This is a genomic window from Clostridioides sp. ZZV15-6388 (genome assembly GCF_020657755.1).
Taxonomy (GTDB): Bacteria; Bacillota; Clostridia; order Peptostreptococcales; family Peptostreptococcaceae; genus Clostridioides.
This window is the reverse complement of the sequence record NZ_JAGWCU010000020.1, coordinates 1-57,671: the sequence shown is the minus strand read 5'-3', so window position 1 is coordinate 57,671 and position 57,671 is coordinate 1. Positions and strand designations below refer to the sequence as shown.

Genomic DNA, 57,671 nt, shown 5'->3' with positions numbered 1-57,671 from the left:
AAGCTAAAATTAATCCACTATCTGGTTGTTTACCTTTATTAATACAGTTTCCTATATTAATAGGATTATTTAGCGTTTTAAGAGAGCCAGTTGCTCATGGCGTTTTTGCAAATCAAGCTGCATTTATGGCGGCTGACAATGGGTTTTTATGGATAAAAAGTTTAACAGCACCAGATTATGTATTAGCAGTATTTTCAGGAGCAAGTGCATATGTAATGCAAAAAGTAATGACTCCAAAGGACCAACTACAAGGCTCTATGAAAGTAATGACATATGTAATGGCAGGGATGTCTTTCTATTGGGGATTTATATTCCCAGCAGGACTTACACTGTACTGGACAGTAAGTAACTTATTCTCAATAGCTCAGTATTACTTAATAATGAATCCTTTAAAAGCTAAGCTGGCTGCTAACTCTAAGGAGGAAAAAGTTAATGAGAAAAAGCCTAAAATTAATAAAAAGTAAAAGTAAAGAAGAAGCTATAAATAAGGCTATAGCAGAGTTAAATTTAAAAGTAGAGGATATAGAGGTAGAAATACTAGAAAATCCAAGCAAGGGGTTTTTAGGTTTTATAGGTGCTAAAGATGGTACCTATGAAATTTTTGTTATTGAAAGGGAACTAGATGTAGCTAAAAATTTTATAGAGGTAATGTTGAAAAATGCAAATGTTGATGCCAAAGTCAATGTATCTCAAAAAGATAATTTAATCATGGTTGATATTGAAGGCAAAGAAGCTGCAAGTTTAATTGGTAGAAGAGGGGAAACTTTAGATTCTATTCAATTTTTAACTGGATTAGCTCTTAATAAAATAAATAAAGACTCTCATACAAGAGTACTTGTAGATATAGAAAACTATAGGTCAAAAAGAGAAGAGTCTTTAATAAGATATGCTAATAAGGTTGCTAGAGAAGTAGCGAAAACAAGAAAAACTAAAAAATTAGATTATATGAATCCATATGAGAGAAGAATAATACATTCAGCTCTTCAAAATGACAAATATGTAATTACATATAGTGAAGGAACCGATCCATATAGAAGATTAGTAATTGAGTGTAAAAGATAAAATCAACCTCCTAAACATTAGGGGGTTTTATTTTTTAATCTTATTAAATCATTGCAATTGGTTAAAAATAAATCTATATGTAAAAATTATAAATTAAGAGGTGATAAATTTGTTTATAGATGATACAATAGCGGCTATAGCTACAGCACCTGGAGAAGGTGGCATAGGTATACTGAGAATAAGTGGAGAAAAAGCTTTAAAAGTTGCAGAAGAAATCTTTAAGTCCATGTCAGGAAAGAGTATTAAAGATTATAATAAAAGAACATTAATATATGGAAATATTGTAGATAATGAAAATGTAATAGATGAAGTATTATTAGCATATATGAAAGGTCCAAATTCATATACAGGAGAAGATGTTATAGAAATAAATTGCCATGGCGGATTTATTTCAGTAAAGAAAATTTTAGAATTAATATTATCTAAAGATGTTAGATTGGCAGAAGCTGGGGAGTTTACTAAAAGAGCATTTTTAAATGGAAGAATAGATTTATCTCAAGCAGAAGCAGTAATAGATGTTATAAAGGCAAAAACCGATATAGCTCATGAAGTTGCCCAAAACCAACTAGAGGGTTCTCTATCAAAGAAGATAAGAGACTTAAGAGATAAAGTTACTGAGATACTGGCACATGTAGAAGTTGCTATAGATTATCCTGAAGAAGATATTGAACATATAACATATCAAACACTTAAGGATAAAACTGGCGAGCTTAAAAAAGAAATTAAAAAATTATATGATACAGCTGAAAGTGGGAAAATACTTAGAGAAGGCTTGAAAACAGTAATTGTTGGTAAACCAAATGTAGGAAAATCTTCACTGCTTAACTCTATTTTGGGAGAAAATAGAGCTATAGTTACAGACATACCAGGAACTACTAGAGATGTTATAGAGGAGTTTGTGAATATAAAAGGTATACCTCTTAAGATAGTTGATACAGCAGGTATAAGAGATACTGATGATATAGTTGAAAAAATAGGAGTTGAGAAATCTAAAGAATCATTTACAAGTGCTGATTTAATTATAATGGTTTTAGATGCATCAAGAAAGTTGTCAGAAGAAGATATAGAAATATTAAAGAAGCTTAAAGATAAACAAACAATAGTGCTATTAAATAAAAATGACTTAAAACAAGAGATTGAAGAAGAAAAAATACTTAAATATGTAGAAAATAATAGTATAATAAGAATATCAGCTTTACAACAAGAAGGAATAGAAGCGTTACAAGATAAGATAGAGTCTATGGTATATAAAGGAAGTATCAAAAACAATTCTAGTTTAGTAGTAACTAATTCTAGACATAAAGATGCACTTGGTAAGGCATATAAGTCTGCAACAGATGCTTTAATTGCTCTAGAACAAAGTATGCCATTTGATTTTGTAGAAGTAGATTTAAAAAATATATGGGATTACCTTGGATATATTAATGGGGATACAGTAACAGAGGATTTACTAGATAATATATTCCATAACTTCTGTATAGGAAAATAGGATATAAAATGCAAAAGGAAAGAAGATATAAAAGTAATAAATTTCATTTTTTATTATAGAAATTATAGATATTTTATAGTGTTTCTCATGAAACATTAATATTAAAAAGAAAGGAATTATAAATGATAAAGTTTGAAGCAGGAAAATATGATGTTATAGTAGTTGGAGCAGGTCACGCGGGATGTGAAGCTGCTTTAGCTACTGCAAGAATGGGATATAAAACTTTGATAATAACAATGTCTTTAGATTCTATTGCATTAATGCCTTGCAATCCATCAATTGGTGGAACGGGTAAAGGTCAATTAGTAAAAGAGATAGATGCTTTAGGTGGTCAAATGGGACTAAATATAGACAAGACATATATACAAAGTAGAATGTTAAATACTGCTAAAGGACCAGCAGTTCATTCTTTAAGAGCCCAAGCAGATAAATTTAAATACCATGAAGAAATGAAAAAAACATTAGAAAATGAGCCAAACCTTGATATCGCTATGGATGAAGTTGTAGAAATATTACATGAAGGAAATGTTGTAATAGGTGTTGGAACTAAACTAGGATGTTCATTTAAATCTAAAGCTGTAATATTAGCTACTGGAGTTTATTTAAATTCAAAAATATATATGGGTGAGGTAGCATTTTACGAAGGGCCTAATGCATTAGGATATGCAAAATATCTTACAGATAGTTTAGTTGAATTAGGTCTTAGAATGAGAAGATTTAAAACAGGAACACCAGCAAGAGTCCATAGAGATAGTATAGATTTCTCTGTAATGTCTCTACAAGAAGGTGATGAAAAAGTAACTCCTTTCTCATTTATGAATGAAAACATAGAGAAAGAGCAAGAACCTTGTTATTTAACAAGAACTACTGAAGATACTCAAAAAGTTATACTAGATAATTTAAAAAGGTCTGCTATGTATAGTGGCGTGATAGAAAGTACGGGGCCAAGATATTGTCCTTCGATAGAAGATAAAGTAGTAAGATTTAGTGATAAAACTTCACATCAATTGTTTATAGAGCCAGAGGGACTGAATACTAAAGAAATGTATATTCAAGGTATATCAACTAGTTTACCTTTTGAAGTTCAATTAGATATGTATAAAACTATAAAGGGGCTTGAAAACTGTAAGATAATGAGACCTGCATATGCTATAGAATATGATTGTGTTGACCCAACACAATTAAAAATAAGTTTAGAAATAAAAGGTGTTGAAAACTTATTTAGTGCAGGGCAATTTAATGGAACTTCTGGATATGAAGAAGCAGCAGCTCAAGGACTTATGGCTGGTATAAATGCTGTCAGAAAGATAGAAGGAAAAGAACCTTTTGTATTAGATAGATCAGAAGCATATATAGGTGTATTATTAGATGACCTTGTCACAAAAGGAACTAATGAACCTTATAGAATGATGACATCAAGAGCAGAATATAGATTGTATTTAAGACAAGATAATGCTGATATGAGATTAACTCAAAAAGGTTATGAATTAGGACTAGTTAAAGAAGATAGATATGAAAGATTCATAAATAAAAAGAATGCTGTAGAAAAAGAATTTGAGCGATTAAAGCGTGAAAGGGTTACACCAAAAGAAGTAAATAGTTTATTAGAAGAAAAAGGTGCAACGCCAATAAAAGTTGGAATATCATTGTATGAGTTTTTAAAAAGACCAGAAGTATCCTATGAGTTACTTGAAGAATTAGGAAAAGATGCTGGTGAAGATGTTTCAAGAGAAGTTAAAGAACAATGTGTGATAATGACTAAGTATGAAGGCTATATAGACAAGCAATTAAAACAAATAGACCAATTTAAAAAGCTTGAGAATAAGAAATTAGATGAAAAAATAAATTATTCATCAATAGAAGGACTTAGACTAGAAGCAAGACAAAAACTAGACGATATAAAACCTATTTCAATAGGTCAAGCATCTCGTATATCAGGTGTTTCTCCAGCTGATATATCAGTCTTACTTATACACCTTGAACAAGTTAGAAGGACTAGAGGTGGCAAAGGTGAATAATATAGAACTTCTAAAAAATGGAATTGAAAATTTTAATATAGATACAAATGATAATATGTTACAAAAATTTAAAACATATAGAGATATATTAGTTGATTGGAATCAAAAAATGAACCTTACAGGAATAGAGGATGAAAAAGAAGTATATATAAAACACTTTTTAGACTCTATTTCAGCTGTAAAAAATGGATATATAAAAGATGGTATGTCTATAATAGATGTTGGTACAGGTGCTGGTTTTCCAGGTATACCACTAAGAATATGTTTAGATGGATTAAAATTAACTTTATTAGACTCTTTAAATAAAAGAATAAACTTTTTAGAAGAAGTTGGCAGAGCATTAGAACTAGAGGGTATTACATTTATACATGGAAGAGCTGAAGATTTTGGAAAAGATGAAAAGTACAGGGAAAAGTATGATATTGCTACAGCAAGAGCTGTAGCTGGATTACCAATTCTTATGGAATTTTGTGTACCATTTGTAAAAGTAGGAGGATATTTTATTTGTTTAAAAGGTCCAAATGCTAATCTAGAATTAGAGGAATCAAAAAAGGCTATAGATACTTTAGGATTAGAGTTTATCGAAAAAATAGATGTAGAATTACCAGAAATAGATTTAAATCATAATATATTAGTTTTTAAAAAGATACATGAAACACCAGTTAAATACCCTAGAAAAGCTGGTAAACCAGCTAAAAATCCTATTAAATAATCAAGCTATTAATTAGTAGGCAACCTTAATTATTTCCTGAGAAATAATTAAGGTTGCCTTAAAACAAACAAAAATAAAGGAATTATTAAAGTAGATGCAGAAATAAAATTGTATGTACATATAGAGAACAAAAATATTTATATCTAAAATAAGAGAGGTATGTTATGGAAGATAAAAGAGTTATGGAGATACCTATAGAAGATATAGTTCCAAATCCATACCAACCAAGAAAAATATTTTCACAAGTTTCATTGGAGGAATTGAGCAATTCTATAAAGGTATATGGTATAATTCAACCTATAACAGTTAGAGCAAAAGATGGTAAATATGAACTAATTGCTGGAGAGAGAAGATTAAGAGCAGCTAAGTTAGCAGAGCTTAAAACTATCCCAGCAATTATAAATAATATGGACGATGAATCTTCTGCTGTTCTAGCGTTATTAGAAAATTTGCAACGAGAAGACTTAAATTTTATTGAAGAAGCAATTGGCTATGAAAACTTAATAAAAGAGCATGCTTTTACTCAACAGCAATTAGCAGAAAAATTAGGCAAAAATCAATCTACTGTAGCAAACAAGCTTAGAATATTAAAGCTTCCAAACGATATAAAAATGAAGCTAATAGAGAATAATTTAACAGAAAGACATGCTAGAGCATTCCTTAAATTACCAAGTGAAGATTTAATGAAAAGTGTACTAGAAAAGGTCATAAAGAATGAATTGACTGTTAAAAAAACAGAAAAACTGATACAAGATATACTAGAAGAAATTGAAATTCAAGAAGAGCCTGATAAAAAACAGAATATAAAGGGTGCTATGAGTATAAGAATTTACATAAATACTATAAAGCAAGCCTTTGATGCTATATCAAATACAGGAATTGATGCTAAGTATAATGAAATAGATAAGGGAGATTATATGGAAGTTGTTGTAAAAATCCCTAAAAAATAGAGATTACTGCTTACCAGTAATCTTTTTTTTTAAACAAGCCTTGTAATATAAATTGATTTATAGACATTATTTATAATTATAAAAGCAACTAGTCAATATTTAAAATTAATTTAATTCTTAAAGGGGGGAACATCATGGGCAAAGTTATAGCTATATTCAATCAAAAGGGCGGAGTCGGAAAAACTACAACAAATGTAAATTTAAGTGCCAGTTTAGGAACCTTAGGAAAAAAGATATTAGTATTAGATTTGGACCCTCAAGGAAATACAACTAGTGGATATGGTATTGATAAAAATGAAGTGGAAAATACAATCTATGAGATTATGTTAGATGGTTTGAATATTAAAGAAGCAATAATAAAAACAGAGTTTGAAAATGTAGATATAGTTCCATCAGCTACGGAACTAGCAGGTGCAGAGATAGAGCTTGCATCAATAAGTAATAGAGAGTATATTTTAAAAAATTCCATAAAAGTAGTAAAGGATGAATATGACTATATATTTTTGGATTGCCCACCTTCACTTGGGATGCTTACAATAAATTGTCTAACGGCTGTAGATAGTGTTTTAATTCCTATACAATGTGAATATTATGCCTTAGAAGGTGTAAGTCAATTAATGGAAACTATAAAATTAGTAAAATCAAGATTAAATACAGATATAGAAATTCAAGGTGTTGTTTTAAGTATGTTTGATGGAAGAGCTAATCTATCAATACAAGTTGTTGAAGAAGTTAAAAAGTACTTTAAAGGAAGTGTATATACAACTCTAATTCCAAGAAATGTAAGGCTTGCAGAAGCTCCTAGTCATGGTAAACCAGCAATTTACTATGATAAAAGATGTAGAGGGTCTGTAGCTTATTTGGAACTAGCAGAAGAATTTATAGATTTAGAAGAGGAGGAGTGGTAGTATGGAGAATAAGTCTAAAAGAAGTAATAGATTGGGTCGAGGTCTTAGTGCATTGATACCAGAAATTAAAGGAGAAACTTCAGATAAAGAAATAGTTAATATAGATATAGACAAAATATATCCAAACGAAGTTCAGCCGAGAAAGCAATTTGATGAAGAAAAAATAAAAGTATTATCTGAGTCTATAAAAAATTATGGTGTACTACAACCAATAGTAGTTAAAAGGGATGAAAATAATAAGTACATGATAATAGCTGGTGAAAGAAGATTTAGAGCATCAAAACTTGCAAATAAAAGTCAAATGCCTGCTATAATTAAAGATATAGAGATGAAAGATATAATGGAGATAGCTTTAATTGAAAACTTACAGAGGGAAGATTTAAATTCGATAGAAGAAGCACTAGCATATAAAAGTTTAATAGAGCACTATAGTGTAACTCAAGAAGAAATATCAGAAGCTGTTGGTAAAAGTAGACCTCATATAACTAACACTTTGAGACTTTTAAATCTAGGACAAGATGTTATAGACATGATAGATAGTGGTAAAATCACAGCAGGTCATGGAAAGGCTCTGTTAAGGATTGTAGATAAAAAATTACAATTACAAATCGCAAAAAAGATAGAAGAGGAAGAACTCTCTGTAAGAGAGGTTGAAAATATTGCAAAAAAAATATCTGAAAATAAAGAAGAAGATATGCCAAAAAAGTCTAAGCCTAAGGATGTATTTATTTTAGATGTAGAAGATAAACTTAGAAATGTTTTTGGAACTAAAGTAAATATTTCTAAAGGTAAGAAAAAAGGTAAAATAGAGATAGAATACTATAATGACGATGATTTAAACAGTATTGTATCAATGCTTCTTGAATAACACACAAATATAAAATAGAGAGGACGATTAATATGATTTATCTAGACAATGCTGCAACTACATATCCAAAGCCAGAAAGAGTTTATGATGCTGTTTTAGATTGTATGAAAAACTATTGTGCAAATCCAGGAAGAGCAGGACATAAGCTTGCTATGAGAGCTGCTAGAGAAATTTATGACACAAGAGAAAATGTAGCTAAGTTATTTAATGTAAGTAATCCTATGAATATAGTATTTACATCTAATGCAACAGACTCTTTGAATTTAGCAATAAAAGGTGTACTACAAAAAGGAGATCATGTAATAACAACATCTATGGAACATAATTCAGTAATAAGACCCATAAAAGCACTTGAGCAAAAAGGGGTAGAAAATACTGTAGTAAAATGTGATGATGAAGGTTTTTTAGATTATGAAGAGTTAGAAAAATCAATAAAGGATAACACTAAGCTGATTGTAACTACACATGCATCTAATGTATGTGGAACATTAATAGATATAAAAAAAGTTGGAGAAATAGCTAAGAAACATAATATTTTATTCTTGGTAGATGCATCACAAACAGCAGGTGTTTATGATATAGATGTGAAGAAATGCAATATAGACATGTTGGCAATGCCAGGTCATAAATGCTTATTTGGGCCTCAAGGAACAGGTGTCTTATATATAAGAGAAGGTCTAAATTTAAATATATTAAAAGAGGGTGGAACAGGTAGTAAATCAGAAGAAATGGTTCAACCAGAACTGTTCCCAGATAAATACGAGTCAGGAACTCATAATACTCCAGGTATAGCAGGACTTAACCAAGGTGTATTATTTATATTTGAAAGAGGAATCAACAATATAAGACAACATGAAGAAGAATTATGTCAATATATGCTAAATAAGTTAGAGGAAGTATCAGATATAAAGATATATGGACCAAAAGACAGTAAAAAAAGAGCCTCAGTAATAGCTATAAATATAGGGAATATGGATTCTGGAGAGGTTACTTTCTTATTAGATAGTGAATATAATATAGCAACTAGATCAGGAATACATTGTTCTCCGTTAGCTCATACTACTTTAGGTACGTTAAAACAAGGTGCGGTAAGATTCAGTATAGGATATTTTAATACAAAAGATGAAATAGATAAAGCAATAGACGCTTTGAAGAAAATTTCAAAAAATAAATAGTTATACATTACAACATAAAAATAGTGTCAACTTTATAGAAAGTTGACACTATTTTTTGTAACTTAATATAATTTAAAAACTTACTTTAAATAATCTCCATCTTCAAGAACTATATGACCACTTTCATAGTTAGCGCCATCAACAGTAAGCTTTATTTGTTCAACATTCATGTTCTTTATGTAAGTACGTGCAACTGAATCAAGCATTAAAGTTTCTGCATCACTACCTAAGTTTGATTTTGTAAAATCAGAGTTAACATCTAATATACCAGTTTTTACGCCATCAATATCTTTTGTAGTAAATGAATTTAGTTTTGCAGATTCTGGAATTACTTTAAGCTTTTGAAGCTCAGCAAATAAAGTGTTTTCATCAATTTTTTCTAAATTAACCTTATTTTCAATTAAATCTGTTTTGTCTACATCAAAAGAGTAAATAACAGCAGACTCCGTCTTCTTTTCTTCCTTTGGAGTTGATGCAGATTTTTTATTAGGAACTTCTTTTTCATCATTATTTTCGTTATTGCTTTCTTCTTTTGGTTGCTCAACATTTGTATTATTTTTAGTTTCTTTTTTAGTTGCTTCATTTTGAGCATTGCTACATCCAACCGCCAATATAGATATAGATAATATACTTAACACTAACATTATTTTCTTATTTTTCATAAAAATTACTCCTCTCTAAGATACTATTCTTATATATAATTATAATCGTTATGACTGAATATATGAATACAAAATAGTAACAAATTTAAAAAATGATTTATTTAAATTAATTAAATACAAAATAAACTAAATTTTAGTCATTTTTATGGGAAATCATTTAATGTATAGAGAAAATATTGTAAAATAAAAGTAGTGTTTTTAAAATAAATATAAGTTATAATTATATTATAAAAAAATGTCTTCAAAAGGTGGGAATAGTATGGAAATTTTGAGCTTAGGAGAAAAGATTAAGAAATTAAGAAAAGAAAAAAATATGACATTGAAAGAGTTAGCCGGAGATAGGATAACAGCAGCACAAATAAGCCATATAGAGAGAGATAAATCTCATACTAGTTATGAACTGTTGGAATATCTGGGTGATAAGCTAGATGTAAGCGTGGAATATTTATTAGAAACAAAAGAAATGCAGTCAAAAAAGATAACAGATAATTTAATACTGCAAAGTGAAATTTATATAAAAGAGAATGAGCTAAACAAGGCTGAGGACCAAATAAAAGAAGTTTTAGATATATGTAAGAGATACGATTTAATGGAGAACTATGGCAGATGCAATTTTCTTATGGCTAATATTAACTTAAAAAAATCTAATTACAATAATGCTATAGAAAACTTCGAAAAGGCTTTATATTTCTTTATAAAAAATAATGATAGTGAAAACATACTAAAGTGCTATTTAAACATAGGAAAGATATATATGCAGGAAGACTTTTATAAAGGTGCGATAAGTCACTTTAATTTTGCAGAGGAAATTTTATCAGAGAGTAAGTTTGAGGATATTAACATATATAAGGAATTATATAGTAAGATGGCATATTGTTATATAAAATTAGATAATCCAAATATGTCATTAAAGTACATAGATAAAATAAATGAAATAGATAATAAAAATGATAGAAAAGAAGATGTCGATATTTTGGTGTTAAAAGCAAATAACATGCTTGAGATTGGAAAATATGAAGAATCAAAAGAGTATTTTAAAAAAGCACTAAAAATACTTGAAAATGAAGATAATAAAACTGGAATAGCAAATGTATACTTAACAATTTGTGATGTTTATAGAAAAATAGGTGAGACAGATAGAGTTCTTGAGTATTCTCAAAAAGTGTACAACATAAAGAAAAATGATGAAGACGAATATATGATGTCAGGTTTATTCAAGATAATAGAAGCGTACATAGATAAGGAAGATTATGATTTAGCTAGAAAATATTGTAAAATAGCTTTAGCATCATCAATAAAAAATAAAAACAAGTTTAATGAGTATAAAGCATTAAAATTCTATTCTAATATGTATAAGAATCAAAATGAAATTACTCTTGCTATTGAGTATTTAATTAAATGTATAAAAATAGTATCAGACTTAGGTAATAATAAGATATTAGCGAACTTGTACATAGACTTAGGACAATTATATTCAAGCATATCAAAAGAGAAAGAATTAGAATACTACCAAAAGGGAGTATTTATGTATAAAAATTTAGAGATAATGTAAGTATAATAAACCTATAATAGTATAGATACAATCTATAACAAGCAAGATAATATCTATGATAAAATATAAATTGTATGAATAATTTTAAGGAGATGAATCAAACAATGAGTATAAAAATAGATGCTAGAGGGCTTGCTTGTCCTAAACCAGTTATAAATACAAAAAAAGAATTAGATAATATAGAAGAAGGTATTGTAGTTACAACAGTTGACAATGAAACAGCAAAAGAAAATATATTAAAACTTGCTAAATCTTTAAATTGTGAAGCAAAGATTGTTGATGAAAAAGAAAATTTAATTTCTATAGAAATTAAAAAAGGCAATAATATTGTAGCTCAAAAAGAAGAAAGCGAACTAGAAGATACATGTGTATTTATATCTTCAGATAAGATGGGATTGGGGAATGATGAATTAGGACAAGTATTAATAAAAGGATTTATATATACTTTAACAGAATCAAAGCCATATCCTAAACATATACTTTTAGTTAATGGAGGAGTAAAATTAAGTGCTGAAAATGAAGCAACTATAGAAAATCTTAAAATACTTGAAGATGCAGGCGTAGAAATTTTATCTTGTGGAACTTGTTTAGATTACTATAATTTAAAAGAAAAATTACAAGTTGGCTCAGTTACAAATATGTACTCTATAGTTGAAACATTAAAAAATGCATCAAATACTATTTCTATATAATGTATGCTTGTTTAACAATATAAAGTCAATAAGAGATATTAAACTAAAGAAAAGTAGATAGTCAGAAAGGATTAAGCAATGAATCAAATGTATATAGTATCGTTTAATTCGACACATCATGCAATAAGGTCAGAAAAGCTATTTGGTGAAAAGGGTTTAAAAGTAATGGCTCTTCCAACACCAAGAGAAATAACAGCAAGCTGTGGAATATCAATTAAATTTTCTTTTGAAGATATTGAAAAAATAAAGGCAATTTTAGTTGAAAATAATGTAGATATAAAGGGAATTTATTGTATAAGTAAATTAGAAGATGGCTCAAAGGAAGCAAAGAAGTTAGATTAGGAGGCTAATTATTTATGCCAATGGATTTAAAAATAGGGGATATTGTTGAATTGAAAAAACAACATGCATGTGGATGTAAAGAGTTTGAAATCGTAAGAACTGGAATGGATATAAAGATAAAATGTACGAAATGTTCAAGGCTAATAATGCTTGATAGAGAGACATTAGAAAAGAGAGTAAAAAAGCTAATAAAAAAATGATATAAATTTAACATTTAAAAAATGTCAAATACCGTATATTAATATCCAAATTTTTGGTATAATAGAAATTGAAGAAAACATTTTCATGGGGGTGCTTTAATTATGGCAGTTAAATATGCAAAAAGAATGGAAGGTTTACAAGGATCTGAAATACGTGAGCTTTTAAAACTTACTCAACAACCACAAATAATATCTTTTGCGGGTGGAATGCCTGCTCCAGAGTTATTTCCAGTTGAAGAAATGAAAAAAGTATCAGTTGCAGTGCTTGAAGAAAATGGAAGATCAGCTATGCAATATACTACAACAGAAGGATATGAACCATTAAGAGAAAAAATAGCAGCTAGAATGAATGACAAAAACCAAACTAATGTAAATAAAGATGATATATTAGTTACAAGTGGTTCTCAACAAGGTCTAGATTTTGCAGGAAAAGTATTTATTGATGAAGGTGATGTAATTTTATGTGAAAGCCCATCTTACATAGGAGCTATAAACGCATTTAAATCTTACCAACCTAAATTCATAGATGTTCCAACAGATTCTAATGGAATGATAATGGAAGAACTAGAAAAAATACTAGAAACAACTGATAGAATAAAAATGATTTATGTAATACCTGATTTCCAAAATCCAACAGGAAGAACTTGGCCACTTGAAAGACGTAAAAAATTCATGGAAATAGTAAATAAATATGAAATACCAGTAATAGAAGATAATCCATATGGAGATTTAAGATTTGAAGGAGAAACTTTACCATCTTTAAAATCAATGGATACAAAAGGATTAGTAATATTCTTAGGAACTTTCTCTAAAATATTCTGCCCAGGATACAGATTAGGATGGACTTGTGCTTCTGCAGAAATACTATCTAAATTTAACTTTGCAAAACAAGGTGCAGACTTACAAGCATCAACTATATCTCAAATGGAAGTAAGCAAATTTATGGATATGTATGACTTAGATGAACACGTTGATAAAATAAAAGCTGTTTATATCAAACGTAGAGATGTAATGCTTAAGACTATGGAAGAAGAATTCCCAGAAGGATTAGTATTTACTCATCCAGAAGGTGGATTATTTACATGGGTAGAGCTTCCAAGTAATTTAAATGCTAAAGAATTAATGCCAAAATGCTTAGAAAAGAATGTTGCTTATGTTGCTGGAGGAGGATTCTTCCCTAATGGTGGTAGAGAAAATACTTTCAGACTTAACTATTCAAATATGCCAGAAGAAAAAATAATAGAAGGTATCAAAAACATAGCATCAGTTTTAAAAGAAGCTATGGGTGTTGAAGCTTAATTAAAAATAATAACTTATAGATATATTATGAGGGATGGCGATTGCCATCCCTTGTTAATTTAAAAAATATATTTCACCTTATATTAAATATTAAAATTTGTCCAAAATTTAAATTGACATAAATAAGAAAGAATGATAAAATGTGTAGGTATGAGATTTTAGTCTCATTTCTCTGCTCTAAGAGTGTAGAGCCGTTAAGTCCAAAGGGAGGTGAATTATAGTGAGAAATTATGAATTAGTTTATGTAGTAAAGCCAAACTCTGATGAAGAAACAAGAGAAGCTGTACTAAACAAAGTTAAGGAAGTTGTTGCAACTGAAGGAGAAATAGTTAAAGTTGATACTTGGGGAACTAAAAAATTAGCTTATCCAATAGCTAAGTTTACAGAAGGTTTCTATGTGTTAGTTAACTTCAAATCAGCAGTAGACGTTCCTAAAGAAATAGACAGAAACTTAAAGATAAATGAAAACGTAATAAGACATATGATAGTTGTTGCTTAATAACTAGTTTTATTATAAAAAATAGGTGGTGTTTTTATGAATCAAGTTGTATTAGTGGGAAGGTTAACTAAAGACCCTGAATTAAGATACATCCCAGGTACAGGAACACCAGTGGCATCATTTACAATAGCCATTGATAGAGACTATGTAAAAAAAGATGGATCTAAAGAAACTGATTTTATACCTGTTGAAGTAATGGGTAAATCCGCTGAATTTTGTGCCAACTACATAACTAAAGGTAGATTAGTTGCACTTCAAGGATCGATAAGAGTAGACAATTATCAGACACAATCAGGTGAAAAAAGAACTTTTACAAAAGTAAGTACTAGATCAGTACAAGCTTTAGATAGCAAGAATAAATCGGAAAATTCATATAAAGAGAGTGCTCCAGCTTTTGAGCCAAGCTTTGAACCTCAAGGGTTAGACCCACAAGGTTTCCAAGCTATAGATGATGACGATATACCATTTTAAAAAGGAGGGAAAAAAGTCATGATGAATAAAAAAAGACGTAAGAAAAAAAGAGTTTGTCAATTTTGTGCTGACAAAAACGCTAAAATAGATTACAAAAGTACTCAAAGATTACAAAAGTATATAACTGAAAGAGGAAAGATATTACCAAGAAGAATATCTGGAACTTGTGCTAAGCATCAAAGAGAATTAACAGTTGCTATAAAAAGATCAAGAAATATAGCACTTTTACCATATACATTAGATTAAAAAATGAGCCTTGTGCTCATTTTTTATTATAGATATTTATATAAGTAAATGAGACGAGCTATAACGCTCGTTTTTTTGTTTATATACTTAAATATATTATTATTTATGATATAATATTATATATTAAGGAGGGTTGCAAACGTGAAAATAGATAAAGGTTCTGAGATAACAAGAAACATAAAGATAATAGAGTGGATGAAAACAGAAATATTAATGAGTGTAAGTGATTTGTTTAACTTATTATTTAAAGGGGTAAAACCTTTAGATGAGGCAATTCAAGATACTCTAGCAAATATAATAATGATAACATATCTCTTAGCAAAGAGATTAGGAATTAGTTTTAGAGATGTGGATTATAAAGTCAAGGAAAAAATAAAAATTGGTATAGAGGAAGACCATAGCGTTGAAAGATGGTATGGAGATTTATCTAACTTAAAAAAACATATGGATAATAGGGAGTGATATTAAATTGAATAATAAAATTAGACTATCTAAAGCCATGCCTATAATAGTTTTAGCTATAATAATTGCTTTAGTAATAGCCTATATTCCAATGCTAGGAATGTTTAGTATATTAGCTGCTGTCCCATATGTAATTATAGGTGCCATTACTGATAAAAAGTATTCTTTTTTATCTATTTTGATTACATTTTGTGTGCTAATTTTATTTGCAGACATTTCGTATGCATTAAATATATGTATAATGTATTCTTTGCCAGGTATAGCAATAGGAAAGATGCTAAAGAGAAGTTTTGAGCAAGAAGATAGCAATAAATTTGAACCAATATATGGAGGAACAATAATATTTGTGCTTGCAATGGTTGTGTATTTCTTTGTATTGAAGACATTTTTAAATGTAAATTTATTAGATGAAGTTGCTAAAATGATAACGGAAATCGTAAATATTCAAAAAAATAGTTTTTCTGCAACTGAGCTTAAAGTATTTGATAAAATGAAGCCAGATGAAATTGTAAGTTATTTTACAAATATCCTACCGATGATGTTATTCCTACAAGGTTTATTATCAGCATTTGTAACATATTATTTAAGTGTATTCTTTATTAAAAGAATTACAAATTTGAATATAAGATTTCCTAAATTTGCTGACTTTTATTTACCAGGAAATGCTATAGTCACAACTTTTTTACTTTATTTATTAGTCTTATTGATTGAAATTATTGGTTCAAAATTATATACAGAATTAATAATGACTAATTTACAGCTAGTTTTTAACTTAATGTTTGTAATTCAAGGAATAGCAGTTTGTATTTATTATTTAAAGAAATGGATAAGACAAGGACCAAATAAAATTATGTTTCTTTCAGGGATAATTTTATGTTTATTTGGATTTATGGGAATATCTTTTGTTGGTATGGTAGATAGTATAATTGACTTTAGAAAGGTGAGAAGTTATAAATCCACTTAGGAGGATAGAAATGAGTAATAAACAAACCTTTAAATTAAATATGCCAGAAATAAATTTATATATAATTATTATTGGTATTTCTAGTATAATTTTGCTTTATTACAACTTGTATGTAGGGTGTTTATTTTTCTGTATTTTTGCATATATGGTTTTTCACAATTGGAGAACAACTAATATTAGACGTCATGAATGGACAGAGTATATTCAAAATTTATCTTTAGATATAGATGAAACAACTAAGAAAGCTATAATAAATCTTCCAATACCACTATGTATTCTAGAATTTGATGGAAATATATCATGGTATAATGGAAAGTTTTATGATATGATTGGTCAAAAAGATTTACTTGATAAAAATATAGAAGATATAGTTAAAAATCTTAATTTAAGAAAAGTATTAAATGAAAATAAAGAGATGTACACTGAAATAAACTATAAGGAAAGAGAATATACAATAGTTTATAATGTTATAAAAAATGATCAAGAAAAGAATCCTAAATATTTAATGATATTATACTGGATAGATAAGACAGAATATTTACAAGTAAAACAAGATTATGATGATGAAAAAGATGCAATGATGTTAATACAAGTAGATGGATATGATGAAGTATTAAAAAGTGCAGCAGAAGATAAGAGAGCTTTAATTAATGTTGAAGTAGAAAAAATACTTTCTGCTTTAGAATTAAATTCAAATGGTGCTTTGAGAAGGACTTCAAAAGATAAATTCTTCTTGGTAATGCATAAAAAAGAGTTAAAAAAATTAGAAGCTGAGAAGTTTTCTATTTTAGATACAATAAGACATATTGATTATGGAAATAATCTTCCTGTTACAATAAGTATAGGAATTGGTATAGATGGAGATACATTAAATGAGAACCTAAAACTTGCTACAGGTGCTCTTGATTTAGCACTTGGTAGAGGAGGAGACCAAGCTGTTGTAAAGACAAAAGATAAGTTTGTATTTTATGGTGGAAAATCTAAAGCTGTAGAAAAGAAAACAAAAGTAAAATCTAGACTTATAGGTCATGCTCTGAGAGAGGTTATACAAGAAAGCGATCATGTTTATATAATGGGTCATAAATATCCTGACATGGACGCTATGGGAGCTGCAGTTGGGGTTTATGATATATGTAAATCTTGCAATAAGACAGCAAATATAGTTTTACAATCTGTAAATGAATCTATAGAGATATTTATAAACAAAATAAATGAAAGTAATTATTATAAGAAGTTGTTTATTGGAAAAGAGGAGGCTATTGATAACTGTACTAAAAATACACTAGTTGTTGTAGTTGACACTCATAGACCTAATTATACTGAATGTGAAGAACTCTTAAAGTTATCAGAGAAGGTAGTAGTAATAGACCATCATAGAAGAGGTGTAGAGTTTATAAATGATGCAGTGCTTTTATTCCATGAAATATATGTATCTTCAACCTGTGAAATGGTTACAGAATTAGTTCAATATATGGATGAAGAGGTAACAATCAATAAACTTACAGCTGAAGGTCTTTTAGCAGGAATAAGCTTAGATACTAAAAACTTTGCATTTAAAACAGGTGTTAGGACATTTGAAGCTGCTTCCTACCTTAGAAAAGTTGGAGCAGATACAATAGAAGTCAAGAAGTTTTTTAATTCTGATGTAAAAGATTTTATAATAAAAGCTGAAATAATTCAAAGTACGAAGATAATTAATAATAGAATATGCCTAGCATATTCAAGTACAGAAATAGATAGTATAAACGTTATAATAGCTCAAACTGCTGATGAGCTGTTAAATATAAAAGAAGTAGAAGCCTCCTTTGTATTAGGAGAAAAAGATGATACTATATTTATAAGTGCAAGGTCTTTGGGGCAAATAAATGTACATGTACTTATGGAGAAATTAGGAGGCGGGGGACATATAGATATAGCTGGTGCACAGTTAAAAAATGTTTCTCTAAAAGAAGCTTACAAGATAGTAAATAAAATAATAGAGGAGTATTTAGAGGAGGAAGAATAGATGAAAGTTATATTATTAAAAGACGTAAAAGGAACTGGTAAAAAAGGGGAAATGAAAGAAGTAAGTGATGGATATGCAAGAAATTTCTTATTTCCTAAAAAAATGGCTGTGCAAGCAGATAGTGTAGCAATCAAAGAATTAAATGAAAAGAATAAATCTAAAGAAATAAAAGCTCAAAAAGAATATGAAGAAGCTGTTTTATTAGGAAAACAAATGGAAGAAATTAATATAGAAATATATTCAAAATCAGGTGAAGGTGGAAGATTGTTTGGTTCAATAACAGCCAAAGATATAGCTGAGCAATTAAAGAAACAAAAAGATATAGATGTAGACAAAAGAAAAATTTTATTAGACGAACCAATAAGAACTTTAGGTTCAACATTTGTAGAAATAAAAATACATCAAAAAGTAACTACTAAAATAAGAGTAGATGTAAAAGAAAAACAGTAATAACTAGAGGTGATAAAGATGGAAGACATGACGAGAATTCCTCCTCATAGTGTAGAATCAGAGCAATCAATATTAGGTTCTATACTGCTAGATAAAGATGCTATAATAACAGTTACAGAAACCATAAGGCCTGATGACTTCTATAAAGAAGCTCACAAAATAATATATGAATGTATGATAACTTTAAGCAATAAAGGTGAGCCTATAGACTTAATCACATTGACAGAAGAGCTAAGAAAACAAGGGCATCTTAATGATATTGGAGGAATCAGTTATATTACAAGTCTTTCTACAATAGTGCCAACAACTTCAAATGTAAAATACTATGCTGACATAGTAAAAGAAAAGTCTGTACTTAGAAAGCTTATAAAAGCATCTAATGAAATAATAAATCTAGGATATAGTGGAGCAACAAAAATTGAAGATGTTTTGGAACAAGCTGAAAAGAGGATATTTGATATATCACAGGAAAAAACTAGTGACGATTTTAAATCTATAAACTTAGTTTTGATGGATGCCTATGATATGATAGAAAAATTATATACCAATAAAAGCGATGTAACTGGTATAACTACTGGTTTTAAAGATTTAAATAAAAAAATAAATGGTCTTCAAAGAACAGATTTAATATTAGTTGCCGCAAGACCTGCAATGGGTAAAACTGCTTTTTCTTTAAATTTAGTACAAAATGCAGCTTTAAAAGGAGATGCTTCTGTAGCTGTATTTAGTTTAGAGATGTCCAAAGAACAGTTAGTACAACGTATGTTATCTTCGCAATCTAGTGTAGAATTAAAAAAGATAAAGACTGGAACACTTAATGATAATGATTGGCCTAGGATTATAGATGCAATGGCAGTACTGTCAGATGCAAAAATACACATCGATGATACTCCTGGTATAAAAATATCAGAATTAAGGTCAAAGTGCAGAAAGTTAAAGATAGAAAAAGGTCTAGATTTAGTGCTTATAGATTACCTTCAACTTATGGAAGGTGAAGGTAATAATGAAAGTAGACAACAAGAAATATCTAAAATATCAAGGTCATTAAAAGTATTAGCAAAAGAGTTAAATTGTCCTGTAGTAGCATTATCTCAGTTATCACGTGCACCAGAGCAAAGAGCAGACCATAGACCTATGTTATCTGATTTAAGAGAATCTGGAGCAATTGAGCAGGATGCAGATATAGTTATGTTCTTGTATAGAGATGAATACTATCATGCTGATTCTGAGAGTAAAAATATAGGAGAAATAATAATAGCAAAAAATAGACATGGCGAAACTGGTTCTGTGGAACTAGTTTGGCTTGGTGAAGTTCAAAGATTTGGGGATAAGTTGAGAGACCTATAATTTAACTAATATCCACAGAACATCCTTTCTTTCTACAGGAAAAATGTGGATACATGTCACTAAATATGTCTAAACCTTGAAATTTAGCTAAAAAATTATCCACACTATCCACAGATAGCCTGTTGATAAGTGTGAATAAGTAGATAAAGCAAGCTTTTGGCTTGCTTTATCTGTGTATAAATGTTAATTATTAGGAGGAATAATATGGAAAAAATAAGCTTAAAATATATATATCCCAATATAATTGAAGTACTTGATGAAATAAACTTATTTAGGATAGTTGATAGTAATTTAAAAGAATCAATTGTTGTTTATGCTAGTATTGCGGACAATCAATATTATATAAACATGACTAATACAAACTTTGGAAATATAATTAACATATGTAAATTAGAAAAACTTTTAGACGTGGATAAGTTTATAGAAAAAGTTATAAAAAATAGCACAGAAATTAAAGAAATAAATGACTTTTCAAAAATAGAAGAGTATCTGTTAAATATTGGAGAACGCTAAAAAAGTTGAAAAAAATACGAATATTTGATAGAATAAATAAGTAAAGCGTTCGAGAGTATATAAAATATAGAGGTGAATTACATGAAAACAGTTGCAATTGTTGGTTCTCAATGGGGAGATGAAGGTAAAGGTAAAGTTATCGATTATCTTGCTACTCAAGCAGATGTAGTAGTAAGAGGACAAGGTGGAAATAATGCAGGGCATACATTAGTTGTTGAAGGTAAAAAATATGCATTACACTTAATACCATCTGGAGTTTTAAATCCAAAGACAGTGAACATAATCGGAAATGGAATAGTATTTGACCCTAAAGGATTCTTAGAAGAATTAGAAATGTTTAAAGCGGATAATATAAATACAGAAAACATAAAAATTAGCGATAGAGCTCATGTTATATTCCCATACCATAAAGAGCTAGATGCATTATCAGAAGAAGCTAGAGGCGATTTAAAGATAGGTACGACAAAAAAAGGTATTGGGCCTTGCTACATGGATAAAACAGAGAGATCTGGAATCAGAATATGTGATTTAATGGATAAAGATAAATTTGCTATAAAATTAAAGGCTCAGATAGAAGCTAAAAACAAATTAGTTAGAAACATATACGGAAAAGAAGAATTATTTGATTTTGAAGCTATATATAATGAATATATTGGGTACGCAGAACAAATAAAAAAATATGTAGCAGATACATCAGTTATTGTATATGATGCGGTAAAAGCAGGTAAAAAAGTTTTATTTGAAGGAGCACAAGGTACTTTATTAGACCTAGACTTAGGAACTTATCCATTTGTTACATCTTCTCATCCAATATCTGGAGGATTTGCTATTGGTGCAGGTATAGGACCAAATATGATAAAGGATGTTGTTGGTATAGTAAAAGCTTACACTACAAGAGTTGGAGAAGGTCCATTTGTTACAGAACAAATAAATGAGACTGGTGATAAGATAAGAGAACAAGGGCATGAATTTGGAGTAACTACTGGTAGACCAAGAAGATGTGGGTGGTTTGATGCTGTTATAGTAAAATATGCAGCTAGAGTTAATGGATTAACTAGTATTTCATTTATGCTATTAGATGTGTTAACTGGATTTGACAAAATTAAAGTTTGTACATCTTATAAAATGGGCGATAAAATAATAACAGATTTCCCAGCTTCATTAGATGATTTAGCAAAATGTGAACCTATATATGAAGAGTTAGATGGATGGAACGAAGATATAACTCAAGTAAACAATTTTGATGACCTTCCAGAAAATGCAAAGAAATATATTGCTAAAATAGAAGAGTTGATTGGAGTAAGTGTAGATATGGTTTCTGTTGGACCTAATAGAGCTCAAACTATAATAAGAAAAAACATATTTGCTTAGTATCTTAAGTAAGTGATTTAAATTATAAATGATTGAAAAAAGAGTATCTCAAGATAATGCTTATAATTATTAGAGATGCTCTTTTATATTGAGCTAAAATTATTTATGTATATTTTAAATAAAATTAAGGTCGAATTTATACCCTAAATTAGATGTCTTATTTAGAGAATTTTGTTGAAAATCAATGATTCAGTATTATTTTAATTATATGCTAAAAAAAATAAAAAAACTGTTGACTAAAAGTTATACAGCAGTTATAATATAACTTGTGAGTGAAAGAAACGACGAAAAAAGTCGAAAAAAATGTGGTCTATTAGCTCAGTCGGTAGAGCACCTGACTTTTAATCAGGGTGTCCCGCGTTCGAGTCGCGGATAGATCACCAAATCATGGCTCGTTGGTCAAGAGGTTAAGACACCGCCCTTTCACGGCGGTAACAGGGGTTCAATTCCCCTACGAGTCACCAATATGGGACTATAGCTCAGCTGGGAGAGCACCTGCCTTACAAGCAGGGGGTCACAGGTTCGAGCCCTGTTAGTCCCACCAGTTTTTGGATGAAAAATACTATAGATGCTGGTGTGGCTCAACGGTAGAGCAGCTGACTTGTAATCAGCAGGTTGTAGGTTCGATTCCTATCACCAGCTCCACAAAATACATAAATGTAAATTAATATAATTTTCTATGCCACAGGATACTTTTAGGTATCTTTTTTTTAATTGTGTCAAAAATTAATTGTAATTGTAATTATAATTAACTTTTTAAAATATTATACAATATCATAGCTTTAGAAACATAGTCTATAAACGCATTATAATAAATTTAAATAATACAATATATTAAGATATGATATTAATATATAAAAAATTACAAACTAGATAAAGGTTTAGTATATTAAAAGGTATATTAGAAAAATAATTAGAAAAACTGAATGGACAGTATGATTATGTAGTATAAGTTTTAAACAGAGAAGCAAGTATGTTCTTACCTCTCTATTTAAAAATAAAAAAATGTTTTTTAAGGGCTACTTTATTTAAATCTCTCCCATCTCAAATCATCTCCAGTAAATTCTAAAATTCTAAACTTGTCTAAAATCCTAGATAGAATTCTTTGAGTATAAGTATTTCCTATTTGAGATGGTGTTAAGTTGGTTGATATAATAATTTTTTTACCAGTAACAAGTCTTGTGTTTACAATATTGAAAATCTCTCCACTAGTAAAAGAATTATTAAGTTCGGTACCAAGGTCATCTATTATTAATAAATCACAATCAAACAAGTTTTTATAATTTTCTTCACTTATTTGATTGTTTGGGTCTCTTCTAAATTTATAGTCTTCAAGAATATCTAAAATTCTAAAAGAAGTTTGATAGATTACAACATTACTTTTGTCTAACAATTCTTTTGCAATACAGTTACACATGTATGTTTTACCTAGTCCAGTAGAACCATAAAACAATAGGTTTTCATTATTATCCACCTTAAAGTCATGAACAAAATTTTCGCAGATACTTAGATTATTTAACATGTTTTCTCTTGGAGAGATTTCTCCATCGGGACTCTTCTTAGGAGAAAATATATTCAAGTTAAAATTCGAAAAATTTTCCTGACTTAAAATTCTATCTAAGTTAGACATTTTATAAGCCTCATTTACAATTTCTTGTTTTAGACAAGAGCATTTTTCACCATTAGGTAAAAATCCTTTGTCTTTACAAGAGTCACATTGAAACTTTATTTCTAAGTAATCAAGAGATATATTATTTTTAAGTAAAAGTTCTTCTTTTCTCAATTTTAAAGATTCTATAGTTTCCTTAGACTCATTTACAATTTCATCTTTAGATTTAGGATTCAAAAGAACTGTTTTAGCTAAGTTAAGACCTATTTTAGAAATCTCATCATCTATAGATTTTATCTCAGGAATCCTATTATAGACTTCATTTTTTCTATGTTCTAAGAGTAGTTCATTTTTATCTCTTTTATTGGCATATTTAGCCAGTATTTTTCTTATTTTATCTTCATTCATTTAATCACCTACTTAAACTTTTCTTTTTGACTTTTTTTAATAATTTCATCGAGTTCATCAGATGTATATTGAGTAAATGTTTCGTTGAAATTATGAAACTTAGTTTTCTTGTAAGTATTGTTGTTTTGAGTAGTATTAATCTGCTTTTTATTAATATTCTCCTTAACTATACGTTCTTCCTCTTTTTGCTTTAAATCATTTAAATTTTTTATATTTTTTTCGTGCCAATTTTTAATTATTCCATTTATATAAGATATACTTGGGTTTGGTATATTCTTAGATTTAGAACATGCATTTACTATTAAGTCCATATCCATGTCAAATTTATCAAACCAAGCATCCATAAGTTCTTTTTCTGATTTCGTTGCTTGTCTTGAAAATCCCAATTCATTGAAAATAGTTTTATATAAAATATATCGTTCGCTTCTAATTAAGAAGCTGTCTTCAACATCTTTTGGGGTATATAAATTTGAATCATACCAGTTTCTAATAATGCCTTCGATGTATTTAACTGGTTTAGATGTACCAGTTTTATCTTTAACATATTCATAAGCACAAAGTATCATATCAGGGCCCATGTTGTATTTATTCATTACATCCATAATACTTATTTTTTCGCTTGGGTCAAGATATCGACCAACTATTTTATTTATAGAATTGAACATCTTTCTAATACTTGGATTTTCAGAAGTAGATACAACTTTATCTGTATTAGATTTTACAGATGAATTATTACCTAATATATTTTCGATATAGAAATTCTTTAAATCTAAAAATTCTATTGAATAATTAAAATTATCAGATTCTCCATTGTCATGTATTTTTATAATCTTTTTTTCTTCCCAGAATTTCCAAGCAGATAGTACATCAGACAAAGGTATATTTAGGTTCTTGGCTATTGAGCTATTGTCAAACTTAGGATTAGAAGTAATATCACATGCCTGTCTATAGCCTAAAAGATAAACTTTTACGTATAACCCGTCCGCCATTGGCATAAATATATCTATAAAGATATTGGGAATAGTGATTTCACCTAAATCTATTTCATTGCTTTCTTTGAAAAACATTTTATCACCTCAGATTAAATTATATCATTTTTTGTATTACATTTGGTTGTAAACAAATAAAAGGTCATAAGATTAGCATGTAAATATTTTCTAAAAGTATTCATTTTAAAAAGGAGGAGATATTTTGGTTATAAAATTCAACCAAAAAGTAAGAAGAACATTATCAGTAGCAATTTTATTTATGGTACTAATAATAGGTTGCTTCATAGAAAAGGATGACAGTTTAGAAGCATACAAAGAAAAATCTAATTCAAAGATAAATCAATATAATATGGATGTTATATTTGATGATGAAACTAAGAGGTTAATGTGTAATCAGAGTGTTGAGTACATAAATAATACAAAATCAAATATGGATAAAATATATTTCCATATATATCCGAATGCTTTTTCTAAAAAAGAATTTGCTCCTTTTGAAAAAGATGAGATGACAAGAGCCTATCCTAATGGATTCAATGAAGGATATATAGATATAAAAAACATACTAAATAATAGTAGTAAAATGGAATATAAAATCAAAGGAGATAAAAATGATATATTAGAAATAGAATTAGGAAAAGAGTTAAAGCCAAATGAAAGGGTATCACTGGATATAAAATATAATGTAAAAATACCAAACTCAGTGGGAAGATTTGGATATGGAGAAAACACTATAAATATTACTAATTGGTTTCCTATAGCTTGTGTTAATGATGAAAGAGGATGGAATATAAAGAGTTATGAAACTATTGGAGACCCATTTTATAGTGAAACTAGTGATTTTCATGTGAAACTATTGATTCCAAATAAGTATAAGATTGCTCATACAGGTAAACTTGTTAATGACAAACATGATAACAAGAAAATGTTGTATGAAATAGAGGCTGAAAACGTTAGGGACTTTGCGTTTATATTAAGTAGTAAATTTGATGTAAATAAAGTAGATTCAAAGGGAGTAGCTATTAGTACATACAATTTAAATAAGAAGCTTTCTAGCAGAGCAACAGAGATTGCAAAAGATTCAATAAATATATTTAGTGAGTTGTTTGGCAAATACCCATATAAAGAATATTCTGTTGTAGCAAGTGATTTCTTTATAGGTGGCATGGAATATCCTATGCTTGTTATGATAGACCAAAGCTTATATAATGAAAAAAATGAGTTTTTGCTTGAGTATGTTATAGCACATGAAACAGCACATCAATGGTGGTATTCTGCTGTTGGAAACGATGAAATAAGTGAACCTTGGTTAGATGAAGCTCTTACTGAATACTCTACAATAGTTTATTTTGAACAAAAATATGGGAAGGAAATGGCAAATAAACTTATAAAAACTATGCAAATACAAACAAAGAGTTATTTGAGTGAAAACATATTTAAACCATCAAATGAGTATAAGAATTCTACTGAATACAGTTTAAATGTTTATACAAAAGGAGCAACAGCTTTTAATGAAGTAAGAAAAGAGGTTGGAGATAAGGTATTCTTTGAAACACTAAGTGAGTATTATAATAAATACAAACATAAAAATGCTAATGGAAGAGCCTTTGTAGAGTTATGGAACAGTAAAGGGGTAGATATAAATAAGATTATAAGTGAATACAAGTAAATTTCGTACAGAGTATTAAATTTTATTTAATACTCTGTTTTTTTGGTATAATATAATTTATAAGGCAGAAAAAGAGGTGAAATAATGCTAAAGTATTGTTCAGTAGGAAGTGGTAGTAGTGGAAATTGCCACTATATAGGATATAAAAATACTAATATACTAGTAGATGCAGGATTAAGTGGAAAGAGAATAACTACAGGTCTTAAAGACATTGGAGTAGATTCAGATAAATTAAAAGGGATATTTATAACTCATGAGCATATTGACCATATAAAAGGGGCAGGTATATTATCAAGAAAGTTTGATATACCAGTGTTTGCTAATATAAAGACATGGTGTTCTATGAAAGACAAGCTTGGTGATATTAAGGATAAAAATATGAAGGTCTTTGAAAATGATAAAACTTATTCATTAGGAGATGTTATAGTAAGGCCTTTTTCGATAGAACATGATGCAGCTGACCCAGTTGGATATAATTTCTATACAGAAAACGATGAAAAAATGTCTATAGCTACTGATATAGGGTGTATAACTGAAAATATAAAAAAACATCTATATAAATCTAAATTAGTAGTATTAGAATCAAATTATGACCCTAATATGCTTATGATGGGTTCATATACATATGCTTTAAAGAAAAGAGTAATGTCAAATACTGGACATTTATCTAATGAAGATGCAGCAAATTTTTGTGTTGAACTTATTGATAAAGGTACAGAATCTATATTATTAGCACATTTAAGTAAAGAAAATAATTTTCCAGAATTGGCATATGAAACTTCAAAAGGAGTATTAGCATCAAACGATATAGTAGTTGGGCAGGATGTAAAACTAGATGTATTATCACGTAATGATGTTTCTAATGTTTATAAGATGAAGTAGAGGTGAATAACTTTGCTAAAAAGAAATTTCGAAAATGTTGAGGATAATAAAATCTTATATTCTATAAAGCAAGGGATGATTTTAGCAATACCTGCTATTATGACTGGTTCAATTGCTCTTGTTATTTTGAATCTTCCAATAAAAATTTATCAAGAATATATAGCAAGTTTATTTAATGGTGAAATTTCAAATATTCTTACATTTATAAATGATTCTACCTTAGGAATTATCTCATTGATAATATTGTTGACGATAAGTTATAGCTATGGAAAAATCTATGGGAGCAAGTATACAGTACTTGTTCCTATAGTTGCAATGTGCTCTTTTTTAGTGTTTTCACATGGTAATGAACTGGATTCTTATGTGGAAATATTTAAAACAAAGTGGTTGTTTACAGCTATTATTGTTTCCATAACGTCTTCTATATTATTTGTAAAGCTCACAGAATCGTTTATTACAAGTGTAAAATTTCATACAGAAGGGGCAGATGCTGATTTTAATATGGTTGTTTCAGCAATAATTCCCTTTATAATTGTAGTATTTTTATTTTCTATTTTGCGTGTAATAGTAATAAATCTAATTGGAAGTTCGAATTTTCAAGATATATTTTATAATTTATTTTCAAATATATTTAAGAGTATGGGAAGAAACCTTATGAGTGCTTTGCTGTTTATATTTCTAATGCATTTTATGTGGTTCTTTGGTATTCATGGGAGCAACGTACTTGATACAGTTGCAAAAAATTTATTTGAAAATGGAATGGCAATTAACATAAATTTAGTTAACAACAATCAATTACCAACAGAAATTTTTACTAAGACTTTTTTTGATACAATGGTTTTATTGGGTGGATGTGGAGCTTTGTTATGTTTAGTAATTGCCATTTTTCTTAGTGAGAAGCGTATAAATGTAAGGAAGCTTGCTAAAATTGCTTCAATACCAGCTCTTTTTAATATAAATGAAATGTTAGTTTTTGGGATTCCAATTGTTTTTAACTATATTATGTTCATACCTTTTATAATTACACCTATAATTCTAACAATTACAAGTTATGTAGCTATGGCTACAGGGCTTGTACCTTGTACAGTTTCTGCTGTAGAGTGGACATCACCGATATTTTTAAGTGGATATATGGCTACGGACTCAATAAGAGGAAGTTTGTTGCAATTGTTTAATTTGTGTGTAGGAGTTATGATTTATATTCCATTTATAAAGATGTCACAAAATAGATATATTTACATGTTCAAAAATAATATAGAAAACTTAACAAATTTAGTAAAGAAGTGTGAATTAACAGGAGAACAACCAAATATTTTAAATCACAGTGGAAAAATAGGTTCAATCTCAAAAATGCTAGCATCGGATTTAAAGTTTGCTATGAAAAAGGAAGAAATAGAGCTTTTTTACCAACCGCAAGTTAATTATGATGGAAATGTTGTAGGGGCAGAGGGATTACTTAGATGGAGACATTCAATAGGGGGATTTATTTATCCACCACTTGTTATACTTTTAGCTAAAGAAGAAGGTTTTTTAGATGAACTTGGAGAGTATATTATTAATAAAGCTTGTATTGATTTAAAGAAAAGTGAAAGCTTACTAATAAATCCTATTAAATTTTCTGTAAATATATCTCCAGACCAACTTAATGACCCTAATTTGCCAGAGCAAATAAAAAATATAATTGAGAATAAGAATATCAATCCTAATATGCTTGGCATAGAAATCACGGAGCAAGTTGCACTGTCAGGCTCCCAGATAATCATTGAACGTATAAATGCGATACATGACTTAGGAATAAAGCTTATTATGGATGATTTTGGAATGGGACATAGTTCTCTTATATACCTTCAAAATAATAATTTTGATATAGTTAAGTTAGATGGCTCTCTTGTTAAAGAGATACTTATAAACAAAAGAAGTAGTGAAATCATAATGTCTATTGTAAATCTTTCAAAAAACCTAGATTTTGATATAATCGTGGAGTATGTTGAAAATTTAAATCAGAGAGATAAGTTGTATGGCCTAGGATGTGAAATATATCAAGGATATTATTATAGTAAAGCTATACCTTTTGAGGAGTTTATAGATTATGCAAATCGAGTACTTGCTAAATAACTTTTCTAATGATTTGTAAGTTATATTAGTATATAAATTTGTAATAAGATTAAGTTTAGGAGAAGTATATGAATATAAGTATAGTTGTAGTAGGTAAAATTAAAGAAAAATATTTAAAGTTAGGTATTGATGAATTTAGAAAGAGACTTTCTAAGTATTGTAAGTTGGAAATTATAGAGCTAGATGATGAAAAAGCTCCAGAAAATTTAAGTGCCAAGGAAATGGAAATTATAAAAGATAAAGAAGGAAAGAGAATTTTAGGGAAGATAAAGCATAATAGTTATGTTATAGCTTTGGCTATTGATGGAAAGAATTTGTCTTCTGAAGAACTTGCTAAGACCATGAGTGATTTAGCAGTTAGAGGCAACAGTAGTCTTTGTTTTATAATAGGAGGCTCATTAGGGCTTTCTGATGAGGTTTTAGCTAGGGCTGATTATAGATTGTCTTTTTCTAGGATGACTTTTCCTCATCAGATGATGAGATTGATATTGTTAGAGCAGATTTATAGGGCTTATAGAATAAATAATGGAGAACCGTATCATAAGTAAGTAATACGGTTTTATTTTTTATATGTGAAATGATATACAGTTACTTATAATAAAATTTGTATTTAATTTGATAAAAATAGGTAGCTCTAAAGCATTTACATAGAAAGTTGTATAGTTACAACCTATAATTTATTTTTTTATAAAAGGGGGGAGTTTGAATAACTAATATCCAATAGCAAAATATTAAATTATTAATAAAATATAACAACGAATTATAAATTGATAGAAAGGAAGTATATAATGCAGTATGTATTAATTCATGGTCTTGGACAAAATTCATCAAGTTGGGATAAAGTAATTTCTTATATGAGAGGACAAGAGAGGCTTATATATCCAGAATTATCTTTATTTCTAAGAGAGGGAGATGTAACGTATTCGAATCTATATCAATCCTTTTCACAGTATTGTGATGATTTTTCGGAACCTTTAAACCTATGTGGACTTTCATTGGGGGGAGTTCTTGCATTAAATTATGCGATAGATAATCCTTCAAAAGTTAAATCCTTGATATTGATAGCGACACAATATGAAATGCCAAAAGTATTACTCAAACTTCAAAATATTATTTTTAGATTTATACCTCAGAAATCTTTTAAGGGTATGGGACTTAGAAAGAAAGATTTTATTGAATTAATAAATTCAATGATGAATTTAAATTTTAGTGAAAATCTAAAAAATATTTCATGCCCTGTGTTGGTTATATGTGGAGAAAAAGATAAAGCAAATAAAAAAGCTACAAGTAATATAGCTAAAGGTATAATAAAATCAGAAATTCAATTTGTGAAAAATGCTGGACATGAGGTAAATACCGATTCACCAAAAGAATTAGCAAAAATAATCAGATTCTTTTATTGTAAACAAAAACTATAATAATACAAATTACTAAATAGATTTGATACAACTGAACCAAATAAATATAAGATACATAAAATTCAATTTAAAGAGGTGTTTTTTTAGATGGTATGATTTATACTTCTATATAAATTTTGTGAGTTGATTGTTGATGGTGAGCCGTATCACAAATAAGTGATGCGGTTTTTTCAGTTTAGCAATTAATAATATTAAAATAATAAAAAAGTATTGAAAGTATATTACATTTGAGGTAGAATTAAATAAAATATTATAACATTATAATGTTTAAACTGATTGTTAATAAAAATTTGGAGGTAAATATATGATAAAAATAATGTTGGCTTGTTCAGCGGGAATGTCTACAAGTTTATTAGTTACTAAGATGGAAGATGCTGCTAAAGAAAGCGGTATAGAGTCACAAATTTGGGCAATACCAGAATCAAATATACAAAATGAAATAGAAAAATGTGATGTTTTACTATTAGGGCCACAAGTTAGATATGTATTGTCTAAGGCTCAGGAAATAGCTAAGCCACATAATATACCAGTAGAGGTTATAAATATGATGCACTATGGTACAGTTAATGGAAAAGCTGTTTTAGATAGAGCAATAGAACTTAACAACGCTAAGTAATAGAAAATATAACGTATTTTTAATATATAAATTGGGAGAATCAAGGGATGGACGAAAAGATTATAGAGATTTCTTTTGGTATAATAGGCTATGCAGGTGAAGGTAAAGGATTAGCTTTTGAGGCAATACAAGAAGCTAAAAATGGAAACATAGAAAAAGCAAAAGAATTATTAAAAGAGTCTAAGGAAGTTATAAATAAGGCGCATAGATACCAAACAGAATTAATACAAAATGAAGCTAGTGGGAATAAGACTGAAATGAGTGTTATACTTGTACATGCACAAGATCACTTAATGAATGGTATGAATTTTCAACAGTTAGCTGAGGAAATCGTTGACTTACATTTGAAGTTACAAGATAAATAAAAATTAAAGAGAATAAATTGAAAGAGTTCTAAAAATATAAATTATGTACTGCACACCAATCGTTAGAATGTTGGTTCAATAATTGAAGCGTAGTACACTAAGTTTATTTTGAGGGCTCTTTTTATATTGAGCTTAAAGTTAATATATATTTACTATTAATAGTATAAGATTATATGTTATAATATTATAACATATAATTTAAGAGGTGAATCATGTTAAAAAATCAACCATTATATATACAAGTCGTAGAGATATTAAAGCAAAAAATATTAAATAATGAATATAAAATCGATGAAAATATTCCAACAGAAAGAGAGTTAGAGCAAGAGTTTGGGGTTAGTAAAATTACTGTTAGAAAAGCTATTGAGATATTAGAATCAGAAGGATATGTAGAGAAAAAGAGTGGAAAAGGGACAAAAGTAATAAGTAATAGTCTTTTTAATAAGCTATCTAAGGCAGATTCTTTTTCAAGTATACTTTTATCTAAAGGTCATAAGTTATCTAAAGAGACTATTTCAATTGAAAAAATTATAAATGATACAAACTCACAAGTATTTAGTATATTTGGAGAAAAATGTAGCAAGATTACTAGAATGTATTACTTGGATAGTAAACCATATATATATTTTACTCATTATATACCTTTTGACGAAAATCTAACTGTTGAAAGTTTTAATAATGAAAGTTCTTTATATATGTATTTATATAGGAGAAATATAAATATAACTAGGTTTGAAGATGAATTTTTTATAGAAGAATCAGAATTGGAAGTATCAAAGGCTCTAAATCTAGAAAAAGACACATTACTTGGAAGAAAGAGAAAGACCTATGATGAGAATGATAGTATCGTTGAGTTATCATTTGCAAGATACAATACAGAAGTACAAAATTATGTAATTAAATATGAAATATAATATAATAAAAATCCTGAGTTTATTAAAATGATAATATGCTCAGGATTTTATTTTATAAAAATAAATAAGATTATAACATTATAATGTTTACAATTAAAGATTATAATGTTATAATCTTATTAATCAAATAAGTGATATTATCAATTGCATAAAAATTAATTTTCATTATGAAATCGTTATTGTGTTGTAAATAAAGGAGAATATCACTAATATAGGGGGGGAACTATGGAAAAATTCGCAAGTTTTTTAGAGCGTAAGATTATGCCTGTAGCAGCGAAGATAAGCAATCAAAGACATATGAGAGCTGTAAGAGCAGGTATAATAGCAACATTACCACTAACGATAGTGGGATCATTTTTTACAATATTATTAAACATACCTATTGATGCTTATATGGATTTTATAGCTCCATTCAGAGAAACGTTAGATATACCGTTTAGATATACTGTAGGATTTTTATCTCTATACGCTACTTTTGGAATAGCGTCGTCACTTGCTAAAAGCTATAATCTAGACACAACAGGTGTTGGGATGCTTGCAGTTATGGCATTTTTAGTTTCTACAATAGTTCCAACTCAAGTAGTTGAACCCGTAGGGGGAGTTATAGAAGCTGGTAGATGGATGGATATGGCGAAACTTAATTCACCATCATTATTTGGAGCAATCGTAACATCATTAATTACAGTTGAGATATATCGTTTCATGAAGGAAAAGAATATTACAATTAAGATGCCAGCAGGGGTGCCACTAGAGGTTTCAAACTCATTTACTGCATTATTACCAACGGCAGTAGTACTAATGTTATTCTGGGTAATAAGACATATATTAGGATTTGATATAAGTGCAGCACTAAGTGCTATGTTATCACCTTTAAAAGGATTCTTATCAGGAAATAGTTTAGGTGGTGGAATACTAACAGTATTCTTAATAACAGTATTCTGGGTACTTGGAATACATGGTCCAGCTATAATGGGTCCAGTAATAAGACCTATATGGGATATGTCTATAGCAGAAAATATAACTGCATTCACAGAAGGAGTATCAGCTCATGCAATGCCAAATATATTTACAGAACAATTTTTACAATGGTATGTATGGATAGGAGGAGCAGGAGCTACTCTTGCATTAGTTGTAATGTTTATGTTTTCTAAGTCAAAATACCTAAAAAGTTTAGGCAGATTAGGATTTTTACCAGGGTTATTCAATATAAATGAACCTATAATATTTGGAGCACCAATAGTTATGAATCCAATACTAGGAATACCATTTATAATTGGGCCTATAATAATGACAGCTCTATCGTATGTTCTTACTATTACAGGTATTATACCTATGATGGTAGCAAGATTACCATTTGCAATGCCAGCACCAATAGCAGCAGTAATGAGTACTAACTGGAGTATAATGGCAGGTATCTTAGTATTAATCAACTTTGCGATATCATTTGTTGTTTATTATCCGTTCTTCAAGGTTTTTGAAAAGCAACAATTACAAAGAGAGCAAAAAGAAATGGGTGAACGTTTATAAAAATACATATAATAGAAGTTTTGTACTGTATATAATATAGAAAAAACTTACAAATTATTAAAGGTGAAGGTAGGAGGAATTACCTTCCCTTTTATTTTATATATTTTAAAAAGTGTAATTTTAGGAGGAGAAAGATGGAAAGAAGATTAGGAATATCAGTATATCCAGAGCATAGTAACATGGAAGATGATAAGGAATATATAAAAATGGCTTCAAAGTATGGATTTAAAAGAATATTTATGTGTATGCTTTCAATTACAAGACCAAAAGATGAGGTTAAAAAACATTTTAAAGAGATTATAACTTATTCAAGAGACTTAGGATTTGAAGTAATCCTTGATATAGCTCCAAATATATTTGATATATTAGAAATATCTTATGATGATTTAACATTTTTTAATGAGTTAAGTGCTAGTGGAATAAGACTTGACTATGGATATGATGGAAGTAAAGAAGCTATGATTTCTTTCAATCCATATGATTTAAAAGTAGAGCTAAATATGAGTAATGATGTAGCGTACTTAGATAATATAATTACTTACAAGCCAAATGTAAATAATATATATGGTTGTCACAATTTTTATCCTCAAAGGGGTACAGGCTTGCCATATGATTTCTTTGTAAGATGTTCAAATAGATTTAAAAAGTATGGAATAAGAACTGCCGCTTTTGTTAATTCAAAATACGCAACAATAGGACCTTGGAATATAAATGATGGACTTTGCACACTTGAAATGCATAGAAATTTAGATATAGCTACAGCAACTAAGCACTTATTCGCAACTGGTTTGATTGATTATGTTATTGTAGGAAATGCATATGCAAGTGAAGATGAATTAAAAAGAATGTCTGAAGTAAATAAATATCAAGTTGTATTTAGTGTAGTAGCTGAGGAAAAAACTTCTGAAGTAGAAAAAACAATAATAGTAAATGAGCAACACTTTAGAAGAGGTGACATAACTAATCAGGTAGCAAGATCTACAGAGGTAAGAAAAAAATATACTAAAGAAAAGTTCCCTAAACATGATAATACGGGCATCTTTAAAAGAGGAGATGTAGTGATTGGTAATGATGACTTTGGAAAGTATAAAGGGGAATTACAGTTGATACTTCAAGATTGTGAAGATGAAAGAAAAAATAAGGTTGCCAGAATAACAGAAGATGAAATAATACTTTTGGACTTTATTGAACCTTGGAGTAAATTTAAGCTTGTTTTAGAGGGAGAGTAAAGTGAAGATAGACATATTAATCAAAGGTGGAAAAACAGTAGATAAAAGTATAATTGATATAGCTATATTAGATGATAAAATAATAGAAGTAAAAAATCAGATAGATGATTCTAAGTATCAGGCAAACCAAATTATAAATCTAGACGGAAAGACATTTATTAGCGCAGGGTGGATAGATATACATACACACTGCTACGAAAGGTTAGAGATTTATAAAGATTATCCTGATGAGGTTGGAATAAAAAGTGGAGTTACTACTGTAGTAGATACAGGGACAACAGGTGCTTTAGATATAGAGAAATTTTATGAGGATACTAAAAAGTACAAAACAAACGTGTATGCTTTAATAAATATTGCTAAGCAGGGAATAACATCTCAAGATGAACTTTCAAATATGATGAACATTGATGAGGATGAACTTAAAAATGCAGTTAAAAAATATAAAGATTTTGTTGTTGGAATCAAAGCTAGAATGAGTAAAAGTGTTGTAATTTCAAATGGAATTGAACCTTTGAAGTTAGCTAAAAGAATTAAAAAAGAACTTAATCTACCTATGATGGTTCACTTTGGAAGTTCTCCTCCAACTATAGAGGATATATTAGGTTATATGGAAAAAGGAGATATATTAACTCATATATATAATGGAAAACCAAATGGAATATTAAAAGGTAATAAGATTAAAGAGGAAATTATAGAAGCTAGAGAAAGAGGTATAATCCTTGATGTAGGTCATGGAACAGAAAGTTTTAGTATTGATGTTGCAATGAAAGCTAAGGATGTGGGACTTTTTCCAGATACCATAAGTACAGATATATATATTAAAAATAGAATAAATGGTCCAGTATATAGCTTATCTACAACAATGGAAAAGTTTATATATATGGGTTACTCACTTGAAGATATAATAAATAAGGTTACTAAAAATGCAGCAAATGCAATAAACTTGAAAAATAAAGGTTTAATAAAAGAAGGATATGATGCTGATTTAACTATATTTGACGTGGTGAATGAAGAAAAAGAACTTCAAGATTCTTTGAATAAGTCAGTAATCACAAATACGTCCATAAAGCCAAGAGCGGTAGTAATTAATGGAGAGTATTTGAATATAGGTGAGTCTACAAAGGAGAATGAATAGGAAGGAGAGAATATTGTATGAGTAGTGTATTTGAAAAGTACTCTGTAAGACGTGTTATAAATGCCTCAGGTAAGATGACTATACTAGGGGTGTCAACATTAGATAAGGAAGTTATTGAAGCAATCGGTGAAGGGTGTAAAAATTTCTTTATAGTAGAAGAACTTGTAAATAAAACAGGTGAATATATAGCAAATTTATTAGAGTGTGAAAGTTCAGTAATAGTTTCTAGTGCATCTGCTGGAATTGCACAGAGTGTAGGTGCAATGATAGCAAGGGATGATATGAGTCTAGTTTACAATATAAATAATCCTAAAAAGCAAGTTAAAAGGGAAATAATAATTCCAAAAGGGCATAATGTTGACTATGGAGTCCCAGTAGAAACAATGATAAGACTTGGAGGAGGAGAAGTTGTTGAGGCTGGCTATGCTAATATGTGCAACAAGGAACATATAAGAAGAGAGATAAATGACAATACAGCGGCAATTATGTATATTAAATCTCATCATTGTGTTCAAAAGAGTATGCTAAGCGTATTAGATGCAGTACAAGTTGCCAAAGAATACAATTTACCTTTAATAGTAGATGCAGCGGCAGAGGAAGATTTAAAAGTATACTATGAACTAGGAGCAGACTTAGTGATATACAGTGGCGCAAAGGCTATAGAGGGACCTAGTTCAGGGTTAGTAATAGGTAAGAAAAAATATATAGATAATGTAAAGCTTCAATCAAAGGGTATTGGAAGAGCTATGAAAATAGGAAAAGAAAATATAGTAGGTTTAACATGTGCAATTGAGAGATATATAAATAATGATAAAGTAACTTTAAAAGAAATGGAGGATAAGCTAAATCCATTTATAGACAATATAAATACTCTAAATGGGATAAGTGCTAATATAACTAGAGATTCAGCGGGCAGAGAAATACTGCGTGGAGAAATTAATTTTAATGAAGATATAATAAATAAATCAATACAACAAATTATAAATGAGCTTAGAGGTGGAGAGATATCCATATACACTAGAGATTATAAGGCTAATGAAGGCAAGATAGAGGTTGATATAAGAAGTGTAAGTAAAGATGATTTAGATATTATTTATAATAGAATAAAAGAGATAATAGAAAAATAGAAAATAAGGTAAATAAAACGATAATGACTTATTAAATTAAATTTTACTAGAAGAGGAGATTAATATGAATTGTACACCAAAATATTATAAAGATAGAGTTTGTTTAAATGTTCTTGCAGGAAACATAAAAAATGCTAAAGAAGTATATGATGCTTGCGATGGGCATGCATTAGTAGGAGTACTATCGAAGAATTATAGTACTGTAGAAGAAGCTATTAAAGATATGAAAAAGTACTCAAAGGAAATAGATAATGCAGTATCCGTAGGACTTGGAGCTGGAGACCCAAATCAATCAAATATGGTATCTCAAATTTCTAAAGAGCTTCAACCACAACATATAAACCAAGTATTTACAGGTATAGCTACATCTAGAGCATTACTTGGTCAAGACAATAGCATAATAAATGGATTAGTTTCTCCAACTGGTAAGCCAGGATTTGTAAAGATATCTACAGGTCCATTAAGCTCAAAGGAGGAAGATGGTATAGTTCCTATAGAGACAGCTATAGCTATGATGAAGGATATGGGAGGAAGTTCAGTTAAGTTTTTCCCAATGGGAGGGCTTAAAACAAAAGATGAATATATAGAAGTTGCAAAAGTTTGCGCAAAGCATGACTTTTATCTAGAGCCAACAGGAGGTATAGACTTAGATAACTTCAAAGAGATAGTTCAAATTGCACTTGATAATGGTGTAGAAAAAGTTATACCTCATGTTTATACATCAATAATCGATAAAGAAACAGGTTATACAAAAGTAGAAGATATAAAAACACTTTACAAAATAATAAAAGAATTATTGGGGTAGATTTATGAATATATTAGCTTTTGGTGAAATAATGATGAGACTTTCAGTACCTGATTATAAGTTTTTAACACAAACAGACCAATTAAATTATGTAATTACAGGTACAGGGTTAAATATATTATCTGGACTTCAAAACTTTGGATACAATACCTATATTTTAACAAAGTTGCCTAATAACAATGTAGGTAAAGCGTCAAGTGCAAACATAAGAAAACTTGGAGTAAAAGATGATTTTATTACATATGGAGGAAATCATATAGGAGTATATTTTCTTGAGACTGGATATGGAGAAAGGCCTTCAGAAGTGACTTATTTAAATAGGCTAAATAGTTCATTTTGCGAGAGTAGGCTACAAGAATATGATATTGATAATTGTCTAGAAGGAATAGATGTAGTCCACATATGTGGGATTGCTATGCAACTTACAGATTCAGTTAAAGAGATTGCTTTAGAACTAGCTAAAAAGTCTTATGAAAAGGGAATAAAAGTATTCTTTGATTTTAATTTTAGACAATCGCTAAATCCAGACAAGACTTATGATAATTTAGTAGATGATTATAAAAAAATACTACCATATTGCCATGGATTATTTGCTAGCTATAGAGATATAAATAAAATACTTAATATAGACACTCTAGATATAAAATCGAGTTCAGAATTGATTAAAAAAGAGTATGATATAGAAATTGTGGCTGGAACTATGAGAAGATTTGATGATATGAACAATAGATTTATAAAGGGATATATATCAAATAATGATGGCTATTTGGAAAGTAAGGAATATAAGTTAGAAATATATGACAGAGTTGGTGCTGGAGATGGATATGTAGCAGGAATTATATATTCATATTTGGAAAAGATGAGCAATGAAGATATAGTTGAGTTCGGGGTTGCTAGTTCAGTGCTAGCCCATACAACTTATGGGGATAATTCTTTAGTAAGTACGAATCACGTATTTAGACTTATGAACAATGAAAAATTAGATATATTGAGATAGTATTAATAATGAATGAAAAATTAAATAATAAGTAGATAGAAAATAGCATTAACCATAGAAAGATGGTTAATGCTATTTTTATAGTTAATATTAATTAATTTTATATTATAGAAATAAATTTTTCTAATGCTGGATTTGTATTGTTTTTATTCCATACAACTACAACTTCTATTCTATTTTGTACTTCATTTATGGGTACAATTGCAATATCCTGCTTTATCATAGTATCTACAACACAAAATGAAGGTAAAATGGATATACCCATATTAGAGGCAACTAATGATTCAATAGTATTAAGATCATTTGAACGTTGCACAACATTAGGTACAAATCCCGCTTCACGATATCTATTTTGTATCATGGACTTCTGCCCATATTCATCGCCTGTTTCCTTTACAAAAATAAACTTCTCATGTTGTAGCTCAATTAAATCAATATAATCCTCATTGCAAAGTGGATGACCAGGGGGTAAAAGAGCCACCAAAGAATATCTTTCTACAGTCTTATATTCAAAATCTTTTAATGGTTGATTTTCTGGATTAATAACAAAGGCAAGATCCATAAAATTATTTTTCACTAAGTTTAAAAGTTCAGTTATCTCGTTAGTACAAATTTCCATAGATATATTAGGGTATGTATTAGAAAATTCTTTTAAATATTGTTGAAATTTGTTTTTTTCATATCCTATTAAGATTCCAATACTCAAAGTTCCAAAGGAACCATGTGCAAATTGTTGTGTTTTTTCAATAGCATCATTGATATTTTTTATTATAGTACGTGCCTCAGATAAAAAAACTTTTCCAGCTGGGGTTAGTTCAACATGTCGTTTACTTCTTGTAAATAGAGTTACATTTATTTTTTCTTCTAAAGCTTTAATTTGTTGTGTAACAGCAGTTTGGGAAATATAAAACTTTTCTGCTGTTTTGGTAAAACTTAGATTTTCTGCTACAGATATAAAATATTCTAATTGTTTAGTATTCAAATAATCACCCCTATTTAAACTTGATTGTTTGTAAACATTGTTTATATATAATTAAAACTTATTATAGTATAAGAAAAGTTACTTTTAAAGAATATTGGAAAATATTTGTATAAAAAGATATGTTTTAAACATATCTTTATACTAGATTTTATAAACTTATTAATAAGAATAACTTATATATTCCCATGAAAACGATATTGGATTTAAGTAAGTTTGTCCCATAAAATGAAAGTATACCAATTAATAATATTTTAAATGAGAAAGGAGAAAAAATGGAGGATAAATTTTACGCAAAAGGAAAAGGGAATAACGGATATGTTAAAAACCTTGAAGTTTGTTCCTTTAATGACTTAGATGGAACTTGTGGAATGTTTCAAATGGCTCTGTACAAAAGAGATGAAAAATACTATTTATATGGATGTTGTTTTGGAGGAAGCAAAAAAAATGGAGTAATGATTAGTGATGTTACAGATCCTTATAATCCACACTTTATAAAACATTTTCAAATGTTAGATCCAAAAGAGTACCCTACAACAACAACTCCAAAAATTCAAATAGCAGATGATTTAATGATAGTAGCTATGAGCTGTGGAAGTGGACCAGGAGCACTTGTTGACCAAGCTAAATTAGCAAGTATTAAGTGCGAAGCAGGAATTAGAATATATAGTTTAAAAGAAGACCCTTTAAATCCTAAGTTTTTAGGATACTGGGATTGTGGATTAAAGCATGTAATGGGTGTCCATAGATTTATGTATAATGGTGGAAGATATGTCCATTTATCAAGTGATTGTGTTGGTTTTGAAGGTCTGATTTATAGAGTCATAGATATAATAGATCCAACTAATCCAGTGGAAATAGGTAAGTGGTGGAGACCAGACCAATATGCAGATGGATATCCAAATAGAACTTTTGATCCAGGGGCAGCTCATTGTCCAGAATTTATGGATAAAGGATGGCTTCATGGACCTCCATTTGTAAGAGATGGAAAAGCATATTGTGGTTATGGTGGAGCAGGTTTAGTTGTACTAGATGTTGAGGATTTAACAAGACCAAGATGTTTAGGTGAATTACCATTTATGCCTGCATTTTCTAGTAGACTTGCAGGAGCAAGAACTCATACAGCACTACCATTACCAGGAAGAGATTTAGTTGTTGTGCAAAATGAGGGAGAACGTTTCCAATTTTTTAAGCCAGAGAATATTACAGATGTTCAAGCCATGAATAATATACATATGGTTGATGTTAGTAATCCAACAAGACCAACATTAATTGCTCAATTCCCATATCCTGAAGTACCGAAGGATTTCCCATATCCTAACTTTAATGTTGCAGGGCTAGGAAAACCAGGGCCATTTGGACCACATAACCTTCATGAGCCAATGGATAATAAACCATGGCTAGAACAAAGAGGAGATAGAGTATATTGTTGTTATTTCCATGCAGGATTAAGGGTTTATGATGTATCAGATTCATATTACATCAAAGAGTTAGCATATTTTATACCACCAAATCCAAATAAAACACCAGAAGAATCTTATTTCCCAGGATTCCCTGGACCACGCTTGGCAGTAACAGAAGATCTTATTGTTGATGATAGAGGTTACATCATCATAGATGCCTTGGATGATGGATTCTATATATTAAAAATGAAAGAAGATTAATAAATGCTAAAGAGGGAGAGTTGAAAATGAAAATACTAGGTATTTCTTTTGGAACAAAAAATGGAAATAATGACACAATGTGTAAAGTGGCACTTAAAGGTGCTCAAGAAGCAGGAGCTGAAGTAGAATTTATTCAAATGTCATCTCTTAACATTAAACATTGTACTGGATGTTGTGCATGTGTTAAGAATTTATTATCTGGAAAAGGTAGTATGTGTGTATTAAAGGATGATTTTGAATGGTTACTTGACAAAATGAAAGGTGCAGATGGGATAGTAGTTTCAGACCCTATCTTTGAAGAAGGAGCATCAGGATTATTCCATACTATAATGGATCGTTTTGGACCAAGAGCAGATAGAGGAAATAATATTATAGGAACAAAAGTTGCAGAAGCTACAGGAGGAAAAATTCCAGACCCAAGAATGCTTAATGATAAAGTAATATCATTCATGGGAATAGGAGGATCAGACTGGGGTACAAGAGTTCAATGTGAGCATGCTATGCTAGCCTTAATACCAATGTGGAAAGTTATAGATAATGCTTGGTTCCCATGGGCAAAGGAATTAGTAATGGATGACTCAAAACTTGCTCAAGTTCATCAAATAGGTTTAAACATAGTTGAAGCAGCAAAAGATTTTGACAAAGCTTTATACCAAGGAGAAGAAGGAGTCTGTCCACATTGTAATAATAGATTATTCTATCTTGAGCCAGGTACTAAAAAATCAATATGTGCTCTATGTGGTATAGTTGGAGAATTAGATACTGCAAGTGGAAAAACTGTATTTAGTTTCCAAGAAGAACAATTAGGTCATGCTCATGATACTTTAGCAGGCAAGTTTATACATGGTGATGATATTAAGAAAATGGAAGGCCATTATGCAGAAGTTCGTAAAACACCAGAATTTAAAGAAAGAAAAACAGCTTACAATTTTATAGAACCATCAACAAAAGAAAAGCATGTTGAACTTTCATTAGGAGAATAATTAAAATTTATAGTATCTATGATTGCAAATCCAATATCAATGAGGTTAGTCGGAATGAGGCAAGCTATAGAAGCTATTAATTATAATATAGGAAATGGATAGAAAGAAAAAAGAAATATTAACACTAGCTATAGGGATTGCTTTACTACCTCCTTTATGGGCAGTGTTAGCACCTTATATAGGAATAAAAACTGGAGCTGTAGCACTTATTTGTGCAGGACTATATGTAACAAATGGTAATAAACGAAAAGATGGATTAAAAATAATGTTCGGTTTTTGGTGTGGAGATTTATGGGCAGTTTTGGCCATTTTAATTATGGAGTGTATGAATTTCAATCCAAACCTAGAATTATTTTTAACTCTTAGCATATTAGGATTTTTTGCAGTTATAATTGCATCTTTATTTGAAAAAATAATATTCCTACCAGCATGGCTTTGTGGTTGGGCCATAGGTCTAACTATTATGACAGGTGAAAGTATTATTAACTTACAAGGTCTTTATATTCAAATTGCTGTGGCTATGGTAGTAGGAGTGTGGTATGTAGGAGCAGGTGTAGATTTATTTACTATGTGTATTTTGAAGAAAGATAAAAAAACGGGAAATTGAAAGCATGTGAATATAATTTGATTATAGGAGAATGTTTATGGGATTTGAATTTAAAATAATGAGAAGTTTAATATATGTAGGACTTGCTAAGGAAGAGTATAGACCTAAATTAATGGACTGGTTATATCGCTACCATATTCCAGATAGTATTAGTAATTTTGGACCATATTGTACTAAATATGCTTTTTATCAAGCGTATCCTACACCAGATGAAGGCGAACGTTTTGGTGTACGTAAGATGCAATTAACAGAGCACTATTGGATTGTAGATGAACATATGCCTGAAATGGCAAATAGAATTATGACAGAATACATGCCTATGGATGTTCTCCGTTGGCAAGGGTGTATACCAGATGTGGAGAATAAAAAAGTTCATGAGAATGCAGAAAGTGGAGATGCAGGACGTGCAGTAGGTGGGGATAACGGATGTCCACCATTTATATTTGCTTTTGTTCCAATAAACTGGGAAGAAGATTTTAGAGGAAAAGGGCGTACTGTACAAGATGGACCAAACTATCGCTGGCAATTTATGATTAAGTATCCAGATGGCATTTCTAAAGAAGAAGGAGAAAAATGGTTCTATGATGAAGTAGTTCCATACTTTACAAACTGCTGTTATGTTAATCGTTTTGTAAGTAGTAAAATTATGATTAACTATGGAGCAACTGCCTTTGATCGTGTAGTAGAACTATGGTTTGAAGGAGAAGAAGAATGGTATAAAGCTGTGGTTGAAGGAACAAAATCATTTATCAAAAAGCCAGAATGGGCACAAGAAGAAGAGTTCCCATATTTAAAGCCGCAATTTAATATTGCATCAGTATTCTTAGGCGATATAGCAACTATGGATGCATATTCACAGTATCGTGGATATATTCCAATGAGATAAAAATTATAATTCATAACAAGCAAGTGGTGCACAATGACTATTATAGGCATCCGGTTTAGCCATAGTATCTCAAATAAGTGGTGTGGCAATTGAAGTTGGACAATATGTATCAGCAAGTACAATAGCTACAAGTTGTTGGATTGATTTCAATTTTTAGGTGATATTCTTAATTATTCAACATTTATAGTAATGGTTATAGCTGTTATATGTAGTTTTATATTTATATTGATGATAAATAAGGCTAATAAATATGAAATAACAGCATTAGAATAAATTGATAATATTTGTTAAAAAAGAATTTAGAGTGTATTTAAAGATTAAGATGTTCCCTTTATGGTAGACAGTTGAAATAATAAAACTGTTAGAATAAAGGGAATATTTTTATGTCTAGGAAATCTTTTGAAATAAAAATTAAATATGTGCAAGAATATATTGTAAGTAAAGTATTATTATTAGAAATATGTAGACAAGATAATATTTATAACTTATCATATTAACAAGTTTACACTTGGCTTAGGAAATATAAAGCTAATGGACAAGAATCTCTTACTGATAATAGAGGTAAAAATAGATAAATACTCAGTTAAAAATGTACTAGAATTATTAGATGAGAAATGGTGTACTCATGTTTTGGAGAAATAAAAAGAGTAATTCCAAAGATTAAGAAATACTAAGCTGATTTTGACAATTCGAGATTTAGAAGATGCTGGAATTGTTAATAGGAAGCAATTTAATGAACATAAAGAGCATATATCAATAATAGGAGAATACAATGTATACAATTGGACAAGTATCTAAATTTTTAGGTATATCTAGAGATACACTAAAATTTTATGAAGACAAGGGATTAGTAAAACCTAAGAAAAATGATGAAAATGGATATAGAAAATATAATCAGTTTGATATATATGATATTACAACGATAAATTTTTATAGAGAAATTGATATAGAAATTAAAAAGATTCAAGAAATAATGAAAAGCAAGAGTATAAATAATTTAGAGCTTTTGCTAGAAGAGAAAGAACAAATCATATTGGAAGAAATAGAATATAAAAAGCTTCTTTTAAAAAAGATTCAGTTAATTAAAGAAGACTGTGACAAAATTAAAAAATATTTTGGGAAATACGCAATAAAAGAAATGAAACCTTTAGAAGTAAAGGGTAGAATAAAAAGTGTTACTGAATATGATGAATATGAAACTTTAAGAGAGAATACAGAAAGTCTAAAAAAAGCAGTTACATTAACTGCTTTAAGAAGAGTAATAAGTTTTAGTCAAGAAGGCATAACAGGAGAGAAGTTTATAATTGTAAAAGAAATAGAGGGCTTTGACAAAAACATAGAAGGTGAAGTTCTCGCTCATCCAAATTGCATTTATACTATTATTGAAGATGGAAGATGGTCAACTGGAGGAGAAAATATTGATGATAAGGTGGAAGACCGATTAAGAAAAATAGCAATAGAAAATGGATATGACTTACTTGGAATAGTCTATGTTAACATATTGCTTACTACTTACGAAGAAGGGCTTGAACGCATATTTTTAGAAATATATGCACCTATAAAAAAATAATATAAAAAACATTGACCTGAGACTTACTCATAGGTTTAAACTCATTGTATAAGCAATTATAACTTATATAGCAGTTAAATATTAATTTGAAATGAGGGTTCTTATGATAGTAGAGAAAACATTAAAAAGACCTATAGTAAGTTTTATTATTTTAACAAATATAATTTTCTTACCACTTTTTTTATTAGCATTAGCAACTAGAATGTTAAAACTTCCAACAGTGGTATCTGACATTACTTTGTGTATATCAGCCTGGTCATCAACTTTTGCATTTATGATATTATTTAAAAAAATTTACCCAGATGAAAAATTTCTAGTATATGTAAAAGATAGATTTAGAAATAAATTTAAATTTTCAATAGTATCTATAGTAATTAGTATACAAGTTTTAATAGCTATAGTAGTTATACTTATATTAACATCTAAAAATCATGGAATAATGCCTAGCTTCACAGTTTCATCATGGGGAGCGTTTATATATTTATTCTTAAAAAATTTATTTGCAGGTCCATTAGGTGAGGAATTAGGTTGGATAGGATTTGTTCAAAGTGAACTTCAGAAAAAACATTCTCCTTTAAAAGCATCAATAATAGTAGGGTTTTGGTGGGGGATGTGGCATTTACCAATATGGTTTACAACAGGATTTACAGGGATTGATTTAATAAAATATATTATATTTTTTATGATTGCGATTATATCAACTAGTATTATAGTGGCAACTTTTTATAATTTAAATAAAACTTTGTTAGTATCTATTATAATACATCAACTATTTAATTTTCTAATTGGGATAATTAGTGGAAGTTTAATAGAACTTATAAAATACTATGCAATATTATATTTGGTATTTGCAATTGTATTGATAGCTATAAATCCAAGAAATGCACTATATAAAAAGTTTTCTAAAAACACAACACAAACTCTTTAAGAGTGTAAGGGAGAATCATGTCATAAATGAGTGATATGATTCTCCCTTACTTATTAATTAATTTTAAGTGAAAAATATTTGTAAGCATTCTCTTAAATCTGATTCTATTTTTAGTAGGTTTTTTATAAATAAAAAATTTATAGGATATTATTTACTGTTATGATAAAATATAAAGAAATTGTTTTAGGAACCTGGAGGAATAGATATGGTTTTATTGGTTGTTGATACACAAAAACTAATAACAAATGAAAAGTTGTATAATTTTCATGGATTTGTAGCAAACGTAGAGAATTTAATTGATACAGCAAGAAAAAATAATATAGAAGTAATATACATACGTCATGATGATGGGGCTGAAAATGAATTAACTAAGGGTAATGATGGTTTTGAAATATATGAAAAATTTAAACCATGTAATGAAGAAAAAATATTTGATAAAGAAGTAAATAGTTCTTTTAAGAGAACAGGTTTATTAGAATACTTAACAAATAAGAGCGAAAAAGATGTAATTGTCACTGGACTTCAAACAGATTACTGTATTGATGCCACTATAAAATGTGGATTTGAGCATGGATTTAATATAATAGTTCCAGCTTATGCAAATACAACTGTTGGCAATTCATTTATGTCAGCAGAACAATCATATAAATACTACAATGAATTTATATGGAATGGAAGATATGCAGAGTGTATTTCTTTAGAAGAAACACTTAAAAGAATGAAATAGATAAGTATAGACTACTATATAAGAAAGAAAATTTAGCTAAATAAGGCATATTAATTTGAATTGATGTGCCTTTTTAGGTGTAATAATTTATGTAAAATTGATGTGATTTTTATTTCTTTAAATCTAATTTTTCTTGAGTTCCTTTATTTAAGAAACTCTTTTTTTATGTATTTTATGTATAGAATATATACTTGTACTATAGTTTGTATTTTAGATAAGTTTAATTTTTGTCTTAATCTAAAACAAAAGTTAGACTTAAATGAAATTGAAAAGGCTAAAATTATCAAATAAAATAAATATTGTGGAGGTGATGAAAATCCAGCGATAATATAAAGACTAATCTTAATAAGAAAGTAGGGATTAATAGAAGTGGACAAAGAAATTGTATCAATTCTTCAGATTTTATTAAATAGCACATTGATTACAGCTGATGAACTACAAGAAGAATCTAATGCATCAAAGAGGCAAATTACTTATAGAATAAATAAAATCAATGACATACTTAAAGTAAAAAAAGTACCACTTATATATTTAAGAGCTGATAAAGATATTATTGTTAAAAAAGATACAAAAGATGCAATTAAAGAAATCCTAGAAAAAAACTATTCTAAGAATACTTACTACTTTAGCAAAACAGAAAGAATTTTATATATGTATTTAATGCTTTTTATTAATCTGGAGGATATTTCAATTAATCATTTTATAGATTCTATAAAAGTAAGTAGGTCTACTGTAAATCTTGATTTTAAAGATTTGATACCAGGGCTTGAGAAAAAGAACATTAAAGTTAAGAACAATCGTATAAACGGATATTACTTAGTCGGGAATGAGATGGAAATTAGAAGAGTACTTATTAAAAACATTATAGAAACGCTATCTAATGAGAAAAGTTCAAGAGTATTTGATATTTTTATTGAAGAGTATAAGTTAGATAGTTTTGAAGAAGCTAAAAAAATTATATTAAAGCTTGTAAAAAAATATGAAATTACTTTTGTTGAAGATAGATTAATAGAGTTCATATATATCTTTATCTTTCTAAAAGCAAGAATGTATTCAAATAGAATAGTTATTCAAGAAAATATAGATATTCCTAATATTGCAGTCATGAGTTCGATGAAGGAATACAAATTTGCTAGGGAACTATTAGAAGTATATGAGAGTAAAGAGAAGATAAAATCTCATAATATAATGTATATTAGTGCTTGGATTTTAGGTATATCAGTAGGAAATGATGAAGAAGATACAGAAGATAGAGCTGTTATTTCAAAAATTGTAAATAAAATGATGACAAAGTTTGGATATTTAAGTGGAGTTTATTATATAAGCCAAGAAAAAATATTTAAGAGACTATATTCTCATTTTAGACCAGCCTATTACAGACTTTTATTTAAATTGCCTATTTATAATCCAATTTGTGAAAAGGTAAAAGAAGAATATAGATTAGTTTACAGAATTGTGAGTAATGCAATGAAAGAGTTTTGTGGGCTATTTGGAGAAGACATTCAAGAAGAGGAATTAGCGTATTTAACTATGCATTTTGCAACCCTTTTCTCAGATAAAAAAGAGTTTGATGGACCTAGAAAAAGGAGAGCATTGATAGTTTGTTCAAATGGTGTTGGTAGTTCAGCTATTTTACATGCAGAACTGACAAGCTTGTTCCCTGATTTGCATTTTCTACCAATATTAGAATCCTCTGAGTTGGAAAATATCAGTGAATCTGTAGACATTGTGTTTACTACTAATTATAAGGCAGAGGGTTTAAAAACAGACGTTCCAGTAATTAAAGTTAGTCCTGTTATGACCCCAAAAGAAAAATATAAGGTTACACGTGAAGTGTACATTCAATTGGGTGATATTTTTTTAAGGCAACCTAAAATAGATGAGGTTATGGATATAATAAAAAAATATGCAAAAGTAACTTCTGAGAGTATGCTTTCAAGTGAGTTATTAGCTTATTTTACACAGATAGAAAATTTTACGTCTAAGGAAGGAGAAGGACCTATGCTAAGTGACATTACTAATGAAACACTAATAAAACTAAGGATAAAAGCTAAAGATTGGGAGGAGGCTATTAGACAGTCAGCTTCTGTCTTAGTTGAAAATAATAAAGTAACTGAAGACTATGTCGATGCTATGGTTAACTCAGCAAAGGTATCTGGACCATACATAGTAATTACAAAACATGTGGCACTTCCACATGCTAGACCAGAAGCAGGGTCAAAAGAAATTGCAATAGGGATTGCTACTTTAGAAAATCCTATTGAGTTTGGAAATGATGATAATGACCCTGTAAAATATGTATTTTGCTTAAGTGCAATAGATAATAATAGTCATTTACGTGCTATGTCTGAGTTAGTTGAATTATTGGAAGAAGAGGAATTCTTTAGAGTTTTAGATAATGCTAAGGAAGCCAATGAAATTATTGATTTTATAAAAAAACACGAATTATAAAAGGGGGATTTAATTATGTATAAAATTTTAATCGCATGTAGAGCAGGAGTTGGCTCAAGTTTGATGTTAAAAATAAAGACTCAACAAATTATTAAGGAAAATAATTTTCCAATTGAAGTAGAGCATGGTTCATTAGACTCATTAAATGGATTCAATGGAGATGCTGTAGAAACATTAATTGATGTTGCTGAAGAGTTAAAAAATAAAGATTTGAAATTTGATATAATTGGAATTCACAATATTGTTGACCGTAATGAAATTAAAACGGCATTAGAAAAATTTCTTGCATCGAAAGAAAAATAAAATTTAATAGAATAAGGAGGGCTATTTATGGAGTTTATTATTAGTTTATTGAGTACACCAGCTGTTTTACTTGGTGTAGTTGCATTTATAGGATTGATTCTTCAAAAGAAACCAGCTGTTGAAGTATTTACTGGAGCTTCAAAAACACTTATAGGTTTCTTGATATTTGGTATTGGTGCTTCAGCTATGACTGGAGCATTACAGAACTTCAATAAATTATTCCAACAAGGTTTTGGAATTACAGGTGTTATAGCTTCACCAGAAGCAGCTACTGCACTTGCACAAGGTACATATGGTTTTGCAGTTTCATGTACATTGATTCTTGGATTCATATTAAACTTAGTTTTTGCACGTATTACAAGATTCAAAAATATTTTCTTTACAACAGGTCATAGTTTATTCTTTTCTTGTGTATTAGTTTTGATTATGAAAGCACATGGATTCGATAATACAATTACTATTTTAGTAGGTGGTACTATCTTAGGATTTATGTCTGCTGCATTACCTCAATTCTGTCAACCATTTATGCGTGAACTAACAGGTGGGGATGAACAAGCTATTGGTCACTTCAACATGATTGGCTATGGTTTATCAGGTTATATTGGTCGTTTATTTTCAAAGCATAAAGAAGAAACAACAGAAACGATTAAATTTCCTAAGTGGTTATCAATATTCAGAGATTTCTTAATGGGTCTGTCTATAGTTATGCTAATCTTATTCTATGTAGCAACATTAAAAGCTGGTCACGCATTTACTCAGGAACTTGCTGGCTCAACACACTGGTTGGTGTTCCCTCTTATAGAAGCATTTACATTCGTAGCTGGTATGTCAATATTAATGTCAGGTGTTCGTATGTTCTTGGCTGAAATAACTGCAGCATTCGTAATTATTTCAGAAAAATATATTCCAGGTTCACGTCCTGCATTAGATGTACCAACAGTATTTCCATACGCACCAAATGCAGTTATTATCGGATTTATTTCAGCATATGCTGCTGGTCTATTAGCAATTGTTATTATGGCATCACTTCCTAATATATTCCCTGTAGTAATTATTCCAGCCGCTCATATATGTTTCTTTTCAGGTGGTACAGCTGCAGTATTTGGTAATGCATCAGGTGGATGGAGAGGAGCTATTGTCGGCTCATTCGTTGTAGGATTATTTCTTGCATTCTTACCAGTTATACTATATCCAGTTTATGGGACACTTGGTATAGAAGGTGCAACTTTCCCTAACATTGATTATAACGTGGTTGGTTCAATATTACATAATATTTTACAATTTATAAAACCTATCTAAGACATATTAATATTATACAAGGACAATAGGTATTACCATTATAATTTTAAGGAGGATAAATCTATGGTAGAAAATACATTACCTGTATTTCTAGAGAATCTATCTAATGAAGTTGCGACGTTCATTGCTTCAATAGATGAAGTATCTATAAACAAAGCACGTGATTTAATTTTCGAAGCAGAAAGGAATCATGGACGTGTGCATGTAACTGGTATTGGTAAGCCAGGCCATGTATCAGGATATATTTCCTCATTGCTTTCTTCAACTGGGACACCAGCATATATATTGCATGGTACAGAAGCAGTACATGGGTCAAGTGGTCAAGTACTTGAGGGTGACGTTGTTATTGCAATATCTAATAGTGGTGAAACTAAAGAATTAAAAGCAACTGTTGAAACATTAAAAGCAAATGGAGCAAAAATAATTGGTGTAAGTGGCAATATTGATTCATACTTAAAAAATTCTTCTGATATATTTTTATTTGCAGGTGTTAAACAGGAAGGCGATTGCCTTAATAAGGCTCCTCGTGCGTCAATTCTTGCTGAAACTATAGTATTACAATCATTAAGTGTTGCACTTCAGTACGCTAAAGGTCTTGATGCACAGCAGTATTTGAAGTGGCACCCAGGAGGAAGTCTTGGAAAGTCTATTAGAGAGGGAATGTAATTTTATGAAATATAAAGGTATTATATGTGCAATGATAACGCCATTTGATGAAAATCAAAATATCAATCCACATGCAACATGTGAGTTGATTGATTATCTAATTGATAGAGGAATCTATGGATTATTTATTTTAGGAACTAATGGTGAATGTCATGTACTTACAGATGATGAAAAGGTTGAATTTGCAAAAATTGTTATCAATCATACTAATAATCGTGTACCAGTTTTTGTTGGTACTGGTGGCAATTCAACTCGTGAAGTTATAAATTTATCTAAGAGAATGGAAGACATAGGTGCAAGTGCATTATCGATTATTACGCCATACTTTGTGGCTCCAACACAACAGGAATTAATTTTACATTATAAAGCTATTGCTAAGGCAGTTAACTTACCAATTATGATGTATAACATGCCAGGTAAGACAGGAATTAATATTGAACCTGAGTCAGTATGTGAATTATCTAAGGTAAAGAATATTGTTGGAATAAAGGATAGTAGTGGTAAGCTTGATAATATAAAAGCTTATATTGAAATAACTAGGAATGAAGACTTCAGTGTATTTTCAGGCTCAGATTCACTTATTCTTGACACCTTGAAATCTGGTGGGCAAGGTGCTGTTGCAGCCACAGCAAATTTTCTAACAGAGATTGATATTGCTATTTATGATAACTTTATCAAGGGTGATTTAAAAGCAGCTCAAAAAGCTCAAAATAGTATTGAAGAACTTCGTCGTATTCTAAAGTTTGGGACTATCCCATCTGTTATAAAGAAAACTGTTGTCTTAAATGGAATTAATGTTGGACCTGCACGACTTCCTGTAACTGAGCCAACTGGAGAAGTACTTGAAGAAATTAAGCAAGTAGTTGAAAATTATAGAGCAATGTTTAATAAAGTGTTATAAATAGAGCAGGCAATTATGTTAATGTGTAGAGAATACATGTCTTATAAGCAATATTAATAAATTAAATAGAGATTAAAACGCTTTAATGAATACAGAGGTGAACGATATGAAAAAGATGAATATAACCAAAAAAATGGTAGAATGTGGAGCTCTAGCAATTGTAAGGGCGGAAACACTTGAGCGTGCATGTGAGATTGCTGAAGGCTGTATTAAAGGTGGAGTACCAGTTATAGAAATGAGTTATACCTTGAATAATGCTGGGGAAATTATTCAAGGGCTTAGCAAGAAGTATGGGAAAGTACTTTGTGTAGGAGCAGGAACAGTTTTGGATAGCGAAACAGCTCGTCATGCCATTTTACATGGAGCTCAGTTCATTATTGCACCGAATTACAATGAAGGTGTAGCAAAAACTTGTAATAGATATCAAATTCCTTACGCACCAGGGTGTACATCATTGACAGAAGCAGTAGATGCATTGAGTTTAGGGGCTACCTTTATCAAAGCTTTTCCAATATCAGATTTCTATGGACCTAAACTAGTGAAGGTATTCAAGACACCAATACCTGATATGCCGATATTGGCAAGTGGTGGAATTACTCTTGATAACTTACATATATGGTTGGAAAATGGTGTTGATGTGTGTGGATTTGGTGGGTTATTAACCAAAGGTAGCGTTGAAGATATTGCTGAAAATGCTAGAAAGATTCGTGAAATAATTAAAAATACAAGAGAAGCTTAAAGTTGGAGCTGTTGCATGAACAATTATAAATTGATGTGTAACAGCTTTCTTTTTTATGTAGAGTAGCTTATTTTTAATATACGAGGAGAAATTCCTCTTCCTCACTGTAGGAGGTGTTCCACTAGATGTTATAAAACAATACATAGAAAATAAAATATCCTAATAGGTGTAACAGATAAACATGTTACAAGTAAGTGATACGGTTTATTATTTATAATTTTATTATTTGAAATGTAGATAAATCCAGCAATGCAACTAATAGTTAACAAGATGCAACCATATAAGTCTTGTGAATAAACCAATAGATAAATATAATTTAAATTGAGATGAGGTGATTATGTTGAACTTGGGGGAAAATTTAAAAAGACTAAGAAAAGAAAGAAATTTATCACAAGAACAACTTGCTGAAATGCTAAATGTATCTAGGCAAGCTATATCAAAATGGGAATCTAATAAAACATATCCAGATATAGAAAATCTAATATTATTAAGAACTCTATTTAATGTAACTTTAGATGATTTAATAGTTAATGAAAATAAAACTGAAGTTGAAGATACGATTGTAGCAAGTAAATTACCTACTGATAATATCACAGATTATGATAAAAATGAGGAAGAAAATGACCCATCAGATAATTTAATTATAGCTGGTTTTATAATTGGTATATCAATTGGATTTGTAACAGATAATTTTATGTGGGGGGTAGTTGGTAGTTTTATAGGTATGGGAATTAGTTATATACTGGAATATGTAAAAAAAGAGATAGAATAAATTAAATTTTAAAAAGGTTAAACCTATAGATTTGCAAGATAAGGTATATGAAATGAGTCCAATAGAAATTTTTAAGGCATTAATAGATAACAGGATTAGATTAGGATTATTTTCTTATGCTATATTAAATGATTATAAATTGAGCCAGGGAGAAAAGTATTTTATTAAATTTATTTAAACAATTTTAGTATATCTACTGTAGGATATTTAAAAATAAAACTTTATAATAATGAATAATTAACATAGACCATATAAGATAATTACTTATGTGGTTATTTTTTAGTGAAGAAAGTACTTTTAAAAGTATAACAGAGAACTATATTATAAGTAATAGATACAGTATTTATGTGTATAGTATATAACATAAATATAGAATCAAAAAAATAAAAATAGCAATGGTCAATCGGACTTATAGAGTTAATACAAAACACTGTAAATAGTATATTTAAATGTATATGATTTTCTATTATTTTGTACATAATTTCATTAAAAGAAGGCAAATTTTAGATAAATATAAGAAAATTATGGTTAAGAAACAATAAATTCCACCCTATATATAAAATAAATCAAGTTTTGTTTGCAATAAATCAAACCTATTGCCTAAATTAGAAGAAATCAACTTTACAAATTGAAGTTTTGTAATAATGTAAATAAATTTTGAAGTTATAGCATTAGGTAAATCAATAATAGCCACACCTTTAGCATTCGAGCTGGACAAAGAAGTATATCTTCATTGGATTGTATTTTATAAAAAATTGTATTAGGAAGTGAAAAAATTTATACTAAGCCATCAGAAGAAGCAATTAGGCAATTCTATTTACAATATTATCTAAGTGTAAATGAATTAGAGCAATCCTGTAGTGATATTGAAATATTGATTGATAAAAAATAAATTTTATTTTTAAAAGCGGTTGATTATGACAGATTGACTGCTTTTTCTTTTATGAACTTAATTACAATAGGCAAGTATTAAAAAGAGATATTTACTTTTCTAAGTATAGGGATGTATTTGTCAATATAAGTATAATGTGGTATTATATAGGCTCAAAAGAAATTTTATATATTTAAAAATAAAATTAAAAATAATAAATGGAGGACATATAAATATGGAAAATTTGCCAAATTGCCCGAAATGTAATTCAGAATATACTTATGAAGATGGAACTCTTCTAGTTTGTCCAGAATGCTCTTATGAGTGGACATTAGGATTAGATACAGAAGAAGATACAAACATTATTAAAGATGCAAATGGAAATGTGTTAAATGATGGAGATGCTGTAACAGTAATAAAAGACCTTAAAGTAAAAGGAAGTTCATCCTCTATAAAGATAGGAACAAAAGTAAAAAGTATACGTTTAATTCATGACCCATCTGATGGGCATGATATAGAATGTAAAATAGATGGTTTTGGAGCTATGAAACTAAAGTCTTCTGTTGTCAAAAAAGCATAGTATAAAAAATTTGTGATATTTATGAAATAATCTATATAGCTATTGTACAGATATAAATTTAATGTAGTAATAGAAAATTCATTAGGAGGGTAGCTTATGTGTTATTTTTTAAAAGGTGAAGAACAAGATTACTATGTAAATAAAGTAATGGAAGAAATGAAAAAAGTAGTACCTATAGTGTACAGATGCTGTGAAGATAGTGAAGATGGAGAAGCAGTAGCTGGATGTGATGAAAATGGTGAAGTAAAGTTATGGATAACATTTGGCCCAAATGAAAGGTTAGAAATGGATAAACAGATAGAAAAAGGTACATTACTAGAATATATTATTGGTTAAGAAAGAAATCTTAGTATTTCTTTCTTTTTTTGTGACAAATTTAGCTTATAGATTTTTAAAGGATAATTTATATATTTTCTTGTGTGAGTGTAATAGATTATTTTTAAATGGGGGTTCTAAATATTTTATCTGTCCTCCTTAATATACTATTATCACTTTTATCTGGATTTATAAGATATTGTATTTATAAGATATGTAGATAAAAATCAAGGCAAAATTTAAAATAATACAATTTAAAAATGTAACATAAAATTATATCATAAACAAAGTTATAATCAGTCATGGAAAAGAGCAATTACTTTTATTAAGATGTGATAAGATAAATACAAATAAGAAAATCCTAATATACT

General features: G+C 29.1%; 58 protein-coding genes, 4 tRNA genes and 1 pseudogene (1 of these 63 running past the window's edge). 59 read left to right on the top strand and 4 right to left on the bottom strand.

Features of this window, described 5'->3' with window-relative positions:
• The 9 genes from KGF48_RS12920 to KGF48_RS12880 form a co-directional block, all read left to right on the top strand.
• A protein-coding gene (locus KGF48_RS12920) for a YidC/Oxa1 family membrane protein insertase (RefSeq protein WP_227436572.1) crosses the window boundary here: on the top strand, window positions 1–464 show its 3' portion. The gene continues 244 nt to the left of window position 1, outside the view; only the last 464 of its 708 coding nucleotides appear in the window; its start codon lies beyond the left edge, outside the window; the stop codon is at window positions 462–464.
• Complete coding sequence (gene jag, locus KGF48_RS12915; protein ID WP_227828565.1) at window positions 433–1,062, top strand: RNA-binding cell elongation regulator Jag/EloR; 630 nt, start codon at window positions 433–435, stop codon at window positions 1,060–1,062. Before KGF48_RS12920 ends, jag begins: the two co-directional genes overlap by 32 nt.
• 109 nt (window positions 1,063–1,171) lie before the next feature.
• Window positions 1,172–2,551 (top strand): tRNA uridine-5-carboxymethylaminomethyl(34) synthesis GTPase MnmE, encoded by a 1,380-nt coding sequence (gene mnmE / locus KGF48_RS12910; RefSeq protein ID WP_227839153.1) that lies wholly within the window; start codon window positions 1,172–1,174, stop codon window positions 2,549–2,551.
• A 122-nt stretch (window positions 2,552–2,673) separates the two neighbouring features.
• Window positions 2,674–4,569, top strand: a complete 1,896-nt coding sequence (gene mnmG, locus KGF48_RS12905; RefSeq protein ID WP_227839152.1) for a tRNA uridine-5-carboxymethylaminomethyl(34) synthesis enzyme MnmG — start codon at window positions 2,674–2,676, stop codon at window positions 4,567–4,569.
• A complete protein-coding gene (gene rsmG, locus KGF48_RS12900) occupies window positions 4,562–5,281 on the top strand; it encodes a 16S rRNA (guanine(527)-N(7))-methyltransferase RsmG (RefSeq protein WP_227839151.1) in 720 nt (239 codons plus the stop codon). Before mnmG ends, rsmG begins: the two co-directional genes overlap by 8 nt.
• A 164-nt stretch (window positions 5,282–5,445) precedes the next feature.
• Window positions 5,446–6,231 carry a nucleoid occlusion protein gene (gene noc / locus KGF48_RS12895; RefSeq protein ID WP_227839150.1) on the top strand — a complete coding sequence of 262 codons (786 nt, stop codon included), beginning with the start codon at window positions 5,446–5,448 and terminating at the stop codon, window positions 6,229–6,231.
• 134 nt (window positions 6,232–6,365) lie between these two features.
• Complete coding sequence (locus KGF48_RS12890; protein ID WP_227839149.1) at window positions 6,366–7,139, top strand: AAA family ATPase; 774 nt, start codon at window positions 6,366–6,368, stop codon at window positions 7,137–7,139.
• Between the two features lies 1 nt (window position 7,140).
• Window positions 7,141–8,007: a ParB/RepB/Spo0J family partition protein gene (locus tag KGF48_RS12885; RefSeq protein WP_227868113.1), complete on the top strand. Its 867-nt coding sequence runs from the start codon at window positions 7,141–7,143 to the stop codon at window positions 8,005–8,007.
• A 32-nt stretch (window positions 8,008–8,039) separates the two neighbouring features.
• On the top strand, window positions 8,040–9,182 hold the full coding sequence (locus KGF48_RS12880) for an aminotransferase class V-fold PLP-dependent enzyme (RefSeq protein WP_227868112.1): 1,143 nt from the start codon (window positions 8,040–8,042) through the stop codon (window positions 9,180–9,182).
• A gap of 80 nt (window positions 9,183–9,262) precedes the next feature.
• On the opposite strand, the gene KGF48_RS12875 is transcribed toward KGF48_RS12880, so the two are convergent.
• Window positions 9,263–9,844 (bottom strand): GerMN domain-containing protein, encoded by a 582-nt coding sequence (locus KGF48_RS12875; protein WP_227839147.1) that lies wholly within the window; start codon window positions 9,842–9,844, stop codon window positions 9,263–9,265.
• Window positions 9,845–10,103: 259 nt separating this feature from the next.
• On the opposite strand from KGF48_RS12875, the gene rstA reads away from it, so the two are divergent.
• The 19 genes from rstA (at window position 10,104) to KGF48_RS12780 (ending at window position 22,902) form a co-directional block, all read left to right on the top strand.
• Window positions 10,104–11,396, top strand: coding sequence for a toxin production/motility transcriptional repressor RstA (gene rstA, locus KGF48_RS12870; protein WP_227839146.1), 1,293 nt, complete (start codon window positions 10,104–10,106; stop codon window positions 11,394–11,396).
• Window positions 11,397–11,500: 104 nt separating this feature from the next.
• A complete protein-coding gene (yedF, locus tag KGF48_RS12865) occupies window positions 11,501–12,088 on the top strand; it encodes a sulfurtransferase-like selenium metabolism protein YedF (RefSeq protein WP_227839145.1) in 588 nt (195 codons plus the stop codon).
• Window positions 12,089–12,166: 78 nt separating this feature from the next.
• Window positions 12,167–12,430, top strand: a complete 264-nt coding sequence (locus tag KGF48_RS12860) for a DUF3343 domain-containing protein (protein WP_227828574.1) — start codon at window positions 12,167–12,169, stop codon at window positions 12,428–12,430.
• A 14-nt stretch (window positions 12,431–12,444) separates the two neighbouring features.
• Complete coding sequence (locus tag KGF48_RS12855; protein WP_054275506.1) at window positions 12,445–12,630, top strand: DUF951 domain-containing protein; 186 nt, start codon at window positions 12,445–12,447, stop codon at window positions 12,628–12,630.
• A gap of 102 nt (window positions 12,631–12,732) precedes the next feature.
• Window positions 12,733–13,929: a PLP-dependent aminotransferase family protein gene (locus tag KGF48_RS12850; protein ID WP_227828575.1), complete on the top strand. Its 1,197-nt coding sequence runs from the start codon at window positions 12,733–12,735 to the stop codon at window positions 13,927–13,929.
• 220 nt (window positions 13,930–14,149) lie between these two features.
• Window positions 14,150–14,428 (top strand): 30S ribosomal protein S6, encoded by a 279-nt coding sequence (gene rpsF / locus KGF48_RS12845; RefSeq protein WP_227436544.1) that lies wholly within the window; start codon window positions 14,150–14,152, stop codon window positions 14,426–14,428.
• 36 nt (window positions 14,429–14,464) lie between these two features.
• Window positions 14,465–14,899, top strand: coding sequence for a single-stranded DNA-binding protein (locus tag KGF48_RS12840; protein WP_227436543.1), 435 nt, complete (start codon window positions 14,465–14,467; stop codon window positions 14,897–14,899).
• A gap of 18 nt (window positions 14,900–14,917) precedes the next feature.
• Window positions 14,918–15,145, top strand: coding sequence for a 30S ribosomal protein S18 (gene rpsR, locus KGF48_RS12835; protein ID WP_021386573.1), 228 nt, complete (start codon window positions 14,918–14,920; stop codon window positions 15,143–15,145).
• A 141-nt stretch (window positions 15,146–15,286) separates the two neighbouring features.
• Window positions 15,287–15,607, top strand: a complete 321-nt coding sequence (locus tag KGF48_RS12830) for a MazG-like family protein (protein ID WP_227436541.1) — start codon at window positions 15,287–15,289, stop codon at window positions 15,605–15,607.
• A 7-nt stretch (window positions 15,608–15,614) separates the two neighbouring features.
• Window positions 15,615–16,571 (top strand): YybS family protein, encoded by a 957-nt coding sequence (locus KGF48_RS12825; RefSeq protein ID WP_227868111.1) that lies wholly within the window; start codon window positions 15,615–15,617, stop codon window positions 16,569–16,571.
• Window positions 16,572–16,581: 10 nt separating this feature from the next.
• Window positions 16,582–18,576 (top strand): DHH family phosphoesterase, encoded by a 1,995-nt coding sequence (locus tag KGF48_RS12820; RefSeq protein WP_227828577.1) that lies wholly within the window; start codon window positions 16,582–16,584, stop codon window positions 18,574–18,576.
• Complete coding sequence (gene rplI / locus KGF48_RS12815) at window positions 18,577–19,026, top strand: 50S ribosomal protein L9 (RefSeq protein WP_227828578.1); 450 nt, start codon at window positions 18,577–18,579, stop codon at window positions 19,024–19,026.
• A gap of 18 nt (window positions 19,027–19,044) precedes the next feature.
• The gene (gene dnaB / locus KGF48_RS12810; RefSeq protein ID WP_227483326.1) at window positions 19,045–20,373 is read left to right on the top strand and encodes a replicative DNA helicase; all 1,329 of its coding nucleotides are present in this window, start codon (window positions 19,045–19,047) and stop codon (window positions 20,371–20,373) included.
• Between the two features lie 204 nt (window positions 20,374–20,577).
• Window positions 20,578–20,886, top strand: a complete 309-nt coding sequence (locus KGF48_RS12805) for a hypothetical protein (RefSeq protein WP_227868110.1) — start codon at window positions 20,578–20,580, stop codon at window positions 20,884–20,886.
• A gap of 81 nt (window positions 20,887–20,967) precedes the next feature.
• Complete coding sequence (locus KGF48_RS12800; RefSeq protein ID WP_227868109.1) at window positions 20,968–22,257, top strand: adenylosuccinate synthase; 1,290 nt, start codon at window positions 20,968–20,970, stop codon at window positions 22,255–22,257.
• Between the two features lie 307 nt (window positions 22,258–22,564).
• A tRNA-Lys gene (locus tag KGF48_RS12795) sits at window positions 22,565–22,640 on the top strand.
• Between the two features lie 6 nt (window positions 22,641–22,646).
• Window positions 22,647–22,721: transfer RNA gene (locus tag KGF48_RS12790), tRNA-Glu, on the top strand.
• Window positions 22,722–22,725: 4 nt separating this feature from the next.
• Window positions 22,726–22,801 (top strand) — tRNA-Val (locus tag KGF48_RS12785).
• Window positions 22,802–22,827: 26 nt separating this feature from the next.
• Window positions 22,828–22,902, top strand: a tRNA-Thr gene (locus KGF48_RS12780).
• Between the two features lie 379 nt (window positions 22,903–23,281).
• On the opposite strand, the gene KGF48_RS12775 is transcribed toward KGF48_RS12780, so the two are convergent.
• Both KGF48_RS12775 and KGF48_RS12770 read right to left on the bottom strand, forming a co-directional pair.
• The gene (locus KGF48_RS12775; protein ID WP_227828581.1) at window positions 23,282–24,274 is read right to left on the bottom strand and encodes an ATP-binding protein; all 993 of its coding nucleotides are present in this window, start codon (window positions 24,272–24,274) and stop codon (window positions 23,282–23,284) included.
• An 8-nt stretch (window positions 24,275–24,282) separates the two neighbouring features.
• Window positions 24,283–25,341 carry a DnaD domain protein gene (locus KGF48_RS12770; protein WP_227828582.1) on the bottom strand — a complete coding sequence of 353 codons (1,059 nt, stop codon included), beginning with the start codon at window positions 25,339–25,341 and terminating at the stop codon, window positions 24,283–24,285.
• 124 nt (window positions 25,342–25,465) lie between these two features.
• Between KGF48_RS12770 and KGF48_RS12765 the strand changes: the two genes are divergently transcribed.
• The 14 genes from KGF48_RS12765 to KGF48_RS12700 all read left to right on the top strand — a co-directional run bounded on the left by KGF48_RS12765 (window position 25,466) and on the right by KGF48_RS12700 (window position 40,059).
• Window positions 25,466–26,929, top strand: coding sequence for a M1 family metallopeptidase (locus KGF48_RS12765; protein WP_227839142.1), 1,464 nt, complete (start codon window positions 25,466–25,468; stop codon window positions 26,927–26,929).
• Window positions 26,930–27,013: 84 nt separating this feature from the next.
• A complete protein-coding gene (locus tag KGF48_RS12760; protein WP_227828584.1) occupies window positions 27,014–27,811 on the top strand; it encodes an MBL fold metallo-hydrolase in 798 nt (265 codons plus the stop codon).
• A gap of 12 nt (window positions 27,812–27,823) precedes the next feature.
• A complete protein-coding gene (locus KGF48_RS12755; protein ID WP_227868108.1) occupies window positions 27,824–29,926 on the top strand; it encodes an EAL domain-containing protein in 2,103 nt (700 codons plus the stop codon).
• A 68-nt stretch (window positions 29,927–29,994) separates the two neighbouring features.
• A complete protein-coding gene (gene rlmH, locus KGF48_RS12750) occupies window positions 29,995–30,474 on the top strand; it encodes a 23S rRNA (pseudouridine(1915)-N(3))-methyltransferase RlmH (RefSeq protein WP_227839140.1) in 480 nt (159 codons plus the stop codon).
• 240 nt (window positions 30,475–30,714) lie between these two features.
• Window positions 30,715–31,344 (top strand): alpha/beta fold hydrolase, encoded by a 630-nt coding sequence (locus tag KGF48_RS12745; protein WP_227868107.1) that lies wholly within the window; start codon window positions 30,715–30,717, stop codon window positions 31,342–31,344.
• Between the two features lie 304 nt (window positions 31,345–31,648).
• Entirely contained in the window at window positions 31,649–31,960 is a 312-nt protein-coding gene (locus KGF48_RS12740; protein ID WP_227828590.1) for a PTS sugar transporter subunit IIB, read from the top strand.
• Window positions 31,961–32,007: 47 nt separating this feature from the next.
• Window positions 32,008–32,325, top strand: a complete 318-nt coding sequence (locus KGF48_RS12735; RefSeq protein ID WP_227839137.1) for a PTS lactose/cellobiose transporter subunit IIA — start codon at window positions 32,008–32,010, stop codon at window positions 32,323–32,325.
• A 212-nt stretch (window positions 32,326–32,537) separates the two neighbouring features.
• A complete protein-coding gene (locus KGF48_RS12730; protein ID WP_227868106.1) occupies window positions 32,538–33,239 on the top strand; it encodes a GntR family transcriptional regulator in 702 nt (233 codons plus the stop codon).
• Window positions 33,240–33,464: 225 nt separating this feature from the next.
• On the top strand, window positions 33,465–34,766 hold the full coding sequence (locus tag KGF48_RS12725; RefSeq protein ID WP_227839135.1) for a PTS transporter subunit EIIC: 1,302 nt from the start codon (window positions 33,465–33,467) through the stop codon (window positions 34,764–34,766).
• Between the two features lie 134 nt (window positions 34,767–34,900).
• Window positions 34,901–35,995: a MupG family TIM beta-alpha barrel fold protein gene (locus tag KGF48_RS12720; protein WP_227868105.1), complete on the top strand. Its 1,095-nt coding sequence runs from the start codon at window positions 34,901–34,903 to the stop codon at window positions 35,993–35,995.
• 1 nt (window position 35,996) lies between these two features.
• Complete coding sequence (locus KGF48_RS12715) at window positions 35,997–37,130, top strand: amidohydrolase/deacetylase family metallohydrolase (protein WP_227839133.1); 1,134 nt, start codon at window positions 35,997–35,999, stop codon at window positions 37,128–37,130.
• Between the two features lie 17 nt (window positions 37,131–37,147).
• Entirely contained in the window at window positions 37,148–38,257 is a 1,110-nt protein-coding gene (locus KGF48_RS12710; protein ID WP_227868104.1) for a DgaE family pyridoxal phosphate-dependent ammonia lyase, read from the top strand.
• 64 nt (window positions 38,258–38,321) lie between these two features.
• A complete protein-coding gene (gene dagF / locus KGF48_RS12705; RefSeq protein WP_227868103.1) occupies window positions 38,322–39,062 on the top strand; it encodes a 2-dehydro-3-deoxy-phosphogluconate aldolase in 741 nt (246 codons plus the stop codon).
• A 4-nt stretch (window positions 39,063–39,066) separates the two neighbouring features.
• Entirely contained in the window at window positions 39,067–40,059 is a 993-nt protein-coding gene (locus tag KGF48_RS12700) for a sugar kinase (RefSeq protein WP_227839130.1), read from the top strand.
• Window positions 40,060–40,159: 100 nt separating this feature from the next.
• On the opposite strand, the gene KGF48_RS12695 is transcribed toward KGF48_RS12700, so the two are convergent.
• Window positions 40,160–41,041: a LysR family transcriptional regulator gene (locus KGF48_RS12695; RefSeq protein WP_227839129.1), complete on the bottom strand. Its 882-nt coding sequence runs from the start codon at window positions 41,039–41,041 to the stop codon at window positions 40,160–40,162.
• A gap of 272 nt (window positions 41,042–41,313) precedes the next feature.
• Here KGF48_RS12695 and KGF48_RS12690 point away from each other — a divergent pair, with 272 nt between their 5' ends.
• The 17 genes and pseudogenes from KGF48_RS12690 to KGF48_RS12615 all read left to right on the top strand — a co-directional run bounded on the left by KGF48_RS12690 (window position 41,314) and on the right by KGF48_RS12615 (window position 57,321).
• Window positions 41,314–42,702 (top strand): hypothetical protein, encoded by a 1,389-nt coding sequence (locus tag KGF48_RS12690; RefSeq protein WP_227868102.1) that lies wholly within the window; start codon window positions 41,314–41,316, stop codon window positions 42,700–42,702.
• Window positions 42,703–42,728: 26 nt separating this feature from the next.
• A complete protein-coding gene (locus KGF48_RS12685) occupies window positions 42,729–43,685 on the top strand; it encodes an NAD(P)H-dependent oxidoreductase (RefSeq protein ID WP_227868101.1) in 957 nt (318 codons plus the stop codon).
• A 94-nt stretch (window positions 43,686–43,779) separates the two neighbouring features.
• Window positions 43,780–44,292, top strand: coding sequence for a DUF1097 domain-containing protein (locus KGF48_RS12680; protein ID WP_227828602.1), 513 nt, complete (start codon window positions 43,780–43,782; stop codon window positions 44,290–44,292).
• A gap of 31 nt (window positions 44,293–44,323) precedes the next feature.
• A complete protein-coding gene (locus KGF48_RS12675) occupies window positions 44,324–45,178 on the top strand; it encodes an acetyl-CoA hydrolase (protein ID WP_227828603.1) in 855 nt (284 codons plus the stop codon).
• A 506-nt stretch (window positions 45,179–45,684) separates the two neighbouring features.
• Window positions 45,685–45,753, top strand: a pseudogene (locus KGF48_RS20685) (hypothetical protein); the annotation flags it as partial.
• Between the two features lie 197 nt (window positions 45,754–45,950).
• A complete protein-coding gene (locus KGF48_RS12670; protein ID WP_227828604.1) occupies window positions 45,951–46,748 on the top strand; it encodes a MerR family transcriptional regulator in 798 nt (265 codons plus the stop codon).
• Between the two features lie 103 nt (window positions 46,749–46,851).
• Window positions 46,852–47,676, top strand: a complete 825-nt coding sequence (locus tag KGF48_RS12665; protein ID WP_227839126.1) for a CPBP family intramembrane glutamic endopeptidase — start codon at window positions 46,852–46,854, stop codon at window positions 47,674–47,676.
• 205 nt (window positions 47,677–47,881) lie between these two features.
• Window positions 47,882–48,403 carry a cysteine hydrolase family protein gene (locus KGF48_RS12660; RefSeq protein ID WP_227828606.1) on the top strand — a complete coding sequence of 174 codons (522 nt, stop codon included), beginning with the start codon at window positions 47,882–47,884 and terminating at the stop codon, window positions 48,401–48,403.
• A gap of 369 nt (window positions 48,404–48,772) precedes the next feature.
• A complete protein-coding gene (locus KGF48_RS12655; protein ID WP_227839124.1) occupies window positions 48,773–50,854 on the top strand; it encodes a BglG family transcription antiterminator in 2,082 nt (693 codons plus the stop codon).
• A gap of 15 nt (window positions 50,855–50,869) precedes the next feature.
• Window positions 50,870–51,157, top strand: a complete 288-nt coding sequence (locus tag KGF48_RS12650; protein WP_227828608.1) for a PTS sugar transporter subunit IIB — start codon at window positions 50,870–50,872, stop codon at window positions 51,155–51,157.
• A 27-nt stretch (window positions 51,158–51,184) separates the two neighbouring features.
• Entirely contained in the window at window positions 51,185–52,456 is a 1,272-nt protein-coding gene (locus KGF48_RS12645) for a PTS ascorbate transporter subunit IIC (protein WP_227839123.1), read from the top strand.
• Window positions 52,457–52,519: 63 nt separating this feature from the next.
• The gene (locus tag KGF48_RS12640; protein WP_227868100.1) at window positions 52,520–53,122 is read left to right on the top strand and encodes an SIS domain-containing protein; all 603 of its coding nucleotides are present in this window, start codon (window positions 52,520–52,522) and stop codon (window positions 53,120–53,122) included.
• Window positions 53,123–53,126: 4 nt separating this feature from the next.
• Window positions 53,127–54,023, top strand: coding sequence for a 4-hydroxy-tetrahydrodipicolinate synthase (dapA, locus tag KGF48_RS12635; protein ID WP_227868114.1), 897 nt, complete (start codon window positions 53,127–53,129; stop codon window positions 54,021–54,023).
• 106 nt (window positions 54,024–54,129) lie between these two features.
• Complete coding sequence (locus KGF48_RS12630) at window positions 54,130–54,762, top strand: ketohydroxyglutarate aldolase (RefSeq protein WP_227839122.1); 633 nt, start codon at window positions 54,130–54,132, stop codon at window positions 54,760–54,762.
• Between the two features lie 337 nt (window positions 54,763–55,099).
• Window positions 55,100–55,534: a helix-turn-helix domain-containing protein gene (locus tag KGF48_RS12625; RefSeq protein ID WP_227839121.1), complete on the top strand. Its 435-nt coding sequence runs from the start codon at window positions 55,100–55,102 to the stop codon at window positions 55,532–55,534.
• A 1,106-nt stretch (window positions 55,535–56,640) separates the two neighbouring features.
• Window positions 56,641–56,985, top strand: coding sequence for a zinc ribbon domain-containing protein YjdM (locus KGF48_RS12620; protein ID WP_227839120.1), 345 nt, complete (start codon window positions 56,641–56,643; stop codon window positions 56,983–56,985).
• 96 nt (window positions 56,986–57,081) lie between these two features.
• Complete coding sequence (locus KGF48_RS12615) at window positions 57,082–57,321, top strand: hypothetical protein (protein ID WP_227839119.1); 240 nt, start codon at window positions 57,082–57,084, stop codon at window positions 57,319–57,321.
• Window positions 57,322–57,671 lie beyond the last annotated feature (350 nt).

Coding starts and splice junctions, on each gene's coding strand:
- jag (WP_227828565.1), top strand. CDS start 433: ATGAGAAAAAGCCTAAAATTAATAAAAAGTAAAAGTAAAGAAGAAGCT.
- mnmG (WP_227839152.1), top strand. CDS start 2,674: ATGATAAAGTTTGAAGCAGGAAAATATGATGTTATAGTAGTTGGAGCA.
- noc (WP_227839150.1), top strand. CDS start 5,446: ATGGAAGATAAAAGAGTTATGGAGATACCTATAGAAGATATAGTTCCA.
- KGF48_RS12890 (WP_227839149.1), top strand. CDS start 6,366: ATGGGCAAAGTTATAGCTATATTCAATCAAAAGGGCGGAGTCGGAAAA.
- KGF48_RS12885 (WP_227868113.1), top strand. CDS start 7,141: ATGGAGAATAAGTCTAAAAGAAGTAATAGATTGGGTCGAGGTCTTAGT.
- KGF48_RS12880 (WP_227868112.1), top strand. CDS start 8,040: ATGATTTATCTAGACAATGCTGCAACTACATATCCAAAGCCAGAAAGA.
- KGF48_RS12875 (WP_227839147.1), bottom strand. CDS start 9,844: ATGAAAAATAAGAAAATAATGTTAGTGTTAAGTATATTATCTATATCT.
- rstA (WP_227839146.1), top strand. CDS start 10,104: ATGGAAATTTTGAGCTTAGGAGAAAAGATTAAGAAATTAAGAAAAGAA.
- yedF (WP_227839145.1), top strand. CDS start 11,501: ATGAGTATAAAAATAGATGCTAGAGGGCTTGCTTGTCCTAAACCAGTT.
- KGF48_RS12860 (WP_227828574.1), top strand. CDS start 12,167: ATGAATCAAATGTATATAGTATCGTTTAATTCGACACATCATGCAATA.
- KGF48_RS12855 (WP_054275506.1), top strand. CDS start 12,445: ATGCCAATGGATTTAAAAATAGGGGATATTGTTGAATTGAAAAAACAA.
- KGF48_RS12850 (WP_227828575.1), top strand. CDS start 12,733: ATGGCAGTTAAATATGCAAAAAGAATGGAAGGTTTACAAGGATCTGAA.
- KGF48_RS12840 (WP_227436543.1), top strand. CDS start 14,465: ATGAATCAAGTTGTATTAGTGGGAAGGTTAACTAAAGACCCTGAATTA.
- rpsR (WP_021386573.1), top strand. CDS start 14,918: ATGATGAATAAAAAAAGACGTAAGAAAAAAAGAGTTTGTCAATTTTGT.
- KGF48_RS12820 (WP_227828577.1), top strand. CDS start 16,582: ATGAGTAATAAACAAACCTTTAAATTAAATATGCCAGAAATAAATTTA.
- rplI (WP_227828578.1), top strand. CDS start 18,577: ATGAAAGTTATATTATTAAAAGACGTAAAAGGAACTGGTAAAAAAGGG.
- dnaB (WP_227483326.1), top strand. CDS start 19,045: ATGGAAGACATGACGAGAATTCCTCCTCATAGTGTAGAATCAGAGCAA.
- KGF48_RS12805 (WP_227868110.1), top strand. CDS start 20,578: ATGGAAAAAATAAGCTTAAAATATATATATCCCAATATAATTGAAGTA.
- KGF48_RS12800 (WP_227868109.1), top strand. CDS start 20,968: ATGAAAACAGTTGCAATTGTTGGTTCTCAATGGGGAGATGAAGGTAAA.
- KGF48_RS12775 (WP_227828581.1), bottom strand. CDS start 24,274: ATGAATGAAGATAAAATAAGAAAAATACTGGCTAAATATGCCAATAAA.
- KGF48_RS12770 (WP_227828582.1), bottom strand. CDS start 25,341: ATGTTTTTCAAAGAAAGCAATGAAATAGATTTAGGTGAAATCACTATT.
- KGF48_RS12760 (WP_227828584.1), top strand. CDS start 27,014: ATGCTAAAGTATTGTTCAGTAGGAAGTGGTAGTAGTGGAAATTGCCAC.
- rlmH (WP_227839140.1), top strand. CDS start 29,995: ATGAATATAAGTATAGTTGTAGTAGGTAAAATTAAAGAAAAATATTTA.
- KGF48_RS12745 (WP_227868107.1), top strand. CDS start 30,715: ATGCAGTATGTATTAATTCATGGTCTTGGACAAAATTCATCAAGTTGG.
- KGF48_RS12740 (WP_227828590.1), top strand. CDS start 31,649: ATGATAAAAATAATGTTGGCTTGTTCAGCGGGAATGTCTACAAGTTTA.
- KGF48_RS12735 (WP_227839137.1), top strand. CDS start 32,008: ATGGACGAAAAGATTATAGAGATTTCTTTTGGTATAATAGGCTATGCA.
- KGF48_RS12730 (WP_227868106.1), top strand. CDS start 32,538: ATGTTAAAAAATCAACCATTATATATACAAGTCGTAGAGATATTAAAG.
- KGF48_RS12725 (WP_227839135.1), top strand. CDS start 33,465: ATGGAAAAATTCGCAAGTTTTTTAGAGCGTAAGATTATGCCTGTAGCA.
- KGF48_RS12720 (WP_227868105.1), top strand. CDS start 34,901: ATGGAAAGAAGATTAGGAATATCAGTATATCCAGAGCATAGTAACATG.
- KGF48_RS12710 (WP_227868104.1), top strand. CDS start 37,148: ATGAGTAGTGTATTTGAAAAGTACTCTGTAAGACGTGTTATAAATGCC.
- dagF (WP_227868103.1), top strand. CDS start 38,322: ATGAATTGTACACCAAAATATTATAAAGATAGAGTTTGTTTAAATGTT.
- KGF48_RS12700 (WP_227839130.1), top strand. CDS start 39,067: ATGAATATATTAGCTTTTGGTGAAATAATGATGAGACTTTCAGTACCT.
- KGF48_RS12690 (WP_227868102.1), top strand. CDS start 41,314: ATGGAGGATAAATTTTACGCAAAAGGAAAAGGGAATAACGGATATGTT.
- KGF48_RS12685 (WP_227868101.1), top strand. CDS start 42,729: ATGAAAATACTAGGTATTTCTTTTGGAACAAAAAATGGAAATAATGAC.
- KGF48_RS12680 (WP_227828602.1), top strand. CDS start 43,780: ATGGATAGAAAGAAAAAAGAAATATTAACACTAGCTATAGGGATTGCT.
- KGF48_RS12675 (WP_227828603.1), top strand. CDS start 44,324: ATGTTTATGGGATTTGAATTTAAAATAATGAGAAGTTTAATATATGTA.
- KGF48_RS12670 (WP_227828604.1), top strand. CDS start 45,951: ATGTATACAATTGGACAAGTATCTAAATTTTTAGGTATATCTAGAGAT.
- KGF48_RS12665 (WP_227839126.1), top strand. CDS start 46,852: ATGATAGTAGAGAAAACATTAAAAAGACCTATAGTAAGTTTTATTATT.
- KGF48_RS12660 (WP_227828606.1), top strand. CDS start 47,882: ATGGTTTTATTGGTTGTTGATACACAAAAACTAATAACAAATGAAAAG.
- KGF48_RS12650 (WP_227828608.1), top strand. CDS start 50,870: ATGTATAAAATTTTAATCGCATGTAGAGCAGGAGTTGGCTCAAGTTTG.
- KGF48_RS12645 (WP_227839123.1), top strand. CDS start 51,185: ATGGAGTTTATTATTAGTTTATTGAGTACACCAGCTGTTTTACTTGGT.
- KGF48_RS12640 (WP_227868100.1), top strand. CDS start 52,520: ATGGTAGAAAATACATTACCTGTATTTCTAGAGAATCTATCTAATGAA.
- dapA (WP_227868114.1), top strand. CDS start 53,127: ATGAAATATAAAGGTATTATATGTGCAATGATAACGCCATTTGATGAA.
- KGF48_RS12630 (WP_227839122.1), top strand. CDS start 54,130: ATGAAAAAGATGAATATAACCAAAAAAATGGTAGAATGTGGAGCTCTA.
- KGF48_RS12625 (WP_227839121.1), top strand. CDS start 55,100: ATGTTGAACTTGGGGGAAAATTTAAAAAGACTAAGAAAAGAAAGAAAT.
- KGF48_RS12620 (WP_227839120.1), top strand. CDS start 56,641: ATGGAAAATTTGCCAAATTGCCCGAAATGTAATTCAGAATATACTTAT.
- KGF48_RS12615 (WP_227839119.1), top strand. CDS start 57,082: ATGTGTTATTTTTTAAAAGGTGAAGAACAAGATTACTATGTAAATAAA.